Annotated in this window: 50 protein-coding genes (2 of these 50 running past the window's edge); 19 read left to right on the forward strand and 31 right to left on the reverse strand. The window is 70.2% G+C overall.

The features are described from left to right. Window positions 1–89: the 5' portion of a peptide deformylase gene (gene def / locus BHS09_RS37745; RefSeq protein ID WP_140796157.1), read on the reverse strand. It extends 418 nt beyond the left edge of the window; only the first 89 of its 507 coding nucleotides appear in the window; the start codon lies at window positions 87–89; its stop codon lies off the left edge, out of view. Window positions 90–184: 95 nt separating this feature from the next. Beyond that, complete coding sequence (locus tag BHS09_RS37750; protein WP_140796158.1) at window positions 185–1,552, reverse strand: hypothetical protein; 1,368 nt, start codon at window positions 1,550–1,552, stop codon at window positions 185–187. A gap of 153 nt (window positions 1,553–1,705) precedes the next feature. On the opposite strand from BHS09_RS37750, the gene BHS09_RS37755 reads away from it, so the two are divergent. Beyond that, entirely contained in the window at window positions 1,706–2,188 is a 483-nt protein-coding gene (locus tag BHS09_RS37755) for a nuclear transport factor 2 family protein (protein WP_140800501.1), read from the forward strand. 9 nt (window positions 2,189–2,197) lie between these two features. After that, window positions 2,198–2,857, forward strand: a complete 660-nt coding sequence (locus BHS09_RS37760) for a hypothetical protein (RefSeq protein WP_237080077.1) — start codon at window positions 2,198–2,200, stop codon at window positions 2,855–2,857. 16 nt (window positions 2,858–2,873) lie between these two features. Here BHS09_RS37760 and BHS09_RS37765 read toward each other — a convergent pair whose 3' ends face one another. The 7 genes from BHS09_RS37765 to BHS09_RS38975 form a co-directional block, all read right to left on the reverse strand. Continuing rightward, window positions 2,874–4,325 (reverse strand): metallophosphoesterase family protein, encoded by a 1,452-nt coding sequence (locus BHS09_RS37765; RefSeq protein ID WP_174260625.1) that lies wholly within the window; start codon window positions 4,323–4,325, stop codon window positions 2,874–2,876. Between the two features lie 234 nt (window positions 4,326–4,559). Further along, window positions 4,560–5,168 (reverse strand): hypothetical protein, encoded by a 609-nt coding sequence (locus tag BHS09_RS37770; protein ID WP_140800502.1) that lies wholly within the window; start codon window positions 5,166–5,168, stop codon window positions 4,560–4,562. Between the two features lie 75 nt (window positions 5,169–5,243). Then, window positions 5,244–5,840, reverse strand: coding sequence for a DUF2378 family protein (locus tag BHS09_RS37775; RefSeq protein ID WP_140796160.1), 597 nt, complete (start codon window positions 5,838–5,840; stop codon window positions 5,244–5,246). Further along, window positions 5,840–6,952 carry a 3-oxoacyl-ACP synthase III family protein gene (locus BHS09_RS37780; RefSeq protein ID WP_140800503.1) on the reverse strand — a complete coding sequence of 371 codons (1,113 nt, stop codon included), beginning with the start codon at window positions 6,950–6,952 and terminating at the stop codon, window positions 5,840–5,842. Before BHS09_RS37780 ends, BHS09_RS37775 begins: the two co-directional genes overlap by 1 nt. Window positions 6,953–7,425: 473 nt before the next feature. Next, complete coding sequence (locus BHS09_RS37785) at window positions 7,426–7,968, reverse strand: hypothetical protein (protein ID WP_140796162.1); 543 nt, start codon at window positions 7,966–7,968, stop codon at window positions 7,426–7,428. 162 nt (window positions 7,969–8,130) lie between these two features. After that, the gene (locus tag BHS09_RS37790) at window positions 8,131–8,937 is read right to left on the reverse strand and encodes a cell wall protein (RefSeq protein WP_140800504.1); all 807 of its coding nucleotides are present in this window, start codon (window positions 8,935–8,937) and stop codon (window positions 8,131–8,133) included. 126 nt (window positions 8,938–9,063) lie between these two features. Next, entirely contained in the window at window positions 9,064–9,231 is a 168-nt protein-coding gene (locus tag BHS09_RS38975) for a hypothetical protein (RefSeq protein WP_174260626.1), read from the reverse strand. A 185-nt stretch (window positions 9,232–9,416) separates the two neighbouring features. Here BHS09_RS38975 and BHS09_RS37795 point away from each other — a divergent pair, with 185 nt between their 5' ends. The 3 genes from BHS09_RS37795 to tkt all read left to right on the forward strand — a co-directional run bounded on the left by BHS09_RS37795 (window position 9,417) and on the right by tkt (window position 13,720). Then, a complete protein-coding gene (locus BHS09_RS37795; protein ID WP_174259016.1) occupies window positions 9,417–10,265 on the forward strand; it encodes an AAA family ATPase in 849 nt (282 codons plus the stop codon). 12 nt (window positions 10,266–10,277) lie between these two features. Next, the gene (locus BHS09_RS37800) at window positions 10,278–11,486 is read left to right on the forward strand and encodes a vWA domain-containing protein (protein WP_140796165.1); all 1,209 of its coding nucleotides are present in this window, start codon (window positions 10,278–10,280) and stop codon (window positions 11,484–11,486) included. A gap of 170 nt (window positions 11,487–11,656) precedes the next feature. Then, window positions 11,657–13,720, forward strand: coding sequence for a transketolase (gene tkt, locus BHS09_RS37805; protein WP_174259396.1), 2,064 nt, complete (start codon window positions 11,657–11,659; stop codon window positions 13,718–13,720). A gap of 629 nt (window positions 13,721–14,349) precedes the next feature. On the opposite strand, the gene truB is transcribed toward tkt, so the two are convergent. Then, window positions 14,350–15,258, reverse strand: coding sequence for a tRNA pseudouridine(55) synthase TruB (truB, locus tag BHS09_RS37810; protein WP_140800505.1), 909 nt, complete (start codon window positions 15,256–15,258; stop codon window positions 14,350–14,352). 293 nt (window positions 15,259–15,551) lie between these two features. Here truB and BHS09_RS37815 point away from each other — a divergent pair, with 293 nt between their 5' ends. Then, entirely contained in the window at window positions 15,552–17,276 is a 1,725-nt protein-coding gene (locus BHS09_RS37815; protein WP_140796167.1) for an LVIVD repeat-containing protein, read from the forward strand. A 71-nt stretch (window positions 17,277–17,347) separates the two neighbouring features. Continuing rightward, a complete protein-coding gene (locus BHS09_RS37820) occupies window positions 17,348–18,991 on the forward strand; it encodes an LVIVD repeat-containing protein (protein WP_140800506.1) in 1,644 nt (547 codons plus the stop codon). Window positions 18,992–19,000: 9 nt separating this feature from the next. On the opposite strand, the gene BHS09_RS37825 is transcribed toward BHS09_RS37820, so the two are convergent. The 4 genes from BHS09_RS37825 to BHS09_RS37840 form a co-directional block, all read right to left on the reverse strand. Beyond that, window positions 19,001–21,022, reverse strand: a complete 2,022-nt coding sequence (locus tag BHS09_RS37825; protein ID WP_140800507.1) for a response regulator — start codon at window positions 21,020–21,022, stop codon at window positions 19,001–19,003. Continuing rightward, complete coding sequence (locus BHS09_RS37830; RefSeq protein WP_140800508.1) at window positions 21,019–23,547, reverse strand: ATP-binding response regulator; 2,529 nt, start codon at window positions 23,545–23,547, stop codon at window positions 21,019–21,021. Before BHS09_RS37830 ends, BHS09_RS37825 begins: the two co-directional genes overlap by 4 nt. Then, complete coding sequence (locus BHS09_RS37835) at window positions 23,544–23,921, reverse strand: response regulator (protein ID WP_140800509.1); 378 nt, start codon at window positions 23,919–23,921, stop codon at window positions 23,544–23,546. Before BHS09_RS37835 ends, BHS09_RS37830 begins: the two co-directional genes overlap by 4 nt. 155 nt (window positions 23,922–24,076) lie before the next feature. Continuing rightward, window positions 24,077–25,714, reverse strand: coding sequence for an NHL repeat-containing protein (locus tag BHS09_RS37840; RefSeq protein ID WP_237080078.1), 1,638 nt, complete (start codon window positions 25,712–25,714; stop codon window positions 24,077–24,079). A 380-nt stretch (window positions 25,715–26,094) separates the two neighbouring features. Here BHS09_RS37840 and BHS09_RS37845 point away from each other — a divergent pair, with 380 nt between their 5' ends. Beyond that, window positions 26,095–27,726 carry a sensor histidine kinase gene (locus BHS09_RS37845; protein ID WP_140796172.1) on the forward strand — a complete coding sequence of 544 codons (1,632 nt, stop codon included), beginning with the start codon at window positions 26,095–26,097 and terminating at the stop codon, window positions 27,724–27,726. A gap of 122 nt (window positions 27,727–27,848) precedes the next feature. Here BHS09_RS37845 and BHS09_RS37850 read toward each other — a convergent pair whose 3' ends face one another. Continuing rightward, on the reverse strand, window positions 27,849–28,301 hold the full coding sequence (locus BHS09_RS37850; RefSeq protein WP_174260666.1) for a helix-turn-helix domain-containing protein: 453 nt from the start codon (window positions 28,299–28,301) through the stop codon (window positions 27,849–27,851). Window positions 28,302–28,521: 220 nt separating this feature from the next. Here BHS09_RS37850 and BHS09_RS37855 point away from each other — a divergent pair, with 220 nt between their 5' ends. Together BHS09_RS37855 and BHS09_RS37860 are read left to right on the forward strand one after the other, a co-directional pair. Next, window positions 28,522–29,691 carry a serine/threonine-protein kinase gene (locus BHS09_RS37855; protein ID WP_140800861.1) on the forward strand — a complete coding sequence of 390 codons (1,170 nt, stop codon included), beginning with the start codon at window positions 28,522–28,524 and terminating at the stop codon, window positions 29,689–29,691. Between the two features lie 90 nt (window positions 29,692–29,781). Further along, window positions 29,782–31,275 carry a serine/threonine-protein kinase gene (locus BHS09_RS37860; protein ID WP_174259018.1) on the forward strand — a complete coding sequence of 498 codons (1,494 nt, stop codon included), beginning with the start codon at window positions 29,782–29,784 and terminating at the stop codon, window positions 31,273–31,275. 21 nt (window positions 31,276–31,296) lie between these two features. On the opposite strand, the gene BHS09_RS37865 is transcribed toward BHS09_RS37860, so the two are convergent. Together BHS09_RS37865 and BHS09_RS37870 are read right to left on the reverse strand one after the other, a co-directional pair. Continuing rightward, window positions 31,297–32,268: a TFIIB-type zinc ribbon-containing protein gene (locus BHS09_RS37865; protein ID WP_140800511.1), complete on the reverse strand. Its 972-nt coding sequence runs from the start codon at window positions 32,266–32,268 to the stop codon at window positions 31,297–31,299. Then, window positions 32,265–33,215, reverse strand: coding sequence for a TFIIB-type zinc ribbon-containing protein (locus BHS09_RS37870; RefSeq protein ID WP_174259019.1), 951 nt, complete (start codon window positions 33,213–33,215; stop codon window positions 32,265–32,267). Before BHS09_RS37870 ends, BHS09_RS37865 begins: the two co-directional genes overlap by 4 nt. Before the next feature lie 133 nt (window positions 33,216–33,348). Between BHS09_RS37870 and BHS09_RS37875 the strand changes: the two genes are divergently transcribed. The 6 genes from BHS09_RS37875 (at window position 33,349) to BHS09_RS37900 (ending at window position 39,412) form a co-directional block, all read left to right on the forward strand. Further along, window positions 33,349–33,657 (forward strand): hypothetical protein, encoded by a 309-nt coding sequence (locus BHS09_RS37875; protein WP_140796174.1) that lies wholly within the window; start codon window positions 33,349–33,351, stop codon window positions 33,655–33,657. Between the two features lie 144 nt (window positions 33,658–33,801). Beyond that, on the forward strand, window positions 33,802–34,485 hold the full coding sequence (locus BHS09_RS37880; RefSeq protein WP_090491242.1) for a hypothetical protein: 684 nt from the start codon (window positions 33,802–33,804) through the stop codon (window positions 34,483–34,485). A gap of 133 nt (window positions 34,486–34,618) precedes the next feature. Then, window positions 34,619–35,839: an ornithine--oxo-acid transaminase gene (gene rocD, locus BHS09_RS37885; protein ID WP_140796175.1), complete on the forward strand. Its 1,221-nt coding sequence runs from the start codon at window positions 34,619–34,621 to the stop codon at window positions 35,837–35,839. Window positions 35,840–35,977: 138 nt separating this feature from the next. After that, window positions 35,978–36,922 carry an ArsA-related P-loop ATPase gene (locus tag BHS09_RS37890; RefSeq protein WP_140796176.1) on the forward strand — a complete coding sequence of 315 codons (945 nt, stop codon included), beginning with the start codon at window positions 35,978–35,980 and terminating at the stop codon, window positions 36,920–36,922. Window positions 36,923–36,974: 52 nt separating this feature from the next. Then, the gene (locus BHS09_RS37895) at window positions 36,975–38,099 is read left to right on the forward strand and encodes an ArsA family ATPase (RefSeq protein ID WP_140796177.1); all 1,125 of its coding nucleotides are present in this window, start codon (window positions 36,975–36,977) and stop codon (window positions 38,097–38,099) included. A gap of 110 nt (window positions 38,100–38,209) precedes the next feature. Further along, complete coding sequence (locus tag BHS09_RS37900; protein WP_140800512.1) at window positions 38,210–39,412, forward strand: CBS domain-containing protein; 1,203 nt, start codon at window positions 38,210–38,212, stop codon at window positions 39,410–39,412. Between the two features lie 67 nt (window positions 39,413–39,479). On the opposite strand, the gene BHS09_RS37905 is transcribed toward BHS09_RS37900, so the two are convergent. The 4 genes from BHS09_RS37905 to BHS09_RS37920 all read right to left on the reverse strand — a co-directional run bounded on the left by BHS09_RS37905 (window position 39,480) and on the right by BHS09_RS37920 (window position 42,598). Further along, window positions 39,480–40,298, reverse strand: a complete 819-nt coding sequence (locus BHS09_RS37905) for a QcrA and Rieske domain-containing protein (RefSeq protein WP_140796179.1) — start codon at window positions 40,296–40,298, stop codon at window positions 39,480–39,482. Then, window positions 40,295–40,873, reverse strand: coding sequence for a YceI family protein (locus tag BHS09_RS37910; protein ID WP_090491236.1), 579 nt, complete (start codon window positions 40,871–40,873; stop codon window positions 40,295–40,297). The genes BHS09_RS37905 and BHS09_RS37910 overlap by 4 nt, the downstream gene beginning before the upstream one ends. A gap of 37 nt (window positions 40,874–40,910) precedes the next feature. Continuing rightward, entirely contained in the window at window positions 40,911–41,777 is an 867-nt protein-coding gene (locus BHS09_RS37915) for a hypothetical protein (protein WP_140800513.1), read from the reverse strand. A 395-nt stretch (window positions 41,778–42,172) separates the two neighbouring features. Then, on the reverse strand, window positions 42,173–42,598 hold the full coding sequence (locus tag BHS09_RS37920; RefSeq protein WP_140796181.1) for a nuclear transport factor 2 family protein: 426 nt from the start codon (window positions 42,596–42,598) through the stop codon (window positions 42,173–42,175). Between the two features lie 199 nt (window positions 42,599–42,797). On the opposite strand from BHS09_RS37920, the gene BHS09_RS37925 reads away from it, so the two are divergent. Further along, window positions 42,798–43,556, forward strand: coding sequence for a hypothetical protein (locus BHS09_RS37925; protein ID WP_237077863.1), 759 nt, complete (start codon window positions 42,798–42,800; stop codon window positions 43,554–43,556). A 30-nt stretch (window positions 43,557–43,586) separates the two neighbouring features. On the opposite strand, the gene BHS09_RS37930 is transcribed toward BHS09_RS37925, so the two are convergent. Further along, window positions 43,587–45,050 carry a hypothetical protein gene (locus BHS09_RS37930; RefSeq protein ID WP_237080079.1) on the reverse strand — a complete coding sequence of 488 codons (1,464 nt, stop codon included), beginning with the start codon at window positions 45,048–45,050 and terminating at the stop codon, window positions 43,587–43,589. 196 nt (window positions 45,051–45,246) lie between these two features. Then, entirely contained in the window at window positions 45,247–46,368 is a 1,122-nt protein-coding gene (locus BHS09_RS37935) for a LysM peptidoglycan-binding domain-containing protein (RefSeq protein ID WP_140800514.1), read from the reverse strand. Between the two features lie 317 nt (window positions 46,369–46,685). Here BHS09_RS37935 and BHS09_RS37940 point away from each other — a divergent pair, with 317 nt between their 5' ends. Then, on the forward strand, window positions 46,686–47,273 hold the full coding sequence (locus tag BHS09_RS37940; protein WP_335929555.1) for an SCO family protein: 588 nt from the start codon (window positions 46,686–46,688) through the stop codon (window positions 47,271–47,273). A 112-nt stretch (window positions 47,274–47,385) separates the two neighbouring features. Here BHS09_RS37940 and BHS09_RS37945 read toward each other — a convergent pair whose 3' ends face one another. Together BHS09_RS37945 and BHS09_RS37950 are read right to left on the reverse strand one after the other, a co-directional pair. Next, window positions 47,386–47,814 (reverse strand): hypothetical protein, encoded by a 429-nt coding sequence (locus tag BHS09_RS37945; RefSeq protein WP_090491230.1) that lies wholly within the window; start codon window positions 47,812–47,814, stop codon window positions 47,386–47,388. A 150-nt stretch (window positions 47,815–47,964) separates the two neighbouring features. Then, window positions 47,965–48,432 carry a hypothetical protein gene (locus BHS09_RS37950; RefSeq protein WP_171442345.1) on the reverse strand — a complete coding sequence of 156 codons (468 nt, stop codon included), beginning with the start codon at window positions 48,430–48,432 and terminating at the stop codon, window positions 47,965–47,967. Window positions 48,433–48,621: 189 nt separating this feature from the next. Between BHS09_RS37950 and BHS09_RS37955 the strand changes: the two genes are divergently transcribed. Continuing rightward, window positions 48,622–49,029, forward strand: coding sequence for a TrbL/VirB6 family protein (locus tag BHS09_RS37955; RefSeq protein WP_237080080.1), 408 nt, complete (start codon window positions 48,622–48,624; stop codon window positions 49,027–49,029). Between the two features lie 10 nt (window positions 49,030–49,039). Here the strand turns inward: BHS09_RS37955 and BHS09_RS37960 are convergent, their stop codons facing one another. The 6 genes from BHS09_RS37960 to BHS09_RS37985 all read right to left on the reverse strand — a co-directional run. Continuing rightward, window positions 49,040–49,624, reverse strand: a complete 585-nt coding sequence (locus tag BHS09_RS37960; RefSeq protein ID WP_140796186.1) for a P-loop NTPase family protein — start codon at window positions 49,622–49,624, stop codon at window positions 49,040–49,042. Between the two features lie 139 nt (window positions 49,625–49,763). After that, a complete protein-coding gene (locus tag BHS09_RS37965) occupies window positions 49,764–51,125 on the reverse strand; it encodes a universal stress protein (protein WP_140796187.1) in 1,362 nt (453 codons plus the stop codon). Window positions 51,126–51,293: 168 nt separating this feature from the next. Next, entirely contained in the window at window positions 51,294–51,716 is a 423-nt protein-coding gene (locus BHS09_RS37970; RefSeq protein WP_140800516.1) for a type II secretion system protein GspG, read from the reverse strand. A 53-nt stretch (window positions 51,717–51,769) separates the two neighbouring features. Beyond that, window positions 51,770–53,230: an adenylate/guanylate cyclase domain-containing protein gene (locus BHS09_RS37975; protein WP_140796189.1), complete on the reverse strand. Its 1,461-nt coding sequence runs from the start codon at window positions 53,228–53,230 to the stop codon at window positions 51,770–51,772. Between the two features lie 47 nt (window positions 53,231–53,277). Beyond that, a complete protein-coding gene (locus BHS09_RS37980; protein WP_237077866.1) occupies window positions 53,278–54,285 on the reverse strand; it encodes an OmpA family protein in 1,008 nt (335 codons plus the stop codon). Between the two features lie 41 nt (window positions 54,286–54,326). Further along, window positions 54,327–56,817: the 3' portion of a sensor histidine kinase gene (locus tag BHS09_RS37985; protein ID WP_140800517.1), read on the reverse strand. It continues 368 nt past the right edge of the window; the window shows 2,491 of its 2,859 coding nt (coding positions 369–2,859); the start codon falls outside the window, past its right edge; it ends in the stop codon at window positions 54,327–54,329.

Here is a 56,817-nt window from a genome sequence, read left to right on the forward strand (position 1 = left end):
AGCTTCTCGAGCGGAGGGCCGAAGTCAGTCACGGGCTTGGTGGACGAGGTGAGGACCTTATGGGGCCAGATGACGATGTCGCGAGCCATGGGCCGCAATCTGCCATGCACGCCCCCTCAGCGCCGCCCGATTCGGCATGCCAACGGTCCACCGGTTCACACGACCGCCCTGCCCCACCGGGCCCTCACTGGGGCTCTGGCCACAACAGGCAATACAGCTCCGCGAAGGGCAGCGTGGCGCGGCGGTACAACACCGCGTTGCCCAGAGGCGCATCGCCCTCCAGCCAGGCCACATGCACCTGGGCGCCGCATTGCGAGTATGCCATGGAGGCCTCTCCTGAATCCTCAAGGCTGCGGCTCAGGTTCTCCACCGGTCCCAAGGCAATGCCCAACCCCACCGTGGCGCGCGTCAGGACCTCCCGCTCCCCGTTGAAGCCTTCCGCCCAAACCAGCCGGACGCCCGTTCCCGCAGGAACCATGCGGGGGGAGAGCGCTTGGACCTGCGCCTGCGACACCTTCCTGGGCGCGGAAAACGTCGCCCCACCATCGACGCTCATCGCCAGGACGACCTCCGGCCCCAAGGCGCCCGGGCGTTGGTCCAGCCATGCGACGAAGAGCCGTGAGTCACGCGCCACCACCTGCGGCCTGGAGGAGACACGCGTGTCGTTGCTGACGTTGACCACCGGGCCGAAGGAAGTCCCCGCATTCGCGCTCCGGCGCAGCAGCACCTCGCAGGACGAAAGCCCCGTGCCGCATTCGGTCCAGACCGCGTAGACGTCGCTGCCCTGCACCGCCAGCTTGTGGTCCCTGGAGTTCCCTCCCAGCCCGGCGAGTTGCTGTACCGGCTCGAAGGTGCCGCCTCCGTCGGTGCTGCGCCGGAAATAGAGGCTCGACTTCTCATCGCTGCCGGCCCCGTTCCACAACACGTAGACATGCTCGCCCAGGGCCGCCAACTCCACGTCGCCATAGCCCTGCTGGCCGTTCAGCGCCTCGATGTCGGCGAAGACGCCCCCCGTGGGACCGCGGATGAAGTGGATGCCGCCTTGGTCGTCTTCGCTCGAGCGGAACCACCCCATGTAGACGTGGCTCCGGGTGGCCGCGAGGCGCAGGCCCCCCTCCTTCTCCTGGGTCAGTTCGAGGACGGGGCCAAAGGTGCCTCCCCGGTCGTTGCTCGAACGAAACCGCAGCCCGCTGTCCAGCCACGTCACATAGACGTTTTCACCTTGGGCCAGCACCCTCGCGCCACGGGCGGCCGCCCCGGGTATCGAGTTGTCCGGTCCCAGGCTGCGCACCGGACGGAAGCTGACACCCCCATCCGTGCTCCGCTGATATTTCACAACCCTCCCCGCCTGGGCGCCGTCCACCCAGACGACGTGCACGTCCCCCTCCCACGTGCACACCTGCGGGACCTGGAAGCCCACCGCCGTCGTGGTCAACGTCTGCGCCGGAGTGAAGAACTGCGCCATGGCACTGCCTGGCCCTCCTCCCGCCCACATCACCACCGCGGCCAGCAGCGTCCCCGCCGCCGAGCCGCCACGCTTCGGACTCCGCATTGCCTACCCCCGGCGCCATGGCACACGGCGCGGCCGACGGGGCTAGCGCGGGGGGCGCCCCGCAGCCATGCGGCCCTGGGACGTTTCACCCTCCGAGCGATGCCATCCGGACAGTTGGCGCGTCTTCACTGACAGGTCTGCTACACCTGTCCCATGCACCCGCACGCCCAGCTCATCACTGACTTCTACTCGGCGTTCCAACGCCGGGACGCCCAGGCCATGGCCGCCTGCTACCACCCGGAGGTGGAGTTCTCCGACGCCGCCTTCGCCGGACTCCGTCACCGGGAGCCCGGTGCCATGTGGCTCATGCTCTGCGAGCGCGGCAAGGACCTGGAGGTCACCTTCCGCGACGTGCAGGCCGATGACCACCGGGGCCGCGCCCACTGGGATGCCCGCTACACGTTCAGCGGCACCGGAAGGAAGGTGCTCAACCGCATCGATGCTGAGTTCGAGTTCCGCGACGGAAAGATTGTCCGGCACCGCGACCACTTCGACTTCTGGACCTGGTCCCGCCAGGCGCTGGGCCCCACGGGACTGCTGCTCGGGTGGACACCCCTGTTGAAGAAGAAGGTCCAGGCGAAGGCCCGGAAGTCCCTGGACATCTTCATGCGCGAGCGTGGCATTCCCCAGGAGTGAGGAGGACGCATGGCACCGCCCGATAGTGAGAGCCCGCCCGTGGAGGCTCTGGACCTCTGGCTTCTGGAGGCCGCCATGGAGTTGCCTACACCCCTGCACATGCTCGTGGAGCCGAACCCGCATATCGCGCTCAACATGGCGGACGACCCGCGGCTGTCCCGGGAGGAGCTGTGTGAGCGGCTGTCGCTGCTCGCAGAGCGCGGACTCATCCGCGTCCACGCACTTCCGGATGGACTGCAGGAGCTGTTCTCCCCCGAGGAGATTTCAAGCGCCATTGATGCCCGGCAGTCCCGCACTCCCTTTGGCTACTCGCTCACGGGTGACGGGGGCGCCGTCTGGGAGCAGCACGCCAGGCCTGATTGGAGCCGGTTCGTCAACGCGGGGCAGGAGCCCTCCGCCGACGATGCCCAGGACGCCTGGGTCATCGAGGCCGCGAGCCTTGAAGCCGCGGACGCGGAGTTCCACTTTCATGAGTCACTCGGCGATGCGCATCAGCCGGTCAGCGCGTCGAAACACGGCGAGGTGCTGACGCCGTGGCAGGTGACGTATTGGAAGGCGCTGCCCCACGGATACCGGCTCCGCTACGTCACCGTGCCGCGCCCTGCTGACCCGGCTCGGAGCAGGAGCGTGCCTTCCCGAGCACCTTGGTACACGCGCGTCTGGCTGTGACGCCGCGCCCTCGCGCTCACGGCTCCGATTCGGACGTCTCAAGGTGCTGGTACGTCAGCGGGCCCATCCCCTCGCGGGCCAGTTTGGCCGTGCAGCGGACGTTGCCCCTCCAGTCCAGGAGTTGGAGGCCCAACGTGCCGTCCTCGTGCAGCAGCAGCGAGCCATAGCCGTTGTTGCCCAGTTCGGGTCTCAGGTCCGTCCACTCGGGGAAGCGTGCGTGCGACTCCAGGAAGCGCACGGGTGCTGGAGACTTCAGTCCCGGCGTCACCGCTCGCACCGGGAGACCGGCGTGCCCCAGGCTTCCTCCCAGGAATGGGAACGCGGCGCTCCGGTCGAACAGTGCTCCATATGGCGTGGCGCCCCAGAACCACAGGTCGACCTGTGCGCGCTCGACCGCCAGTTCCCGGAGGTCTTCCAGCAAACCGGCGTGCCTCGGTTCTCCGTACCGGTAGGGCGCGTCGTGGCTCAGGAGGATGTTCGTTGCTCCTCGCTGGCGGCCCTCCTTCAGCACCGACTCCAGCCAGCTCAGGAGCGCGGGCTCCTGGTGCCGTCCTGGCTCGAAGTACGCGGTGTCCAGACCGATGAGCTGGAAGCGCTCCGAGGCCAGGCAGAAGTAGCTTCCCTCCTGGACTTGCTTCGCTCGTGAGGCGCCTCGCCGCTCGTCCAGGTAGCGGTAGAAGGGGGTGCCCCCGGAACGCATCTCCGAGCCCGCGTTCAGCGTCATCAGCGTTGTCACTGGCAACAGTGGTTCGAGCGGCTCGGCCACGTGCGCGTCGAATTCGCCCTGACGGCCCGCGTAGTACACGCCCCCGAGGTGCACGGCGTACTCCAGGCGCTCGCCTCGCATGATGAGCTGACGGGCCACGTAGCGCGCGGGGTACTCGCCCGTGCCGAAGCCTCCGAACAGCGCCACTTCCACCGGCCGTCCCGGCGCGGGCTCGCGGAGCTCGTAGCGAAAACGGGTGGCGTGATGCGCATCGTCGTGCCGACGGAACTCCGCCCGGTGCCAGCCGCCGTGGAGCCAGGCGCGACCGCTGAACAGGAGCCATCCGCGCAGGTCCGCTACCGGCTCGAAACGGGTTCGCGCCGGGTCGATGGGGATTTCATTCGTCATCAGCGGGAAGGTGAAGTCCGGCGGCAGTGACACCGAGGCCCGTGCCTGGAATGCCGGCTGCTTCAGTGCTTGAAGCGCGGCTTCGGGCTCGCGCAGGGACTGCTCCATTTCCTGGAGCACGTGCACCAGGGCTCCCTCTGAAACGGGCGCGCCCAAGTCCTGGCGGATGAGGCTCAGGATTTCTTCCGGCTCGCGCAGGAAGCGCTCGCGCAGCGCGCCCAGGTCGTCTGGACCGAGCGGCGGTAACTCCGATACGTCGGCGCTCGCGGCTCCGGACGTCGTCTGAGCCGTTGCCGAGGCTGAAGGAGCCCGGTACCCGAGTGCCGTGTAGAACTCGACCCGCTTGCGGTCCATGGGCACATCATCGCCCGTTGGCCCGACGCGGGGAATGCCGCGCCCGACACGTTCATCGGGCTCGGGCCAACGTGGGGGATGCCAAGCCTGCCGCAGGACCGCCACGTTTGCGCATCGGGACTGGGCAATGAACACAGGGGGGCGCCGTCTACAGCGCCCTCCTGTGCCTGGGGCCCCTGTGTCCGGCGCTCGCCCCGGGCCCAGTCCCGTGGTTCCAGTGCGGCCGAGGGGCGACTACTCCCGCGCCTTCGCGGCGGCCGCGGCCTCCTGCGCTTCCTTCACCTTGCTCGCGTCACGCTGGCGGCCATCACGGTAGGCGTAGAGCGTGTAATACGAACCCGTGGCGTAGCCCGGCAGCTTTCGGGGATTGAAGACGCTGGTGCTCGACACCGAGCCACCCACGAAGCCCTTGGGCACGTCCACCAGCCGCATCGCACAGCCAGCCAGGACCAGCCCCGCCGCTGGCACGTCGTTGCTCACCAGGGTGCACGTGCCCCGCGCCGTGAAGCCCCCCTCCGGCAGGTTGTAGCGCATGTAGACATTCAGCTGCTGCCCGGCGGGGAAGGCGTTGTCCGTCACCTGGACGCACGCCGTCGCCGAGCCCACGCGCCGGCCTCCCCCATCAACCACCTTGCCGTCCTTGGGATTGTGCTCCGGCACATACACACTCCCGCCCAGCTTCACGTTCACCTCGAAGGGCGCCGCCGCGCACACCGCCGGGTCCGCGGGGCTCGCCGGGTCCTCCTGCGTGCGGAACTGCATCACCACCTCATTGGCTCCCGCCTGCGCCGACAGCAACAGGACACCCAACATCCCCACCGCACCGCCGAGCTTTCGCGACATGGCGTACCTCCCTCCGGACCGTGAGGGGCTTTTCAGCCCACCGCTAGCACCCCTTCGACGCGCCCCGCGCCGGGGCTACTGCCACGACAGCGTGTATTCGGTGTCGAGCGGCCCCGTCTGCCGGCCGTGCACCTGGACCTGCTTGCCCCCCACCGCCTCGATGACGGCCTGGAGCGTGCCCTCGTGGTAGGCGGGCGGCATGAAGTCCCGCTTCATCGTGAAGATGCCGCTGGTGTCGCCCGTCCACTTCACACCGCGCTCGCCGTAGCTGACCGCCGCGCGGTAACCCGAGTGCAGGTTGCCCACGAGCCGCTTCGGACTGTCCGACGCCAGCAGCAACAACGTCTTGCCCGCCGCCGAGGACAGGAAGTCCGTCGTGGCCACCACCCCCATGCGCCGCAGCGCTCCGTCAAAGCCACCGTGCTCCGGGCCCATCACCTGCGCCGCCGTGAAGGACATCCGCAGGAAGGCGGCCACCGGGTAGTTGAAGAAGTCGATGAAGCGCGTCTCGCCGCTGGCCGCCAGACAGCGCTCCACCGCCGCGTCCCCTCCCATCGTGCGAACGGCGGACACCACGCCGTTGAAGAAGAGCCCGCGGGCCGTGTCGTCCTTCGTCGCCAGCGCCAACCGCGCGTCCAGCTCCTTGCCGATATTCGAATCCAACTTGTTCATTACAACCTCACGAGTTGCGCGCCGTAATGGACGTTCGCGCCTACCGCTGCCACCACCACCAGGTCACCACTTCCCAGACGCACGCGGCCGGCCTCCAGGTCTTCGGCCAGAAGGATGAGCATCCCCGCCGCCGACGTGTTGCCGTAGCGGTCCACGTTGCACGCCACCGCCTCAGGCGGCAGCCCCGCCCGCTCCACGAAGGCGTCCATCACCCGCTTGTTCGGCTGGTGGAAGTAGTACCGCTCCACCTTCGAACGGAGCTCTGGCCGCGGCCCCAGGACGACATCCAGGCACTTCTGCATGTACTCCGGATAGCTGCGCGCCACGCGGAAGCCATCCACCACGAACGCCATGTCCGCCGGACGCATCCGCCCCGGCTGATACGGCAGCTTCAACAGGCCGCCACCCTTGCGGATGACCAGGTCTCCGTACGCGTTGCCGGAGAAGGACGCCAGGATGCCCTCCGCCCCCGCATCCCCCGGCTTCGACTGGAGCACCACCGCGCCCGCCCCGTCGCCGAAGACATACATGGAGAGGTAGCCCTGCAGCGTCTTCGAGCGGCCAGGCCCGGGCGGCAGCTCGTCCGTGTAGACCTCCCGGTTCACCAGCGGAGACGTGAAGGCAGAGGCCACCACCGCCACCGTGCGGAAGCGCCCTCCGTCCATCATCTTCTTCACCATGTCCAACACGTACGGCGTGCCACCGCAGCCGTCGTCCACCACGAGCCCGAACGCGTCCTCGCGCAGCTCCAGCCGCCGGTGCAGCTCCATGGCGTCGTGGTTGAAGTGCGGCGCGTCCGGCGTACACGTCACCACGAAGAGCGCGTCCAACGCCTTGGGGTCCACACCCGCCTGGGCGAGCGCCTTCCGGAGCGCTACCTCGCACATGTCCGTGTTGCTGGCCGGGTAGATGTGTCCGTCATTCTCGGGAGGTGGAATCGCCCGGCCCGTGGCCTCGTCGATGTCCCAGAGGAAGCGGCGCTCGCGGATGCCGACCTTCTCCTCGATGCGCTCCGCCGACCACCCCGGGATGGCCCTGGCGATCCGCTCGTTGCTCACCACACGTGAAGGAACGAAGGCACCAGCTCCGACGACACAGACATTGGGTGTCATTTAATGGCCCCGTTTTTTCACAGTCTCGCCATATGGGAGGGATTCCCTGGCAACGGGGATTGAGCAGGATTCAGGCCATATACGAAGTCATTGAAACAACTGCCGCTGGCGAACGGGGCAGCTTCATTCGTGAATCATCCTCCAGCCGGCGGCACGAGGAAACCACCGGGATTACTGGAGATTTCCAGTGCTTCACAAATGAAGTAGCAACCGTTGCGAATGAAGCACCTCGTCATGAGAATTTCCTCTCAGTGACTGAGCATGTCACCCCAGGTGTCGCCTATGACTTCGCTGCACTGTGAAAAGAGCCGATACGTGCATGAGTGACTAAAGACCCATGCGACGAATCTGGGCGCCGAGCCTCTCACTGAGAGTGTCTGGCTTGAAGAGCGGATGAGACAACTGTGCTGAAATCAACATATCGGGAAGGCCGCCCACCCACTGGGGGCGGCCACTCACCGACCTGGCGCGGCTCAGAACGGGATGTTGTCGTCGTCGTTCGGCGGAGGGATGTCGTCGCCGCCGTAGCTCCCGCCTCCGAAGCCGCCACCGCCCCGGCCGCCACCACCGTAGCCGCCCTGGTTGCCGTAGCCGCCGTCGTTGCCACCACCCGCGTCGCCGCCCCGCTGCCGCGCGATTTCCGCCTCGATGGCGGCGAGCAGCTGGCGCTCCTTGTCGTGCCAGCGCGACTTGCTCGCGTCATTCAGCGTGCGGCGCGCGCCGTTGGCGTAGAACTCCAGGTCGCCCATGCTGGCGCCGACAATGGGTCCGCCCTTGCTGCGGCCGTAGTTGGGGAAGACCATTCCATCACCACCACCACCGCCGCCACCGCTGCTCGCGGGCGCTGAACGCCGCGCCGCCGGGGCCGCCGCGTCCGGCGTGCCACCGATGGACATCTCTCCCAGCGTCAGCGTGAAGCCCTCGCCGCTCTTGAACGCCGTGCCCACACGAACCTGCTCCACCCGCCCGTCGGGACGACGCACCGCCACGGTGACCGGATAACCTTGCTCGCTCATGCCGGGCCGAATCCCATCCCCGCCCCGCCACTGTCAACGGAGACTCGAAGGGGACGTCCGGGAACCGGCCGCTCGTCCGGCCTGCTCACCGCGCTCCCTGGATTCCACTTGAGCCGCTCGGGCCCGAAGGCCCGAGGGAATCCGCGGGGCGCGGCGCTCGAATCAGAACAGCGAGCCCTGGGAGGACCGGCCCTTCTTGCGCTTGCCGGCTCCGGCCTTCACCTTGGTGGTCTTGACCTGGCGCCCCCCCTTGGCCGCGGCCTTCTTCGCGGCCGGCGCCTTCTTGGCCACTGACTTCTTCGCGGCGGCCGGGGCCTTCTTCGCCCGTGCGGCCTTCTTCGCGCCCGCGGCCTTCCGACCCGCTGACTTCTTCGCGGCGGCCGGCGCCTTCTCCTCGGCGGGCGGCGGCGGCGCCGCCACGGGGGCCGGGGCCTTCGCCGGGGCCTTCTTCCTGGCGCCACCCTCACGCAGCGCCTTGCTGGCGGCGCGGCCCCGCGGCAGCGTCACGTCCTCCACCGATTGCGGAAGCGCGTCGTCCTTCCACGCCGACGGCCGGCGGTTGGTCCGCATCAGCAACCGCAGCTTCTGGTAGTGCGCCGAGCAGTACCCCTTGGAACGGCTGGGGCGCTCGCAACCGATGACGGCGCACGCCCGGGCGCCCTCCTCCGCGCGCGCCTGACTGACGACCGGCTTCGCGGCCACGGGCCGGCCCACGGATGCGCGGCCCTTTGGCGCCGCGACCACCTGCTTGCGGCCTCCGCGCGTGGACGCGGGCAGCACCGTGGGCGTCCGCACTCCCGCCATGGCGCCGAGACGACTGGTCAGCGGCGCCAACCGGTGCGTCACCTCGCGCACCAACTCCAGGGCCTCCAGGCCTTCCTCCATGCGCCGGACCGCCTGCTGCAACGGGACCAACTGCGCATCGAGTTCGCGCCGGAAGATTTCGCCAAGAGCATTCGCAATGGACATTGCTCGGGAGAATACACGGGGCCCCAGGCAACCGGTGTGAAAACCTGTGCTTGGCTCGCACCAATCGTTGACCGGCGGGCGAAGCCATACATCCCGTGAGGTCGGTCCCTCCCGCCAGAGCAGCCTCTACCCCCGGACGCTGACGGTGGCCGGCGGCTCGGCCCGAGGGAGGACGCGCTCCGGGGCCTCCCGCTGGAGCTCGGACGGCCGGCTGACGGCGGCCGTCCCGCAGGTGCGCGCCGCCAGGGAGACGGCCCCCACGAGCAACAGTGCTGGAACAAACAGGTGAACCATGGCGCCTCCTCGAAGCAGGTGACGGACGTGAACGCCGGCCAACTCCGCGGGTCTCCTCCCCCACAGGCCGCCCGGCTGCCTCTGCCCGAGACATACGAGCGAGCTTGCCGTTCGGGTCTGACGTTTCCGGAGCCCCGGGTACGTGAGCCCCCCAGGCAACGCGGCGGATGTTAAAGGGATGGAGCATGAGCCAGGCGCCCACTCCCGTCCGCTTCAAAGGCACCGACACCTACCTGACCCACGAGAGCCTCCAGGCCGCGGTCAACTGCGCGCTGACCCTCCAGCGCCCCCTGCTGGTGAAGGGCGAGCCCGGCACCGGCAAGACGCTGCTGGCGGAGGCCATCGCCGAGGCCCTGGGGCACCGGCTCATCACCTGGCACGTGAAGAGCACCACCCGCGCGCAGGACGGCCTCTACGTCTACGACACCGTGCAGCGCCTGTATGACTCGCGCTTCAACGACGGGGACGTGCGCGACATCCGCAAGTACATCCGCCAGGGCCCGCTGGGCGAGGCCTTCTCCTCCCCCGAGCGCGTGGTGCTGCTCATCGACGAGGTGGACAAGGCGGACCTGGAGTTCCCCAACGACTTGCTCCACGAGCTGGACCGGATGCGCTTCCGCGTCACCGAGACGGGTGACGAGGTGGTGGCGAAGCACCGCCCCGTGGTGGTGATTACATCCAACAACGAGAAGGAGCTGCCCGACGCCTTCCTGCGCCGGTGCGTGTTCCACTTCATCGACTTCCCGGACGCGGAGCTGATGCGCCGTATCGTCGGCGTGCACCATCCGGGGCTGGACAGCGCGCTGTCCGAGCAGGCGCTGAAGGTCTTCTACGAGCTGCGCAGCTTCACCCGCCTGCGCAAGAAGCCCTCCACCAGCGAGCTCATCGACTGGATTGCCGTGCTCAAGGCACAGGGCGTCCACGACCTCAAGCTGGACGAGCAGCTCCCCTTCCTGGGCGCGCTGCTGAAGAAGGAGCAGGACCTGGTCTCCGTGGCGGAGGCCTTCGGGCGCGGGCGCCGTCCCCGGGCCTAGAGAGGCGCTGCCATGTTCCTGCCCTTCTTCTACGAGCTGCGCCGGCGCGGGCTGAAGGTCGGCGCCCAGGAGGCGCTGGCGCTGGCCGGCGCGCTGCGAGCGGGCCTGCACGACAGCCACCTGGACGGCTTCTACCATGTGGCCCGGGCGCTGCTCGTGCACTCGGAGACGCAGCTGGATGCGTTCGACCAGGCCTTCCTCGCGCACTTCCAGGGCGTGGAGACGGCGAGCCTGGAGCTGACGCAGGAGCTGCTCAACTGGCTGGAGGAGGCGCGCGAGCGGCCGGACCTGAGCCCCGAGGAGGTCGCCCTGCTGGAGCAGTTGGACCCGGAGGAGATTCGCCGGCTGTTCGAGGAGCGCCTGAAGGAGCAGAAGGAGCGCCACGACGGCGGCAACCGCTGGGTGGGCACCGGCGGTACGTCTCCCTTCGGCAACAACGGCTTCGGCCGCGAGGGCATCCGCGTGGGCGGCGGCGCGGGCAACCGCCAGGGACGCGCGCTGATGCAGGCCGGGGCCCGGAGGTACGCCGGCTACCGCGACGACGTGGTGCTGGACACCCGGCAGATGGCGGTGGCGCTGCGCAAGCTGCGCGCCTTCGCCCGGGACGGCGCGCCGGACGAGCTGGACGTGGACGAGTCCATCGCCGCCACCGCGCGCAACGCCGGTGAGCTGGAGGTGGTGACTCGGCCGCCGCGCCGGCCCAACACGCGCGTGGTGCTGGCCATGGACGTGGGCGGCTCCATGGACCCGTACGCGGCGCTGGTGAGCCGGCTGTTCAGCGTGGCCAGCCAGGCGACACACTTCAAGGAGTTGCGCACCTACTACTTCCACAACTGCGTCTACGGAAAGCTCTACGCCACGCCGCAGCTCACGGGCGGAATCACGGTGCCGGAGTTGGTGGCCCAGGTGGGACGGCACCACAAGCTGGTGATGGTGGGGGATGCCTCCATGGCGCCCTACGAGCTGTCCATCCGCACCGACGCGCAGGGGCACTACAAGACGGACGGGCTGGAAGGGCTGACGTGGCTGATGCAGTTGGCGCAGCACTTCGAGCGCAACGTGTGGCTCAACCCGGAGCCCATGGGCACGTGGCGCACGGGGACCATCTCCGTGATTGCCCGCATCTTCCCCATGTTCGCCCTGACGGTGGAGGGCCTGGGTGAAGCCGTCACGCACCTGACACGGGGCCGCACCGTGAGGGGCGCGGCGGCGCGGCGCTGAGGCGTGTCCGTAGGCGCGCGGGATTCATTCCCGTGCCCCCCAGGGCAGGAATTCCGGGTGTGCCCGTGGACTGGCGGACGGCCGGGCGGGCCCCAGCGCATTTGGTGCAGCACCTGGAGCGTCACTTGCGGCATGGTGCGCGCGCACGCGAGCGGGACCGCGAGGACACCATGACAACCGACAAGCAGGACGTGCTGGCCATCAACACCATCCGCACCCTCGCCATGGATGCGGTACAGCAGGCCCACTCGGGCCACCCGGGGGCTCCCATGTCCCTGGCCCCCGTGGCGTACCAGCTCTGGCAGCAGGAGCTCCGGTATGACCCGTCCCACCCCATCTGGCCGGACCGGGACAGGTTCATCCTGTCCAACGGCCACGCCTCCATGCTGCTGTACGCGCTGCTCCACCTGGCCGGGGTGAAGCGCGTCACGCGGGAGTACACCGTCGAGGACGCGCCCACCGTGTCGCTCGAGGACATCAAGAAGTTCCGGCAGCTCGACTCGTCCACCCCGGGCCACCCCGAGTACCGGTGGACCAGCGGCGTGGAGACGACCACCGGCCCCTTGGGCCAGGGCGTGTCCAACAGCGTGGGCATGGCCATGGCCAGCCGCTGGCTCGCGAGCTACTACAACCGCCCCGGCTTCGAGATGTTCGGCTACGACGTCTACGCCATCTGCGGCGACGGCGACCTGATGGAAGGCGTGGCGTCCGAGGCGGCGTCCATCGCCGGCCACCTCCAACTGCCCAACCTGTGCTGGATCTACGACAGCAACCACATCTCCATCGACGGCAGCACCGACCTGGCCTTCACCGAGGACGTGGGCCGGCGCTTCGAGGCCTACGGCTGGCGCGTGCTGCGCGTGCCGGACGCCAACGATTTGAACGCCATGGGTGAGGCGCTGCGCACCTTCAAGACGGCGCGCGGCAAGCCCACGCTCATCATCGTCACCACCCAGATTGCCTACGGCGCGCCCAAGCTCCAGGGCTCCTCCAAGGCCCACGGCGAGCCGCTGGGCGACGAGGAAATCAAGGGCACCAAGCGCTTCTACGGCTGGCCCGAGGACGAGAAGTTCCTGGTCCCCGACGGCGTGCGCGAGCGCTTCCAGGAGCGCATGGGCGCTCGGGGCAAGCAGCTGCGCACGGAGTGGGAGCAGAAGTTCGCCGAGTACCGCAAGCAGTTCCCCGAGCTGGCCGACCAGTTGGAGCGCATGCAGCGCCGCGACGCGCCCCAGGGCTGGGACGCGGAGCTGCCGACGTTCCCCGCCGACGCCAAGGGACTGGCCACGCGCGACTCCAGCGGCAAGGTGCTCAACGCTATCGCCAAGCACTACCCGTGGCTGGTGGGCGGCTCGGCGGACCTCAACCCGTCCACGAAGACGTACATCACCGGCGGGGAGGCGATGAAGCCGGGCGAGTACGCGGGGCGCAACATCCACTTCGGCGTGCGCGAGCACGCGATGGGCTCCATCGTCAACGGCCTGTGCCTGAGCAAGCTGCGCGGCTACGGCGCCACGTTCCTCATCTTCAGTGACTACGAGCGCCCCGCCATCCGCCTGTCCGCGCTGATGGAGCTGCCCGCCATCCACATCTTCACCCACGACTCCATTGGCGTGGGCGAGGACGGCCCCACGCACCAGCCGGTGGAGCAGTTGGCGTCGCTGCGCGCGATTCCCGGCATCATCGTGCTGCGCCCCGGTGACGCCAACGAGGTGGTCGAGTCGTGGCGGGTGATTGCCCAGCAGCGCAAGCACCCGGTGGTGCTGGTGCTCACGCGCCAGCCCGTGCCCACGCTGGACCGCAGCAAGTTCGGCGCGGCGTCCGGCGTGGCTCGCGGCGGCTACGTGCTGTCCGAGGCGGAGGGCGGCAAGCCGGAGGTCATCCTCATCGGCACCGGCAGCGAGGTGTCGCTGTGCCTGGACGCCCAGGAGAAGCTCAAGGCGGACGGCATCCCGGCGCGCGTGGTCAGCCTGCCGTCGTGGGAGCTGTTCGAGGAGCAGTCCCAGGAGTACCGGGACAGCGTGCTGCCTCCGTCCGTGCGCGCCCGCGTCGCGGTGGAGAAGGGCGCCACCTTCGGCTGGGAGCGCTTCGTGGGGCATGACGGCAACATCGTCGCCATGCGCAGCTTCGGCGCCTCCGCGCCCATCAAGGCGCTGCAGCAGAAGTTCGGCTTCACCGCGGACCACGTGGCCCAGCAGGCGAAGGACTCGCTGAAGAAGACGAAGACGCGGCCGTAGCCCGCAAAAAGAAAGAGCCTCGGACCGTCCCCCAACGGTCCGAGGCCTTCGGGCCTTTTCGGCATCCAGGTGCTCGTCCTGGCGGACTCATGGCGCGGAGAGGCGCGACCCCCGTCGCGTCCCAGCCCCCCGGCTGGGGTTCCCCCCACGCCATGAGCCCATCAGGTCACTTCAACGTCGTTCCCGGCTGCCTCGTGGGCGTGAGCGTTGCGTCCCCCCGGTCGCATCCCGGTTCCCCCGAACCGGCTTCCGCTCGCGCATTCAAGTCCTCCAGGTCCGACTGACTCGTTCGCTCGGGAGGTTCGCCCCCCAGCGCCTGGCCCCCCGGCCAGGCCCCCCGTGCTTCGAGCCCCGCTCCGTGTTGGAGCGTGATGTCCTGTCCTATTGCGCGTGGCGTGCCACACACCGGTCCCGGTGGGCCCACTTGGGCGTCCCGAGTCTTTTCAGTGGGTTATGAATTCGGGTGCCCTTCTCACGGGGCCGTGCGGGGTGGTGACAACTGTCATCACCGGTGACAACCGTCATCACCGGGATGGCCCCCAGGTGGTGACTCTTGTCACCGGTGGCCCATCCCGGGCGGAGCGCGTGACACCTTGGCAACGGCGGGGCGGGGCTTCCAGCGCGCGGGCCTACAGCCCTCCGCGCAGCTCCAGTTCGCTCCAGAGCGCGCCGTCACGCTCCCGCAGCAGGAAGGTGAGGCGGCCCTGGTGGAAGCCTCGCACCGGCGCCTCCGGGTCCGGGAAACCGGGGGGCAGCTTCCAGTCCGCGGGCTGAAGGCCGCTCGCGGGGATGGGGCGCTCGCGGCGCAGCTCGCCCACCTCCGCGTCCGTGAGCGTCCGCACGCGGGCCCAGGGCAGCAGCTCGCGTCCGTGCAGCCACACCCGTTGCTCCAGCCCCGGGTCCTCCCACGGGCCAATCGCCGTGCGCCGCAGGGTGGACAGGTGCGCCCCGCAGCCCAGCGCGCGCCCCACGTCGCGGGCCAGCGAGCGCACGTAGTAGCCCCCGCGGCAGCTCAGCCACAGGCGGCTGGCGCGCGGCAGGTCGTGGGACAGCCAGCGCACCGCGTGCAGGTACACGCGCGAGGGCGGCAGCTCCACGGCTTCTCCCCGGTGCGCCTTCCGGTAGGCGGGCTCGCCCCCCACCTTCTTCGCGCTGGTGGCCGGAGGCACCTGTTCCCGCCAGCCCACGAAGGACGCCAGCGCCGCGTCCAGGGCCTCGGGCGTCAGCGCCCCCGTGTCTCCCTGGAGGACGGGCCGGCCGTGCAGGTCCCCCGTGTCCGTCTCCGTGCCCCAGACGACCTCCGCCTCGTAGACCTTGGGCACGGCGTGCAGCAGCTCGAACAGGCGCGGCGCCTGCCCCACCAGCACCAGCAGCAGCCCTTCCGCGAAGGGGTCCAGCGTCCCGCCGTGGCACACCGGTATCCGCTTGCCCGGCTGCGCGGCCTTCGCCTCCTCCATGAACCGCTGCACCACCGAGAAGCTCGTGGCGCCCACCGGCTTGTGGACCCGGTAGATGCCCGGACTCAGTTTCCCTCCCACCGCGACCCTCCTGTGGCCTCCCACCCTACCCTGGCCGGGAGTGCGGTGGCGGAAGGTCGCGCCCCCGCCGCGTCCGCAATGAAAGACACTTCATGCCGTGCGCCGGGGCGCCGCGCGCCTGCAAGGCCAGGACCATTTCCCGCCCCAAACAAGCAACCGCTGCATTGCCCGTCCTTTGGCATTCATCTGGCAATCATCTCGAATCGCGAACGCCATGACAGGCGTATGCCTGCGTGCAGGTGCAGGACGGCCATCCCCGCAGTGCCTCGCATTACCCCATGAGGAGTGTCTCCATGACGTCCCCGCTTCGCCCGGGCTGGGCCCTGCTGTCCGCCCTGACCCTGCTGTTGTCCGCCACCACCGGCTGTGATGACGACCCGCCTCCGCCCGTTCCCGACGCTGGGCAGCACCCCACGGACTCCGGCACGGACGCGGGTTCCGAGGACGCGGGCACCGAGGACGCCGGGACGGACGCGGGTCCCGAGGCGCCCTGGGACGGGGGCTACACCGTGCTGGACGACCCGGGCGACTGGATTGACCGGGGCGCGTTCTCCGCGTGCCGCTTCACCGTGGAGAACCCCAGCCTCGAGGCCTGCGCGGATCCGGCGAACTTCGACATGTCGTCCTGCAATGCGGACCAGCTCGCCGCGGTGGAGCAACACGGCATCTATGTGGGCGACGGGCGGTCGGAGAGGCTGCTCGCGGATGGGGGCACGTCCGTCACGCCGGGCAGCGCCGCCTTCCAGCTCTTCGCGGATGGGGGGCCCGACAAGGTCATGGGCATTCCCGTCACCACGCGGATGACGACCGGCGGCACATTCTTCCTCTCCGGCAGACAGTCGAATCCCTACACCGGAGAGCGCGTCGTCTCGGTGGCGGGCTGTGAGACGCCCAGGCCCGACGTCATCACCGGCTGCTATGTCCGTTGCACTGAGACGCCCCGGTCCTCCTCCCGGAGCATGGGCACCTTCGAGGCCGAGCGGGCGGAGCGGCGCGGCGAAGCCGAGTCGTCCGGCGGGATGCAGCTCGTCGCCGAGTACTTCGTGGACCTGGGCGTGCCGGTGGATGTCTACGTCACCCAGGGCCACGCCTACGTGGTGTCCACCGACGAGGCCGGCCGCTTCGGCGGGCTCACCGTCTTCGACGTGAGCGACCCGGCGCATCCCTTCTTCAAGACATCCATCAGCCTGCCGGGCGACTCGTATTGGAACGGCGTGTGGGCGAAGGGCGACGCGCTGTATGTCGCCAGCGCCGACACCGGCGTCTCCGTTTTCGACATCTCCAACCCGGGGTCACCGGAGTTCGTCCTCACCCTGCCGGGCAACGGCTACACCAACGTGCACACCGTCCTGGTGGATGGGGACCGTCTGTATGCGTCCGACATCACCGACTTCGTGGGCAGCACCCGCGTCTACGACATCAGCACGCCGCTGGCGCCCGTCCTGCGGCAGGTCATCACCCTGCCGGAGATGTACTCGCTCGGCGGGCCCCATGACTTCTTCGCGTACGAGGGCCGCCTCTACATCAGCAACGCCTCCGGCGGTTACTCCATCGTGGACGTCAGCGACCTGGAGAACGTGCAGCACCTGGGGCAGTACTTCTACCCGGGGTTCGGTGGCTTCGCGCACCACAGCGCGGTGGGCACCTTCGCGGGCCGCACCATCGCCTTCGAGGGCGGCGAGTTTCCGGGTTCGCACCTGCGAGTGCTGGACGTCACCGACCCGGCGAGCATCGTGAAGATTGGCGAGCACCGCATGCGGTACTCCACTTCCATCCACAACATGATTCTCAAGGGCGAGCGGCTGTACGTCGCCTGGTACCACGAGGGCGTGCGCGTGCTGGACGTGGCCAACCCCACCCAGCCCCGGCAGGTGGCGCACTTCAACACCTTCAGGGAGACGGACCCGCACCGGGCGGGCGGCGCCTTCGAGGGCGCCATTGGCATCCGCCTGCCCGGAGATGGGTACGTCTACGTCGTGGACACGTCGCGCGGGCTGCTCATCTTCAACGAGCCGTGAGCCAACCGGGGGCGCCTCTTCGCGGCGCTCGCGATGGCCTCACATGCTGAACACAGGGCGTCCGCGGAACGATGCGGGCGCCCATTCTCCTCCTCCAGAGGCTGCACCTCATGTCTGTTCGTATCGCATGCCCGTTGCTGACGCTCGTTTGCGCCGTGTCGTTGTCCGCCTGTTCTTCGTCGGAGCCCCCGCCCCCCACGCCGCCTCCCGAGCCGCCGGCGTATACCGGCCCCTGGGCGGTGCTTCCGGAGATGGGGGAATGGGTGGACCCCGGGGCCTTCGAGTCTTGTCCCGCGCAGACGTCCCAAGCGGCGTGCAACGCGCCGGAGACACTGGTGATGCCAGACTGTGACTTCGGCTCGCTCGCGGGCCTGGAGCGGCAGGGCGCCATCTACCGCGCGGAAATCCGGTACGAGACCCAGGTACAGCCCGGCACCGTACAAGTCCTCCCGGAGAACGGTGGTTTCCAGTTCGATGCCTCGGGCCAGCCCATGTCCGTCATGGGGCGCAATCCCCATGCAGCCACCATGAATGGCGAGCGGTTCTTCATCTCCTCCGGACCCACGAGCCAAACCAATCTCCAGGACCGCTACACATTCATCGGCTGTCACGCCCAGGGTCCACGGAGCCTCACCGGCTGCGTTCTCTGGTGCCGAGGCAGCACCCTGCGCCATAGCGGTAGCTTCCGCGCCGAGCGCATGACGTGGCGAGAGGGCGAGCCCGAGTCCGCCAACCTCCAGCTCCTGTCCGAAATGCCCGTGGGCCTGGACACGCCTGTGGACGTGTATGTCACCCACGGCCACGCCTATGTCGTGGCCATCGACCGGCGAGGAGTCGGCGGCGGCCTCGCCGTCTTCAACGTGAGCAATCCCTACATTCCCGTCCAGCAGACGGTCATCCGATTCGGCCATAGCGACTACTGGAATGCCGTGTGGGCTCGAGACAATGCGCTCTACGTCGGCAGCGCTCGCTCCGGCCTGCTCGTGTTCGACCTGGCCGACCCGCGGTTGCCCGCCTTCGTGCGCAACCACCCGAGCGGTGGCGGCCCAGTCGACGTGCACACCCTCTTCGTGGATGGAAACCGGCTCTATGCCATGTCGCCATCCCACAAGCAGACGATCATCTTCGACATCACCCAACCACTGGAGCCTCAGCTCCTCACCCGCTTCACGTATCCCAGAAGTGCGGGCTATCCGCATGACGCCTTCGCGTATGAGGGGCGCCTCTACATCAACCACCTCGACGATGGCTTCCTCATCGCAGGGCTGGACGGCGAGACGCCGGAGTTGCTCGGCCGATACACCTATCCCCATGCCTTCAGCCACGCCAACGCGGTGGGTACCTTCAATGGCCGCACCGTGGCCTTCGAGGGCGGCGAGACCATGGGCTCCCATATCCGCGTGCTGGACGTCACCGACCCGGCGAACATCGTGAAGATTGGCGAGTACCGGCTGCGCGGCCTCACCTCCGTCCACAACATGCTGCTGGTGGGCACGCGGCTCTACGTCGCGTACTACCATGAGGGTGTGCGCGTATTGGACGTGTCCAATCCCTCGCAGCCTCGCGAGATCGCGTACTACAACACCTTCCGCGAGTCAGACCCGAACCGGACAGACAAGCTGACCGACGGCGCCATCGGCATCCGCGTGCCGGGGGACGGCCGCATCTACGTCGTGGACACGTCGCGCGGGCTGCTCATCTTCAACGAGCCGTAGCCCTGGAGCTCACGCCTCGATGCGGTTGCGGCCGTTCTCCTTCGCGCGTAGCAACCGCGCATCCGCGGTCCGCAGCAGCGCCTCCACCGTGTCGCCGTCCCCCGGTGACACCGCGATGCCCGCGCTAAAGGTGACGTGGAAGGGCTCGCCGGTGTCGCCGTCGAAGGTCATCTCCGACAGCTCCGCCGCGGTGCGGGCGAGGATTTCCGAGGCGCTGCCCGCGCCCTCCCCCAAGAGCCCCACCACGAACTCCTCCCCACCCCAGCGGCCCCGCACGTCCTCGCGGCGGAAGCGCGCGCCCAGCAGCCGGCCCAACCACATCAACACGCGGTCGCCCGCCAGGTGGCCGTAGCGGTCATGCACCTGCTTGAAGTGGTCCACGTCCAGGAAGCACAACGCCAGCGGCTTTCCCTGGCGCCGTGACTCGGCCAACCGGGCACGGAGCCCGTCCAGGAAGGGCCGGCGCAGCAGCAGGCCCGTCAGCCCGTCCCGCTCCGCCCGCTCGCGCGACAGGCGCGTGCGCTCCAGCCGGGCCTGCACGCGCGCGCGCAGCTCCTCGCGCAGCACCGGCTTGGAGAGGTAGTCATCCGCCCCCGCCTGGAAGGCCGCCAGCCGGAACTCCAGCCCCAGGTGCGCGGTAATCAGCAACACCGGCAACTCCTGCCACTCCGGCGTGGAGCGCAGAATCCGGCACAGGTCGAAGCCGCTGGGCCCCGGCATCTGCACGTCCAACAGCAGCAGGTCCGGCCGGTGCTGCGCCAGCGCCTCCATCAGCCCGTGCGCGTCGTTCAGCCCCACCACCTCAATCTGGTCGCTGGCCAGGGCCTGCGTCAGCGCGGCGATGGCGTCCGGGTCGTCATCCACCACCATCACCCGCGCGCGCTCCGGGCGGCGCGCCGCCACCATGCGCTCGGCCGCAGCGGAGAAGTCCCGCGCGGTGAAGGGCCGTGGCAGGAAGAGGGACGCCCCCGCGTGCGCCGCCGCCACCCGTTCCTCCAGCACGTCCCGGGCACCCGTGACGGCCAGCGGCAGCACGGGCAGGCTCTCCTCCGCGCGCAGCGCATGCGCCACGGCCAGGCCGCCCAGTGGACCGCCCAGGTCCAGGTGGACCAGCACACCATCCACCCACTGCCGCCGCGCCACCTCACACGCCGCGTCCGCCGTGCGCGCCGTCACCACGCCCACGCCCACCTGTCGCCCCATGCGCTCCGCTTCGGCCAGCAGCTTCGCGTCCTCGTCCACCACCAGCAGCACACCCTCGGAGGATTGCGGCGGCGCGGCGGCGGGCTTCACCGGAACGGAGGCCGCGGCGGCCAGCGTGCGGAAGGACGCGTCCAGCGCCGCCACATCCACGGGCGCCCCGGCCCGAGCCGGCAGCAGCACCGCCTCCAGCTGGCCCGCCCGGATGCTCACCTCCGCGAAGCCGTAGCTGCCCGCGGTGCCGTGCAACTTGTGGACAACCGTGTAGGCCTCCTCCAGCGCCGCCGCGTCACCTCCGCGCCCGCGGACGAGCAGCGCCTCCAGCGCCGCCACCTTCTCCTTCAGCCGGGCGCCGTACTCCGCGTTGAGCGACGCCAGGCTGGCGGCCAGGTCGTCCACCTCCACGTCCACTTCCTCCGCCTCCTCCAGCGCCTCGGGCGGCGGTGGAGGCGGCAGAGCGGGCGCGGGGAAGAGCTGGTTCACCCAGACGAGCAGCTCCTCCGGCTTGTAGGGCTTGTGGATGATGCGCACCACGCCCAGCTGCCGCGTCAGCAGCTCGTGGCTCTTCAAATCCTTCCAGAAGGCGGAGGCGAAGAGGATGGGCAGCTTGGGCTGCGTCTTGCGCAACTCACGGATGAAGTCCGCGCCCGTCATCCCCGGCAGCAGGCCGTCCACGATGGCGGCGTCCACCGGCACGCGCGCCAACACGGCCTGCGCCTCCGCCGCGCTGCGCGCGGGCTCCACGCGGTAGCCCTTCTCACGCAGGAAGGTGCCCACCAGGGACTGCAAATCCTTGTCGTCCTCCAGGAACAGGAGCGTCCTGCTGTTCATGAGGGGTGTGCCTTTCTCGCCAGCAGGCCGTTGAGGAGGTCACGCACGGAGGAGACCAGCTCCTCTTCAGAGGCGCGCGACTTGGTGAAGTGCCGGGTGATGCCCAGGGTGAGCTGCCGCTCATCCATGCGCGTCAAATCCCGGCCAGTGAAGACGATGAGCGGCGTGGCGCGGCCCTTGCCCTGACGGAGGATGTCGACGACCTCGAAGCCGTCCAGGCGCGGCAGGCCGACGTCCAGGACGATGAGGTCCGGTGTCGTCTCGCGCGCGAGCTCCACCGCGCTCTCGCCGTCCGCCGCCTCGAAGACCTGCACGCCCAGCCGCTCCATCTGCGCGCACAGCGTGCGCCGGGTGCTGGCGTCGTCATCCACCACCAGCACGCGCGCCTGGCCCGGCTGCCGAGTGGCGTAGCGCAGCGACTTGAGCAGCCGTGACTCCTCCAGCGGCCGGGGCATCCAGTCCACCCAGTGCGGAACGCCCTCCGCTTCGTCCGAGCGGCCGGACAACGCCAACACCGGCAGCTCGTGCGTGCGCGGCTGTTCGCGCAGGCGCCGCACCCAGTCCAGCGCGTGCCCTTCCGGAAGCTGCATGTCCACCACCAGCGCGTCCGGCAGGGACGTGTCCAGGTGCTTCGCCGCCTCGATGAGACTGGTGGCGCGCAGCACGCGGTAGCCTTCGTGCGCGAGGAGCCCGCCCAGCAGCGACGCCAATTCCGCGTCCGCGGTGGTCACCAGCACCTCATGGCGGGACGCGTCCTCGGGGATGACGGGCGGCGACGTGACGGACGCGGGCCGGGCCGACTCCAGCGTGAAGGTGAAGGTGGAGCCCCGGCCCTCCTCGCTCTCCACGGAGATGCGGCTGCCGTGCTGCTCCACGATGGACTGGGAGATGGCCAGCCCCAGACCCGTGCCCCCCTTGGAGCGTGTATCCGAGCTGTCCAGCTGCTGGAAGCGGCCGAAGAGGCGCGCACGCTGCTCCTGGGAGATGCCGGGGCCCTGGTCCACCACACTGAAACGCACCCGCCCGTCCGCCTCTTCCCCCACGCGCACCGTCACCCCCGCGCCCTGCGGGGAGAACTTCACCGCGTTGGACACCAGGTTGGTGAGCACCTGCACCAGCCGGTCCCGGTCCGCCTTCACCTGTGGCGTGCCCGTCACCTCGGCGTGGAGCGATACACCCGCGCCGTCCGCCATGCCCCGGACGCCCGCGAAGGTGGACTCCACCAGGTCCGCGCATTCCGGCGTGGAGACCTTCAGCTCCAGCTTGCCCGCCTCCATCTTCTCCAGGTCGAGGATGTCGTTGATGAGCCGGATGAGGCGTTCGGTGTTGGTGCGGGCGATGCGCACCATGTCCAGCGCCTGGGGCGGAATATCGCCCACGATGCCGCCCTCCAGCAGGCCCAGGGAGCCACGGATGGAGGTGAGTGGCGTGCGCAGCTCATGGCTGACGGTGGAGATGAACTCGTTCTTCATCCGCTCCACCGCCTTGCGCTCGGTGATGTCGCGAACGAAGACGGTGTAGCGAGGCGGGCCGTCTCCGGGCACGCGGACGATGGTCAGCTCCGCGGGGAAGGTGCTGCCATCCATGCGCAGGCACGGGGACTCCAGCCGCGTGGCCTGCCCCGACGCGGTGTTCCACCCCGCGGCCAGCACCTTCTGGCGGGCACCGTCCGGCAGCTCCTCCGGGAGCGCCACGGAGAGGAAGTTGCGGCCCACCACGTCTGCGGCGACCACCTGGAAGGTCTTCTGCGCCGAGGGGTTCAGCTCCAGCAAGTCCCCGCCGCCGTCCAGCAGGAGGATGCCGTCCGGAGAGGCCTCCAGAATCGCGGCCTTGCGTGCCTCGCTGGCGCGCAGCCCCTCGTTGGCGGCGGACAAGGCCTTGGTGCGTTCCTCTACCCGCCGCTCCAAATCCGTGTTGAGCGCGGCCAGGTCGGCGGTGGCCCGCGACAGCCGCACCATCACCACCAGCACGTAGGCCACCAGCGCCAGCGAGACGATGAAGAAGATGATGCGCGAGCGCTCGTTGCGCTCCTGCGTGCGCTCGTAGAGCTCCAGGTAGGTGCTGATGAGGCGGTCCGCCCGCGTGCTGGCGGTGCCCTCCAACAGGGCCTGGACAGCCGCGTCCGCCTCTTCCTTCTCACCCCGCGCGTCCGCGGCGTGGGCTCGCTCCAGCAGCGCGGCGCTCTCCTCCAGCGCGCTGACGAACAGGTCCAGCGCCGCGTTCATCGTGCGCCGGTCCATGGCGGACAGGAAGGAGGGGAACTGCCGCAGCGCGTCCGCGCGAGCCCTCAGCGCGGCGAAGTCCTCCGGGTCCGAACCGTGGAGCGTGCGCAGGCCCATGCGTTCGCGCAGCACGTCCATCTCCAAATCGCCGCTGGCCACGCGCAGGTGCCGCAGCGCGCTGCGGTAGCGGTCATTGTCGGAGGTGGCCCACGGACGGCCCATGGCGAACAGGCCGCACAAGAGCAGCAGCGCGCCCGCCGCCAACACGCCCGAGCGGCGGGAGAGGCGAAGCCCCTGACTCACCCTGGCACCAGCTTGCGAATCTCCTGGGGCAACGTCATCGGGTCGAAGGGCTTCCCGATGACGCCCAACGCGCCCAGCTCCAGGTAGCGCGCGACCTCCTGCTTCTGGATTTTCGCCGTCATGAAGATGATGGGCGTGTGCGCCGTGGCCTCCTCGGCGCGCAGCCTGCCAAAGGTGGTGGGCCCATCCATGCCCGGCATCATCACGTCCAGCAAGATGAGGTCGGGCTTCTCCGCGCGGGCCTTCTCCAGGGCCTCCGCGCCGGACGCGGCGAGCACCGTCTGCCATCCCCCCACACGGCTGAGGCTGAGATTGCCGATGGTGCGGATGTCATCTTCATCGTCAACGAGCATCACCTTGCGAAGGGTCGTCATGGCTGAGGCGGGACTCTACCAGGGCGGCAGTGCCCGGAAGCGGCCGCAACAACGCCAGGAATTGGCCCGTCTCACGGAACAGTCCGTTACCAGCCACCCCGGCTCTCACTGGGGGAGCGGCAGGTGGAGGCGTGGTCCCCCGCGCCGTGAGGGCGCTACGGCACGCCCGCGAGCACGCGCCCGTCGTACCCTCGGATGTAGCCCCCGCCCTGGTCCGTGACGGCGCCGAAGCCGCCGGTCACCACGACATCGCCCGCTGGGGTGAGCGCGAGGCCGCTGATACGGACCGGGCCTCCCGCCCCCGTGCTCCCCTCGACGTAGGTCACCGGGCCGGGAGCGCGGGTCGTGAGGTTCATCGCCGAGAACCAGCCCCGGCCAATCTCCGTTCCGCCCGCGAGGAGCTCGTGCCCGCCGATGAGCAGCGTGCCGGAGGGCGAGAAGGTCTGCAGGGTGAGCACGCCCGGCCCGTTCGGGACCGCCGCGCTCCATTGCGTCATCCCGTTCGCGCCAATCCACCGCTGAGTGAAGCCCTCGGTGGACTCGCCGCTGGGGGAGAGGGTGCTCGTCGCGCCCTCTGCGTTGACGGCGAAGAGGTTCCAGACGTCCTGCGTCTCCCACCGGATGGCGCCCTCGGCGCTGTACTTCCGGAGGTAGGACTTCACGAACACCAACTCCCCGGACGTCGCGTTCCGGTTGAACACGGTGCCGGACAGATAGACCTCCCCCTGGGCATCCACCGCCAGGCCGGAGGCGTGGTTGAACTGGCCCTCATTGAAGAGCAGGCTCCAGCGCTCGGCACCCTGCGGTGAGAGGGCGATGAGCTTGAGCTGACGCGCGAGCTCATGATTGCCCAGGCTCAACAGCACGTAGACGTGCCCGCTGGTGCTCACCGCGAGCTCGGGCCAGTTGGAAGTCTCGGCGGACCCTGAAGAGGTCCACAGCACCTGCCCGTCCGCGTCGTACCGGGTCACTCGCCCGGAGAAGTCCACCACGTAGCTGTTGCCCTGGCCGTCCAAGGCCATCTCCACCCCGCCGCTCAGGGAGACCGACCAGCGCACCTGCCCGGTGCCGCTGAGCCGCAGCAACTGCCCGACCTCCAGGACGAGGATGTCGCCGTCGGGCATGACCGCCACGCTCCGTGGATGGGAGCTCCGCCGCACCTCCCACTGCAGGAGGGGCGCGAACCCCTGCAGGGAGACGACCTTCGTCCCGTCGATGACGAGCGAGCAGCCGCCGCCCGCCACCACGGTGCAGTCCCCGCCCCAAGTCGGAAACCCCGCCGGCGCGGTCCGGAGGGTCACCTGCGCCTTGCGGACCGGCACCTTGCACGGCTCGCCGCAGGACCAGCCGTCCCCCTCGGCCACCACGTGCGCTCCGGCACCGGGCAGGCTCCGCACCTCCACATAGCCGACGCCCATGCCCTTGAGGACCGCACTGTCCACGTCGGGAGCGCCCTCTACCTTGAGGTGGGCCTCGCTCGGCCCCGCCAGCCGGGGCGAGAACCGCACCCGCACCTCGCACTCCATGCCCGCGTCGAGGAAGCGCTCGCAGGTGTTGGCGGCGATGGTGAACCCGCTGCCCTCCACCTTGACGGACACGGACTCCACCGCCGACGGAGACGCATTGCGCACGGTGAAGAGGTGCTCGGGGGAGGTCTGGCCCACCTCCAGCTCACCGAAGTCGACCGCCTCCCGGTCGATGATGAGCACGGCTGGCTTCTGTTCGTCGTCGGAGCACGCGGCGGAAAGGACAGACGCGCTGAGCAGCAGGGCGAGCAAAGGCTTGCGAAGCATGCGCGACCTTCTATGCGAGCCCATGTCCGCGCGACAAGTGACGACCCTGGCCCCACCCCGCATGGAGCCTGCGCGGACGGTGCGCATGCGTCTGTCATTGCCCGGCGGGCGGGAGGCAGCCCGGCGTGGCCCCGACCACCCGGGCTCCGTGGGAGACGGGGACGAGGCGCCCAGGAACCAGCGCGCCTTGGCGGGTCCGGCGCGGAAGGCGGGCGGACGGACGGGCGTCCGTCGTGGCCCATCAGGAAGGCGTTCGACCGTCAGCCGCCAGGAAGGCGCCTGTTCGTTGACTCCTGGCGGCTCCAGAATCTTTGTGACGCGGCGGACGCATCCGCGCTGTTAACTCAATACACCCGCGCTGGGGTACGGAGGAGACACATTTGGGGGGGGCCGAGACAGCCGGAGACGCGCGCTACCAGGAGCTGTTCAACGGAGCGGATGTCTCCCTCTGGGAGGAGGACTTCACCGCCGTTTCGGCCGCGCTCGACGGCCTGCGTGCCTCCGGCGTCCAGGACCTGCGTGCCTGGCTCGCGGCGCGTCCCAGGTTCGCGATGGAGGCCGCGGAGTGGGTGAAGGTCGTGGATGTGAACGAGGCCACGGTGCGCCTGCTCGAAGCGCGTACCCGGGATGAGGTGCTTCGCACCTTGTCCGTGTCCCGGTCCCGCGTCTTCGTTCCGGAGACGTCGAAGGCCTTCACCGCCGAGCTCCTCCTGTTCTGGGAAGGCGGCACGCGGCTGGAGGTGGAGACCGAGCTCCAGACCCTGGGAGGCCGCCGCATCGAGGTGATGCTCACCCTGACCCGGCCGTCGAGGGAGCGGAGCGACCGGGTCTTCGTCACCATGCGGGAGGTCACCGCGCAGAAGGCGTCCCAACGGGCGCGCCAGGAGAGCGAGGCCCGCTTCCGGAACATGGCGGACCACGCGCCGGTGATGCTGTGGGTGACGGACGTCACCGGCCGCTGCATCTACCTCAGCCGGACCTGGTACGAGTTCACCGGACAGACGGAGGCAGAAGGCCTGGGCTTCGGCTGGCTCAAGGCCGTGCATCCCGACGACTCCGAGCATTCAGGGGCGGTGTTCCTCGGCGCCAATGCGCGGCGCAGCCCCTTCCGGCTCGACTACCGGCTGCGGCGCAAGGATGGTGAGTACCGGTGGGCCATCGACTCGGCCAGCCCCCGCTTCGGGCTGGACGGCGAGTTCCTGGGCTACATCGGCTCCGTCATCGACATCTCCGAGCGGAAGCAGGTCGAGCAGGACCGCGAGCGGCTGCTGACCGCCATGGACGAGGCCATCCGGCTGCGCGACGAGTTCCTCGCCGTGGCCAGCCACGAGCTCAAGACGCCGCTGACGCCGCTCAACCTGAAACTCCAGACGCTGGCGCGGGCCGCCCAGGAGCGGCGCGGACCGGAGCTGCTGGAGCGGCTGCCCGCGGACCTGGAGGTCATGCAGCGGCAGGTGAAGCGGCTGTCGACACTGGTGGGTGAGCTGCTGGACGTGACGCTCATCAGCAGCGGTCAGCTGCGCCTGGAGCCGGAGCCGGTGGACCTGGGAGCGCTGGTCCAAGAGGTGGCCGCGCGCTTCGAGGGCGAGTCACAGCGCACCGGGACGCCCATCCAGGCGGAGTTGGACGAGGTGGTGGTGGGGCAGTGGGACCGGATGCGGCTGGAGCAGGCGGTGTCGAACCTCCTCGCCAACGCCCTGAAGTACGGCGTGGGTCACCCCGTTCACCTGCAGGCCGGAAGGACGGCGGAGCACGCCTGGTTCAGCGTCCGTGACGAAGGCATTGGCATCCCCCTCGATGCGGTGGGCCGCATCTTCGAGAAGTTCGAGCGCGCCGTCTCCGAGCGGCACTATGGCGGACTGGGGCTGGGGCTGTACGTCACGCGGCAGAACGTCCGGGCCATGGGTGGAACCATCGACGTGCGAAGCACGCTGGGCCAGGGCGCCACCTTCACGGTGCGCCTGCCCTGCCAGGTGTCCAGCGAGAGCGCGGCGCGGGAAAAGGCGTCATGAAGCGCTCCCAGACCGTGGAGGAAGTGCCGCGCGGCGGCGCGCGTGCTGCAAGGCAACGCGCGGAGTTCGAGCAGCAGCTCGCAACCCGCTCAGCGCGATTCATCTGAGCCGGGCGCTGAGCGCTAGCCCGTCGCCCGGCGCTTGCGCGCCGCACGCGCGGCGGGCTTCGCCGGGGTGGCGGGCGCCGGAACCACCGGCTGAGGCAACACGGTGACGACGGCGTTCACCACCCGGGACACCGCGCGGAGCTGACCGGGCTCGAGCTCCCGCAGCTTGCGCGTCATGCGGCGCAGCTCCACCGGGTCTTCCTTCACCGTCTTGCGAGGCGTGGCGGGCGCCCCGTCGGGACGGCCCACGCCCAGCAGCGTGTCCGCGGAGACCTGGAGCACGTCACACAGCCGGCGCAGCGTCTGGGTCCGGGGCAGCATCTTCCCGCGCTCCAGGCGGCTGTAGACCTCCATGGCCATGCCCATGCGTTCGGCGACGTCGCCCTGGGTGAGGCCCAGACGCAGGCGGGCGTCACGCGCGGCACCTCCCAGCACGGCTGCCAGCTTGTGGTCGACGGGCTCACGCATGACGGCCGAGGGTCGCACGCTCGCCGGGTCCTGCAAGTTTCCAATCGCCTCCCTGGCGCATCCCCTCCCCCGAAACCTACCTCCCAAGTCAGGACACTACCTCAAAGGGCAAACGTCATGCTATGGACCTCCAAGGTTGAATCATGACGCCACCCACAATGACAGCCGCTGGAACCACGTCTGAATTGGACCTCCAAGGTCCTATGGGAGTCCATCCGTGATGCCGGGAGAGGACCTGCACCCGCTGATGCTCCAGGACTCAGAGGAGGTGGGGGCCTTCCGCATCGTCCGGCGGCTGGCCACCGGGGGCTTTGGCGCCATCTTCCTGGCCGAATCCGAGACGCACCGGCAGGTGGCGCTGAAGTTCGCGCTCCAGGGCCCCTCGGAGGAGGACTCGCCCGGGGCGGACGCGCGGACCTGGAAGGAGGTCCACGTCCTCATGCGACTGGAGCACCCCAACGTCGTGGAGCTGCTGGGCTACCGGCGGTGGCCGGATGCGCGCGATGGCTACCTGGTCCTCATCATGGGCTACGTGGAGGGCCCCACCCTGTCCGAGTGGGCCCTGTCCGCGCAGCCCACGCCCCGGCGCGCGGTGCAGGTGTTCCAGCAGCTGGCGCTCACGCTGGATGCCATCCACCGCGCGGGCGTGCTCCACCGAGACATCAAGGGCAACAACATCATCATCCGCGCGTCGGACGGACAGCCGGTGCTGGTGGACTTCGGCTCGGGGGACCATGCGTGCTCGCCCGTGCTGACCGAGGACACCCTGCCGCCGGGCACGCCCAGCTATCGCAGCCCGGAGGCCCTGCGCTTCTGGGCCCAGCCTCGGCCGGCGGGCTCGCGTTATGCGTTCGCGCCCACGGATGATCTCTACTCGCTGGGGCTGGTGCTCTACGAGGTGCTCACCGGGAGCTTTCCCTATCCGGCGCAGCTGCCGCCCGCCGGGCTGCTGGCCAGCATCGAGTCCGGTGGCTTTCCCCCGCCCTCTGTCCGCAACCCGCGCGCCCCGAAGGCGCTGGACGCCATCGTGGCGCGCCTGCTGTCGCCCTCCGCGGCGGGGCGGCCTCCCTCGGGTGCGGCCCTGTTCGATGCGCTGGACGCGGCGCTGGCGGGCGCGGACTCGGCCTGGGATGAGCACCTGTTTCCGCCCCTCGCTCCCGAGGAGGCCGTCACCGAGGAGGCGCTGGAGTTCTTCGACGGGGACGAGGAGGCGCGCGAGCTGCGCCGCTGGATGCGTGTCCCGGAGCGAGCGCGCCCGCCAGCCTCCTTCGCGCCTCCCACCGAGCCCACCTCACCCTGGGCCTTGACGGAGGTCCGCGCGAGCACCGGGTGGCGGCGGTGGCGGGACGCGCTGAAGCGGCTTCTGGCCACGCTGCGCTCGTGGCGCTGAGCCGGCGCGCCATTCCTTGGGAGGGGCCTGGGCGCCTGGCCCTCCGGGAAATCCATTCATTTTCATTCAACCTCAGAGGTCCATGAGCCCATGATGACGCCTGACACGACGACGGAGGAGCTTCCTGGAGGTCCGCGCAGACCACGCGTGCTGTTCACCGTGGCCGGCACGGTGTTCGAGTTCGTCCGCAAGCTGGAGATGCGCTCCACGGGGGAACTGCTGATGCTGGCGCAGCGCCGCTACCGCAATGGCCTGAGCGGCCCGGTGGTGGTGAAGCGGCTGCGGAACCCCGCCACCTTCGTTGAGCGGCGACGGCTGGTGGAGGAGGTGGACCTCACGTTCCGGCTCAACCATCCCGCCATCGCCAAGGTGATGCTGCTGAAGCTCTACCGCGGCGCGCCTCACATCGTCATGGAGTACGTGGAAGGGCGTTCGCTGGACACGGTGTTGAACCTGGCGGCCATGCGGCGGCGGCCCCTGTCCGCGGAGTTCGCGGCGCACGTGACGGCGGAGGTGGCGGAGGCGCTGAGCCATGCGCACGGCCTCACGGATGAGTGGAGCCGGCCGCTGCACATCGTCCACCGGGACGTGAGCCCGCGGAACATCCGCGTGGGCGTCCATGGCGAGGTGAAGCTGACCAACTTCACGGTGGCGGCCTCGTCGCTCTCCGGGCGCGAGGTGACGAGCCGGGAGCTGGTGAAGGGTGACATCGCCTACGCCTCGCCCGAGGCACTGCGGCGACGGAAGGTCGATGCCCGGTCGGACCTGTTCTCACTGGGACTGGTGCTGCTGGAGCTGCTGACGGGCCGGCACCCGTTGATGGTGGATGACCTGGCGCCCGTACTGGAGTCGGAGCCTCTGGAGCTTCACGCGCAAGGGCCCACGTGGATGCCCGTGAAGGAGGTGGCGGCGCGGATGGCCCAGGTGGGCCCGGAGCAGGTGGAGCGATTGGCGGCGGGTGTCGCCGAGCCTCTGCGGGCCATCCTGCTGCGGGCGCTGCGGCAGAATCCCTCGGAGCGGTTCCAGACGGGCGCGGAGATGGCGGAGGCGCTGCGTGCGTGGCTGGATGCGCAGGGAGGCCACCGGGGACGTCAGGCCATCGCGCAGGAGGTGGAGCAGGCCGCCGTGGAGGCGACGGTCCGGCGCAACCAGGCGGAGCTGCTCGAGGGCGGGCTGCATCCGGAAGGGCTGACGGTGGAGGAAGCGGCCCTGGCCGGAGAGCCCTCGTCCGAGACGCCCCTGGGCGAAGCCGCGGGGTCCGCGGTCCGATTGTCACAGGTGGCCGAGCTGACGCTGGAGGCGCGCATCACCCAGACGGTGGAGCCAGCAGCGGACGCGCGGCACGCCGCCACGGAGGCTCCCGCGCTCGCGACACGGCTCGACGGCGCCCACACGGAGGCACGCTCGCATCCGGGCCTCGAAGCGCCCACCACTCCGGTGGCGGAGACGGCGCCGCCTCCGCCCGCCCCCGAGGCACCGGACGAGGCACGTCCCGAGGCCTCCTCATCCCAGCCGCCTTCCCCACCGGAGCCCTCTGGCACGGCCCCAGAGGCCACGACGCCTGAGGAGCCCGACACACCGTGACGCGCGTGGCGTCACGGTGGGCTACAGCACACCAGCGCCGTACAGCACGCCCGCCAGCACCAGCAGCGTCACGGCGATGACCGCCACCACGCGCAACGCGGAGATGGGCGCCTCGCCCAACACCACCCGCTCATCCTGCCCGTGCACCAGCACCCGGTACGGCTTGTCGCGGTAGCGGTAAGCCAGCACGTACACGGGCAGGGCCAACCGCTGGGTGCGCAGGCTGAATAGCGCCACGGCGACGTGGATGTTCCGGAAGCGACTGCCCGGAATGACGCCCTGCTGGAGGCGCTCGCCGGCTAGGCGCTCCACCGCCTCCAGCACGCTCCGCCGGGCGCCCGAGCGCGTGGCCTCGAAGCGCTCGACGTGCGCGCCCTCCGGCCCATGGGGCGTGTCCTGACCGGAGCCTCGCTGATAGTGGGGCGCCAACGCCTCGCACTCCCGCACCTTCAACCCGCGCGAGGCCGGCACCGGGATGCCCTCGAAATCGAAGCGCGTCCGGCCCGCGTGCGGCGCCCAGTCCGACCGCCTCGAGCCCGCGTTCGAGTCCGCCGTCCAGCTCACGTCCACGCCCGCGTCGAACATCCACGCCGGCCACCACACCGGACGCAGCGACTCCAGCGAGGCCTCCTGTGCCAGCCCGGACGGCCGGAAGAAGCCGCCCCGCCCCAGGAAGCCCATCAGCGCGCCGCGCGCGGACTCGGTGTCCACGGTGAAGGGGAGCCAGTGCTGCGCCTGCTCCACCGGGTCCGCCGTCGTCTCCACATGGGTGACGGAGCCGCAGTAGTCACACCGGGGCGCCTTCGCCTCCACGGAGTACTCCACCGCCGCGCCGCAGCTGTCACACCGCACCACGCGGGCCCGCGCGCGCTCCACCGCGGCACGCGGCGGAGGCGGCGCCGTCAGCCCGCAGATGGGGCAACGCAGGTCCTCCGCCTCCAGCGCGCAGTCACAGCGCTGACAGGGCTCCACCCACACCGCTTCGGCGCTCATCGCCCACCTCCCGTGAGCAGCCAGCCCACGGCCAGCACCGCCAGCAGCGCCACCAAGGCGGACAGCACCTTCCATGAAGAGATGGGCGCCTCGCCATGGACGGCCCCCGTCTGCCCGTTGACGAGCACCCGCAGCGGCGGCGCGTCCTCCGCGTACTTCACCGCCAGCACCCAGACGGGCAGCAGGCACACGTCGAGCGCCTCCCAGTCCAGCCGGGACTGATGCTCCAGGCCCCGGTGCGAGTCCCCCGGCATGGAGCGCGACAACAGCCCGCCCACGCGCTCCACCGCTTCCTTCCGGGCCAGCTCCTGACACTGCGCCAACGTGAGCGAGGGCTCCTCCGCCACCCAGCCGGAGATGAGCGCCGGGGTGTAGCGAGCCAGGCCGCGCAGGTCGAAGGGCTCCAGCGCCTCCAGCTCCGCGTTGTCCAGCCCCTTGGACGCGGTGACGAGCACGTCCGCCACGTAGCTGACCAGCTCGCCCTCCAGCGAACGCCACTCCGTGCGCGTCACGGTGCGCGTGCGCGTCACCGTCTTTCCGTTCTCCGTCGTCCTATACGTCTCCGTCTCCTGGTAGTTCTCCCCAATGGAGGCGCGGTAGCGCGCCTGCGCCAGCACGCTGTAGAGGTACGCGGGCACGTACACGCCTCGCACCTCGCCCGGCGCGGCGGAGCGGATGCCCGAGCGCGTGAAGCGGCTGCGCGAACGCAACCACCGCGCCACATGCTCCTTCGCCGCCATGTGCGTGAGCGCGAAGCCCAGCGCGAAGACGGGCTCGGGCACACCGGGTACCGGAGGACGCTCCACCACGGCAGGCGCGGCGCAGTAGGGACAGCGCGTGGTCCGCAGCGCGGGCTCCAGCACCAGACGCGCGCCGCAGGACTGACACCCCAGGTGGAGCAACGGTCCGGCCACGGCGGACGGTGTCTGTTGGGATTGCTCGGCCATCCCGTCAGTCTTGGCGCACCTGACCAGGGACGTCCATCCCGTCCGCCTGCCCACCCTCCTGGCGTGCGTGCCCGTTGGCCCGTTGCCGCCGGCCTGTCCCGTCACGAACGTAGTGTGACGGAGGGAATCCATCATGGCTCAGCGCGACAAGCATCAACAGCCGGGCATCCAGCCACCCGAGGATTACTATGGCCGTACGGAGGAACCGCGGCAATACACTCCGGAGACAGAAGAGAACGGAGCGAAGCGCGACCTGGCGGACGCCGCCGAGTCGACAGAAGACACGCATCGCATGCGCACCATCGACCCGACGGAGCGCACGCCCGGCGCCATCCTGGATGAGATTGGGGACGGGGATGGTCCGCGCAGCGACGCCGGCACCAACCCATTGCCCGACACCTACTGGAGCGCCTACCCCGAGGGCGAACCCCAGAGGGAGTGAGCCCTCACGAAGGGCCGCTCTGGAGGCCATGGCTTCCCGAGCGGCCCGTCAGCTCCCTGATTTCAAGCACTCACGCCGTCCAATGCGTGTCAGCCCCCCTCTGTACTGTGTGCTCATTCGCCAGCACCCAGGGGGAGCGATTCCATGGCGGAAATCCGTGAACTGCCGCGTGTGTCCGTGAACAAGTTGGGCGAGTACCTCGTCGCCACGCCCGCGCGTCGCAAGCGCATCATCCACGACCAGAAGCACCCGCCGGAGCAGCAGTATCTGCGCTACCCGGAGGCGTCGCATGCGATTACGGACTTCCTCTGCCGGGGCATGGACCTGTCCATCCTCCGCGAGCACCAGCGCCGCTTCGCGTGCAGCGTGCCCCAGACGGAGTTCGAGGCGCAGCGGCTGCAGTTGTGCTCGGAGGCGCTCGAGCGCTTCGCGGACCTGGTGCCCTGGCTGGACCTGGAGGAGACGCTCATCAGCGCGGTGGGCGCGGAGCCTCCCGTGCTGGAGGTGGCGGGCGTCACCATCAGCGTGCGGCCGGAGGTCGTGCTCCAGCGCATGGACAGACATGGCAACGCGCGCGTGGGCCTGATGAAGCTGTACTTCTCCAAGCACCAGCCACTGGATGAACGGTCGGGGCAGTACATCGGCACGCTGCTCCAGCGCTTCACCGAGCAGCACCTGTGCCCGCTGGGCCCGTGTGACCACCGCCTCATCCAGGTGGTGGACGTCTTCGCGGGGACGGTCTTCACCGCGCCGCGGGCCCACATCCGGCGGCTGAGCGACGTGGTGCTCGCCTGCGAGGAAATCGCGGAGCGCTGGTCCGTCCACTGACGCGGCGAGCCATGGGCTCGGGTGCAGTGCTCAACGAAGCAACCGCCTGGGACACTACGAGGGTGGACACGTCGAAGGACTTCATCGAAATCGATGGTCCTGCTTCGCGCCACCCGATACCCCAGGGAGTTCCATGAGCACCGAGCACGCCGCCCACGCCCTCTCCACGCGCGACTTCATCGACCTGGAGGAGCGGTATGGCGCGCACAACTACCATCCGCTGGACCTCGTCATCGAACGGGGCGAGGGCTGCTGGGTCCATGACGTGGAGGGCCGCAAGTACCTGGACTGCCTGAGCGCGTACTCGGCGGTGAACCAGGGGCACTGCCACCCGCGCATCCTGGAGACGCTGCGCGAGCAAGCCGCGAAGGTGACGCTGACGTCACGGGCCTTCCGCAACGACCAGCTTCCCCACCTCTACAAGGCCCTGCGCGAGCTGTCTGGATTGAGCCGCGCGCTGCCGATGAACTCGGGCGCGGAGGCGTGCGAGACGGCCATCAAGCTGGCGCGCAAGTGGGGCCACACCGTCAAGGGCATCCCCGAGGACAAGGCGGAGGTCATCGTCTTCGCGAACAACTTCCACGGGCGCACCATCAGCCTCATCAGCTTCTCCACCGAGCGGAGCTACCGGCAGGGCTTCGGCCCCTTCACCCCCGGCTTCACCGTGGTGCCCTACGACGACGTGGAGGCGGTGCGGCGCGCCATCACCCCCAACACCTGCGCCATCCTGATGGAGCCCATCCAGGCGGAGGCCGGCGTGCTGATTCCGCGCGACGGCTACCTGAAGCAGGTGGCCGAGCTCTGCAAGCAGCACCGCGTGCTGTTCATGGTGGATGAAATCCAGACGGGCCTGGGGCGCACCGGGAAGACGTTCGCCTTCCAGCATGAGGACGTGCGGCCGGACGTCATCGTGGTGGGCAAGGCGCTGTCGGGCGGCTTCTATCCGGTGTCCGCCGTCATGGCGGATGACGAGGTCATGGGCGTGCTCCGGCCCGGCGAGCACGGCAGCACCTACGGCGGCAATCCGCTGGGCTGCGCCGTGGCGCGCACCGCCCTGGACGTGCTGCGCGACGAGCGCCTGGTGGAGCGCTCCGCCGAGTTGGGCAAGTCGTTCCTGGCCATGCTGAAGACGCTGAAGAATCGCCACATCGTGGAGGTGCGCGGCCGGGGGCTGATGATTGGCGTGGCGCTGGACATCTCCGCGCGGCCCACCTGCGAGGCGTTGATGAAGGAGGGCGTGCTCTGCAAGGAGACACACGACTCCGTCATCCGCCTCACGCCGCCGCTCATCATCACCCAGGCCGAATTGGACTGGGCCTTCGAGCGCATCAAGAAGGTCATCGAGGCGCTGTAGTCCCAGCGCCACCCGGGCACGCGAGCGGCCGCGTGCCCGGGACCGCCGCACCAGGGCCGCGGTTGTCCTGGCGTGTCGCCTTCCACACCGTGTGGGGAACAGCGCGCAGCCTGGGGCGCTGCGACAGGACGGTGGCCGGTGCTCGAAGCCCTCTGGGACAGGCGTGCGCTGCTCGTATCGGGCAAGGGAGGCGTGGGGAAGACGACGCTGGCGGCGGCGCTGGCCGTAGCCGCCGCGCGCGCGGGCCGCACCGTGCTGCTGGCGGAGCTGGCGCCGGAGGAGGACGGGCCTTCGCCCCTGGCGGCGCGCGTTGGGGTGCGCCAGGCGGGGCCGCAGGTGACGCGCGTGCGTCCCGGGCTCCACTTCGTGCGGCTGTCCGCATCGGTAGGGCACCGGCACTTCCTGGAGCGCGCCCTGCCCGCGCGCTGGCTGGCCGACGCCGCGCTGCGCACCCGCGCCCTGCGCCGCTTCCTGGAAGCAGGGCCCGCGCTCCGGGAGATGGGGCTGATGTACCAGTTGCTGGCCCTGCTCCGGCGCACCCGGCCGGATGGACGCTTCGTCCACCCGCTGACCGTCGTCGACCTGCCCGCCACGGGACACGCGCTGGCGCTGGCCGCCCTTCCCCAGCGCGTGCTGTCCCTGATGCCCGGGGGCCCCATCGGACGCGACGTGCGGGAGGGGCTCGACTTCCTCCAGGATGCGGAACGCACCGCGGTGGTCCTCACCAGCCTGCCGGAGCCGCTGCCCGTCAGCGAGGCGCTCACCGTGGCCGCCGAGCTGCGCCGGCTGGAGCTGCCGCTGTCCGCGGCCGTCCTCAACCGGATGCCGGAGGACCCCTTCACGCCCGAGTCCCGCGCCGCCCTGGGCCGGATGCTCGCCGCGCACGGGCCGCACCAGGGGTGGCGTGAGCTGGAGCGGCTGGAACGGGCCCGGGCCGCCTTCGTCCGGCTGTCGCGCACGCTGCGCGCGCCGCTGCTCACCCTGCCAGAGCTCCACGCCACGGGCCCCGCGCTGGTCGAGGCGCTGGCGGAGGGCTTCGCACCTCACCCGGAGCACGCGCTCTGGCAGGAGGCCCTGCCGTGAGCCACGGACCACAAGGCGGTGGGCCCCGGCGCGTGGCACAGGGGCTCACGCCGTGAGCGCGGGCGACCTGCGCCGGCTGCTGCGTGACAAGCGCATCGTCGTCCTGTGTGGCGCGGGCGGCGTGGGCAAGACGACGACCGCGGCGGCCCTGGGCGTGGCCGCCGCGCGCGCGGGACGGCGGGTGCTGGTGCTCACCATCGACCCGGCGCGGAGGCTCGCGGAAGCCATGGGGTTGCAAGAGAGTGGCCCCGAGCCCACGTCGATTCCCTCCGAGCGCCTCTTCGCCGACGGCCCCCAGGGCCCGGGCCTCCTCGACGTGTGGATGCTGGACCCACGCGCCATCTTCGAGCGCATGGTGCACCGGCTGGCGCCCACGCCCGAGGCGGCGCGCGCGATTGTCGACCACCGCCTCTACCGCTTCTTGTCGGAGCTGGTGGCGGGCGTGCAGGAGTACGCCGCCGCCGAAGCCCTGGACGGCTTCCTCGCGGACGGCCGCTACGAGCTCATCTTGCTGGACACGCCCCCCAGCCGGCACGCACTGGACTTCCTGGACGCGCCCGGCCGGCTGGCGCGCTTCCTGGATGAACGCATCGTGTCGCTGTTCGGCCCGGAGAAGCGGTCGCGCGGAGGGCGGCTGTGGCACGGCGCGCAGGCGGTGGTGGACCGCGTCCTGGCGGGCATCTTCGGCGCGGGCTTCACCCAGGAGATGCGCGGCTTCATCGGCGCGTTCGGCGGCCTCTTCTCCGGCATGCGGCTGCACACGGAGCGGCTGCACCAGCGGTTGGCCTCACCGGACGCGGCCTTCCTGCTGGTGACGTCCCCCGAACCCGCCTCCCTTCGCGAGGCCACCTGGTTTCGCGAGACGCTGGCCGAGCGGGGCCTGCCCTTCGCGGGCTACGTGCTGAACCGGAGTTGGGCCCACGACGACGTGCTCGCGGCGCCAGAGGCCCTGCTGGAGCACACGGGAGGCGACCGCCACGCGGAGCACGCCGTGGCGGCCCTGTCCCGCCTGGCCGCGGTGGAGCAGGCGCGCGCCAAGGCCCACCAAGACGTGCTCGACCGCCTCACCCGGCACCTTCCCTCGGGGACGCTCGCGGTGGCCGCGCCGGACGCGGGCGCAGAGCTGGAGGAGTTCAGCGGACTGGTGCGCCTGGGTGACGCGCTGGCCGCGGGGTGAGGAACGCCAGAGTGGGACAGGCACCCGCTCGCTCGGACGCCCGCACCTTGGAGGCACGCGGCCTCACCACCAGCGTTGCAGTTTGAACCCGACTTCGCCCAAGGAGAGTCATGGCCCACAGAAGCATGGACAACGGCAGGGACGAACCCCACCGCGAGGCGGACGTGGCGCCTCCGGGCTCGCGTGAGCGCGCCGAGTCCGACCTCACCGGCTGGAACCCCGCCCGCGACGAGGAGTCCTCCACCCGACAGGGCCGCTACCACCGCGCGGCGACGATGCGCATGGCCCTGCCGCGCACCCAGGTGGACGACGGGCCTCGCGAGGACGCGTATGGCGCGCCCCCGGAGGACAGCGGCCCCTACGGCAGGGACGACCGGGACAGCCACTATGCCACCGGCTGGGGCCCCCGGCACGACACCGGGGAACAGGACGTCGAGTTCTCCCGCCAACGCGCCGACTACCGGCCCTGGGACCGCTCCGGCTACGGCGGCGGTGGCGGCGAGCCCTCCCGCCCCCAGCCCCCACAGGGGGAGGCCTACCGCGACGTGCGCTTCCATGGCCGTGAACGCGGCTTGCACGGCGAGGAGCGCCATGGCGACGCGCGCCCCCGCTACCAGATGGACCGGAGCGCTTCCCATGACCCGGGCCGCGACGAGGCGAGCACCCACCGGGGGGAAGGCGCGGCGTCCGCTTCGGCCCGTGACGAAGCGAGCACCCACCGCTGGGCTGGAACAGGCGCGCCTTCGCCCACCGGCGCACGACGTGACGGCGCGAGCACCCAGGTCTACACCGCCGTCGCGGGCCGCTCCGAGGCGAGCACCTCCCGCCGGGACGACCGCGCCCGCCGCGGCCACTGGCGTCATGAGCCCCTGCTGGCCCGCGAAGTGATGACGCGCAACGTGCGCACGGCGCGCCCGGAGAGCCCGCTGCGGGATGTGGCGCAAATCATGAAGGATGAGTCCTGCGGCATCGTCCCCATCGTGGACGAGCGGGGCCGACTGGTGGGCATCGTCACCGACCGGGACCTGGTGGTCCGCGCCTTCACCGGGGGCCGCTCGCCGGAGCAACTTCGCGCGTCCGACGTGATGACGGATGACGTGGAGGTCGTCACGCCGGACGACACGCTCCATGACGTCATCGGGCTGATGGGGCGCCGACAGCTGCGCCGCATCCCCGTGGTGGAGCGAGACGACGGCATCGTGGGAATCATCTCCCTGGGCGACATCGCCCTGCGCGCCGACCACGACGAGGAGCTGCAACAAGCCCTGGAGCGCATCTCCTCCAAGCGCTCCTTCTGGAGCCGGCTCGGCTGAGCGATGCCGCGTTCCCTTCGGGTGCGGGCGGGCCCTGTGTCTGGCCCACCCGCGCCCGGCGCATGGCTCACGCCACGCCGGTCAGCACCACGGAGTCGCCCGTCTCAGACACCGTGAACTTCTTGAGGGGAATGGTGGCCGGACCCTGCGTCACCGCGCCGGCGCGCGTGAAGATGGACGCGTGGCAGGCACAGAACAGGTCCGCCTCCTGCTCCCGGTAGTTCACCTCGCAGAAGGCGTGGGTGCACACGGAGTCCACCGCCGACAGCGAACCGTCCTGCAATCGGAACACGAAGATGCGCTTGCCGTACCCGGACGGCACCCCCGTCACCGAGCCGCCCACGTCACGCAGCTGGGGGAACTGGCTGAGCGGCAGCACCACCTGCCCGTTCACCGCGGACGGGAAGTCGCTCTGGCCCGCGCGCAGGTTGATGCGCAGCACACCGGTGTTGGGGTTGTACGCCGCCGAGAACGTCTGCAGCGGCACGGTGGCCGGCCGCTGGAGCACCGAGCCATCCGTGGCGCTGAAGCGCGACAGGTGGCAGGGGCAGATGACGTCCTTGCCGTCGAAGCCCAGCGGGCACCCCACGTGGGTGCACAGCGACGACAGCACGGAGAAGTCGTCCGGCGCGCCGTCGTCCTTGGAGTGCACCACCAGCAGCGGCACCTGCTCACCCGGGACGCGCACCGTCAACGCGCCGCCCACGGGCTCCAAATCCGGATAGCGCGACACCAGGATGTCCACTGTCCCCTGCTCGCTGGCCGTGACGTCCGTCACCGGAGCGGGGTTGATGTCCGGCGCGCAGCCCGGCAGCGTCGTCGCCGCCGCGCTCGCCGCGCCTGTTCCCAGAATGCCCTTGAGGAATCCTCGTCGCGTCGAACTCACGTACCCTCCACCTCGAATACCAGCTTGGGCTCCAGCACCAGGACGTCATCCACCTTCACCATCAACAGCGACGGGCGGTTGACGTTGTAGGCATCCAGGCTGATGTCGAAGCTGCCCTCGGCCACCGCCTCCTTCTCCGACTTGAACAGCACCGTCATCGGAATTTCCACGGTCTTCTTCACGCCGTGGAACGTCAGCTGGCCCTTCACCTTCACCGGCACCTTCGCCGGGAAGCTGGTGGGCGGCTTCACGCCGGTGGCCACGCCCTTGAAGTCGATGATGGGAAACCTGGCCGCGTCCGTCGTCTCCAGCATGTGCGCGTCGCGGTTGGCGTTGCCCGAATCGAAGTCCTTCACGTTGGCGCGCACCGCCACCTGGAGCGTGCCGTCCGGCAGCAGGCGGGCCTTGCCGTCGCTGGGCGGCGCCTTGCCCACCACCTCATGCAGCTTGTGCTTGAGCTTGTAGGTGAGCGAGCTGGCGTCCTTCTTGACGCTATACGTGCGGGCCTGCGACTGCGCGACTGCGGGCAGCGCGAGCACCAGGGTGGCGATCAGGGCGATTCGTCGAGCAATCACGTCAACCTCCAGGGAACCACTACGAAAGGCATGCGCTTCAGAAGAACAGTGTGAAGACGCCGGCCGACACCGCGCCCAACGTCACGTAACCGGAGATCTGATGAGCGGTGGCCATGTCCGTCTCGGACAGCCGGCCAAAACGGTCCGTGGCCATGATGCCGAGGACGATCTGCGCCACCATGCCGACGGTGGCGAGCGCCATGAACATCTTGTGGACGGTGATGGTGTCCCACCGGAACTCCTTCTCGAAGGGTTCCGGCGCCAGCACACCCAGCAGACCCACGGTGGCGAACAGCGCCGACGTGCCAATGGCGAGCCCCCGGTGCAGGCCCAGCAGGTTGCGGTCATCACCGCCGCCGCGGAACGAGTCGTTGAACTGGAGCTGGCCCACCACCGTGGTGCCGACCAGACCGGCGGCCATCGCGAAGCCCAGGCCCTGGTGCAGCTTGAGCATGGTGCGGCGCCGGCCAATGCGCTTCTCCAGGTCCGGGTCCACCTTCGCGGCGGCCGCGGCCTCGGCGGGCTCCAGCAGGTCGAAGTCCAGCGAGTCGCCCCCTTCCGCCGGGGCCTCCCCGGACTTCTTCTGGACGGTGGGCGCGTCGTCCGTCGGAGACAGGAGCCTGGCGGGCTCCACCTGCATCGTGGGCTGGGCGTGCTGAAGCTCCGGGGCGTCCACGTCCCGTGAATCCACGGCCGGCGTGGCCTTCTTGCCCTTCTTCGCGGGCTTGCGCTTCGACGTGGCCTTGGCCGGCTTCGCGGCCTTCATCTTCGTGGCCTTCGTCTTGGAGGAGGACTTCACCGCCCGGGTCTTTTTCGCGGACTCGGTCTGGCGCTGCTGGGCCCAGGCGGTGTGGGGGGCGGCAATCAACGACAGGACGACGAAGAAGGCAGCAAAGCGGGTCATCAGGCTTTTCCGTGTAGACGCAAAGCAAACTGCCGGGTCAGGACCGGTCATCCGAGCTCGTGTCCTCCGCCACACCATCACCAACCCACCTTCTCCGAGGACGGAGCGAACGGTATCGCGTCCGGACTTTCCGGGAAACGCACCGCGTCGAACGGTACCGCCCAAAAATCGGCGGACCGGCATCATTTTCCGCGGCCCCCTGTCCGGACAGGCGTCGGCAGTCCGGGGACGTGGCGGCTGACGGTAGCGTCCGCACTTGGGAATCGGGAGGTGCCTGAAGGTCACGGCTCAGTGTCGAGCACCGGCCAGGGGTGAAGGGCGCGTCCGGGCGGCGAGCCCGGCGGCTCACTTCACAGAGAACAACCTGACGCCCCAAGGCGGGGCGGCCTCACGCCTCACGCGGGGGTGGTGGCGGGGACTTCCGAGCGCGGCGCGCTGCCGGAGGTCAGCTCCAGGCCAAGCGCGTGCGGATCAAAGTACGCGTAGAAACGGCGGATCCGGTCGCCATCCCACTCGATGATGGACACGCCCTCATAGGCCACCGCCGCGCCGTTGTGGGCGGTGCCCTGCGTCTCCCATTCGAGCGCGACGCGGGAGCCCGCCTCAATCATGTTGCGGAAGGTGGACTCCACGCGATGGAGGGTGCCCTTGTATTCACGCCAGAACCGCCGGGCGCCCTCCTGGCCGGAGAAGACCTGCGGCGAGGCCACGTTGCTCACCTGCGCGTCGTCACTGAAGAGGGAGACGAGGGTCTCCAGGTCCCCCTCCTTCTCCAGCTTCGCCAGTGCATCCACGAACCGCTGCGCTCGCTCCATCGCCATGCGCTGCCTCGCTCTCGTGAAAGAGTCACCCAGGGGAAGGGTGCGCACGCCTTCAGGACATGTCCCTCCAAAGGGCCCGGCCCCTCGCCCTCCGGACGGTCGCGCGGGGGACTCGCCGCAGGGCCGGTGGTAGACTCACGTCTCCGCGGCCATGACCTCCACGCATACCCGCCCCGCCGAGCCGACGAGCGATTCCCTTGTGGAATCCCTGGCGCCACTGCCTGCCCCCCCTTCCCTGGCCGCGCTGCGGGACGCCCTGAGCTCGCCCGGCGTCATCCCCTCGGAGGTGGACGCGCTCATCGCGGCGATTGCCCAGCGTCCCGATGGAGACCCGGAGGCCCTGCGCGAGCGAACGGACTACCTGCTGTCCCTGATGACGCTGCCGGGGGATGCCAGTGTCCTGACGGGGAGCGCCGGCATCACGGTGCGCACCGCGGCGGTGGAGGCCCTGCTGGAGCTGGGCTACCCGTATGCGCTGGAAGTCCCCCCGGACGCCCTGGAGCGGGCCCGGCGTGAGCAGGGGCTGCCGACGACGGAGGCCCCCACGTCGCGCCTCCTCCGCTCGCCCATCCTGGCGACGGCCGTCACGCTCCTCGGCCTGGTGATGCAGCTCATCATGATGGCCCTCCCCCAGCTCGGTAGGCTCGGCGATGTGGATGCGTGGCTGACGCCTTACCTGCTGCCCATCTTCGCGCCCGCGGTGCTGGCCATCCTCGGCACCTGGACGAAGGCGCGCCCGCTCCAGTACCTCGGAAGCCTGGGCCTGGGGATTCAGGGACTGCTCTGGTTCGGCGGCGTCCTCATGCTGACACAGGCGGCGAAGAACATTCCGTGGCTGTGGGTGGCTGCGCCCTGGTACCTCCCCCTGATCGCCTGCTACCTGGTGTGGCCTCGGAAGCAGTCCGATGACCCCGCTCGCCCCCTGCCGCCCCCCGAGACACCGGAAGCGGCTTCCTGAGGGCCAGGCTCGTGGCCCAGGCCCGGGTCCTCAGCGCGGCAAGGCCCGGGTCCACGCCTCCCGATTCCACCCCTCCTTCGCATAGGCCGCTCGCGTGGATTCAGGCAGCGCGTCCCAGGCCGTGCGGGATGCCAGCTCGGCGGGCTGTTGGAAGACGCCCCGATGCCCGGGGGCGAAGGATTGCTGGGCTCGCTCCGCCGTCAGGCCCTTCATGGAGAAGCCCGCCTCGGCGCTGGCCTGGCTCCCATCCGCCTTGAGCTTCGCTGACACGCCGCCCCCGAGCTCCGCCTTCTTCGCGTTGAGCGTCGCGTGCACCTGGAACAGCGTGCCGACGCCCACCGCGACGCGCTGCTCGCCGTCCGAGGCCAGGCTGAGTTCCACGAGTCCCAGGTTCACCTTGACCTTCCCCTCCGTCTCGCCCGAGCTGTCATGTGACACCTCGACACCCACGGGGCCCGCGCGCGCGGCGACACCCACGTCCCCCTTCAGCTCGCCATGTCCCCGGGTGTCGAGCGCCGCCTTCGCGCTCCACTGGGCGCTCTCGCTGCTGACACCCACCTTGCCGTGAAGCTGCACCGTGCCCCCGGCGCGCTCCCCAGAGAGTTCCCGCTGCCGGGCGCTGACGTGTTGCAGCACCAGGTTGAGCGTCTTCGGCTGGCCGATGCCCGACTTCCAGGCCGCCTCGTAGTCCCGCCGCGACGGGTCCTTCCACTCGAGGCCCAGGAGGGATTCGGGCAGGCGCGCGGCGCGTGGCGGTCCCAGCGCTCCCAGTTCCTGGAGGCTCTGGGCCCCATCCACCGCGCGGGCATACCGGCCGAGGTATTCGGTGTGCGCCCGGTAGAAGCCCGCGCCCACGTCGATGGCGTGTGCGTTCACCGCGTCACGCATCGCCCCCGGCAGCCGCCGGTCATTGACGAAGACGTCCGGCACCGCCGGGTAGCCCAGGGGACCCACCGGGCCCGACTCCCCGTTGCGCCGATGGAGCACGCCCTTCGACTCCGCCTGCTCCAGGAAAGCGAGCCGCGAGCCCGCGTCCTGCGCCTTCACGTATGCGCCCAGCAGTCCCTCTTGCTGCAAGCGCTCCAGCGCGACCCGGTACGTGCCCGCCGGGAGACTTCCCAGCGCGGTGTGCACCGCCCGCACGTCATCGGCACCGACGGTCCAGTTCTCCAGGCTCCGCGTCAGGCGCGCGCGGATGCCTTCGAGCACGTCCGTGGGCGCATCCTTCGAGCCCTCCGGGCGCGACCAGCCTCCCAGCACGGCCATCTCCCCCGCGGACCGGGCGGGGCCCGCGCCAGCAGGCGTGGATCCGTGAGACGAGGGCTCCGGCGTCCTGGCGGCGGATCCGTCGAAGGCGCGCACCTCGTTACGCCGAGGGGACGCCTGCGCGCGGGGCTCCGCGGCGCGTGACGGAGACGGGGGCGCCGCTCCGGCCTCCGCGGGGGTGTCGATGGTGGACAACGAGGAACTGCCGGACGAATCGATACGAGGCATGGGACGCGCTCCGGGTGGGAACGGCCTGTCCGATGCAGTTGGCACACCAGGGTGCCTCCCAGGGCCACGCGCGTTCGACGGTCGCCCCGGATGGACGCGGCATCTCCCCAATGGGACTCGCCCGAAACGCGACGGGGACCGGGGCCTCCATGGCCACGGTCCCCGCTTCACCGCACCGCGCGTTGGGAGCGCGGGCTCAGAAGACGTTCTGCGCGCGGCGGTAGTACATCTCGCGGTCCGCCATGCCGTTGTAGCCACCGTTGATGCGGCGGGTGACCTCGCGGAAGTTGCCCGCGTCCGCGTAGGTGTTGAGGTTGCGCGACGACCAGTACCAGCCGGCGATGCGGAACGCGACGTCCGGGTCCTTGGCGCGCTGGGGGTTGCCCTCCAGGTCGATGCCCAGCGCCTGGCCCGCGGCGCGGTAGTTGGCGCGGCCCGTCAGCTGGATGGGGCCACGGCCCTTGTAGCGGACGCCGTCGCCCGGCTGGGTGTTGCCCAGGTCCCTGCGGCCCTCGTAGGCGGCGCCGGAGGCAATCTCCTCCATGTAACGGAGCTGGCCGCTCTCGTGCGCGAGCTGCGCCAGGAAGGCAGCCTTGCGCATGGGCGTGGTGATGTTCGCCTCCGCCATGGCCCGGTTCAGGTGGGGCAGGTACTGCTCCGCCGTCGCCTGGGACAGGTTGGGCATCACCGCCCGGAGCTGCTGCACCGTCACGCCGGCGGATCCACCGGTCGGCGGCTTCGGGCCACCCACGCCCCCCACCGGCGGCTGGTTCGGCGTCGGCCGGGTGGGCGACGCGCCGCCCCCACCCGGAATCGTGAGCCGCTGGCCCGCGTAGATGAGGTTGGGGTTGGAGATGTTGTTGGCCTTGGCCAGCGCGCCCACCGACGTGCCGTACCGCCCGGCGATGCCGCTGAGCGTGTCGCCCGACTTCACGGTGTACGAACCGCCGCCCGAGGAAGGCGCCGGGCTGCTCGGCGCCGCGCCGCCCGTGCCCGGAATCGTGAGCTTCTGGCCCGCGTAGATTCGGTCCGGGTTGGAGATGTTGTTGGCCGTGGCCAGCGCGCCCACCGACGTGCCGTACCGGCCGGCGATGCCGCTGAGCGTGTCGCCCGACTTCACGGTGTAGCTGGAAGCCGCCCGGCCCCCACCCGAAGCACGAGGCGCGTCGAAGCCGTCCGGGATGCGGAGCTGCTGCCCCGCGTAGATGAGGTTCGGGTTGGAGATGCCGTTGCTCTTCGCGAGCGACGACACCGAGGTGTTGAAGCGCTGGGCCAGCGCGCTGAGGGTATCGCCACGGCGAACGGAGTAGGTCGTCACGGGGGGCAGACTCCTGAAAACAGAGAGGCGACGTGCCCACATTTTCGTAACGACTGAGAGAAAGTTTCCCCGCAATGCCAGTTATTTATGCATAAACTTATTCAAAATCACCGAAATCACGGAATTGTGACACAAGGGATGGGTCGTCACAGACTCGTGACATCATCCCCCCAAGTAGCCAGGATGTCGCACCCCAGCGGCCACGCTTGTGTGACTCCGGGGGTTCCGTTACCTCCGGGGCCATGTCCGCTGACTCCGTCCTTCCGGCCCCTCGGGCCCGTCTCACGCAGCGCCCGGGCTTCTGGGCTGGTGTCGCCGTGGCCGCGCTTGGCGTCACCGCCACGATGGGGGCCATGCTGATCCGCGGCCAGAGCAGTGGGCCCCTGCCCCAGTTGGGCGCGCTGCCAGACTTCACCTTCACCCGTCATGACGGCCAGCCCTTCGGGAGCACGCAGCTGAGGGGCAAGCCCTTCGTGGCCAACTTCATCTTCACGCGCTGCCCCACCATCTGCCCGGCCTTCACGCGGAAGATGGTGGGCGTGCAGGACGCCACCGCGTCCCATGGCGCCGGGCTCCAGTTGGTGTCGTTCTCCGTGGATCCGAAGTACGACACCCCGGAGCGGCTCACCGAGTATGGCGAGCGCCACGGCGCGGACTTCTCCCGCTGGAGCTTCCTCACTGGCGACTACGAGCAGCTGAAGGAGACCATCGTCCAGGGCTTCAAGGTCAGCATGGGCCGAGAGCCCGGCGCGCCCGAGGACGACCTGCTCTCCATCTTCCACGGGACGCACTTCGTGCTCGTGGACGACGCCGGGCAGATTCGCGGCTACTACGACAGCGCGGACAGCGACTCCACCGAGCGCCTCATCCGCGACACCCGGCGCCTGGCCCAGACAGGGCACTGAGCGCCGCCGCGCGGGGGGCCGCGTCGCCCGCAAAGCCGAAGGGCCGGCCCCGCAGCTTCGCGGGAGACCGGCCCTGGGGCTCGCTACCAGTTCGCGCCAGAGGCGCGGATCATCACTCCACGAAGCGGGCGTGGTTCTGCGCGATGATGTTCTGGAAGTTCTGCAGACCCAGCGGGTTCTCCGCGAAGGCGCCGACCTTGTCCGCCGCGCCCTTGACCGCCTGCGCGATGTTGGTGATGTCCTGCACCTTGGGGGCGATCTTGGACAGGAAGCCCAGGCTGCCCAGCGTGCCCTCACCCAGGAAGGACGCGGCGCCCTGCTTCACCAGGTTCTCCGCCGTGGGGCCCAGGAACTTGCCGACCAGGGGCAGCTTGCCGACCTTCTCACCGATGAACTTGGCGATGGGGTCCACCAGCGAGCTCAGGGGCTTCTGGAGGAACTCCATGGCCTTGCCGCCGATGTTCGCGATGCCACCGGCAATCTTGCTGACCGTGCTGGCAACCTTGCTGATGACGTTCGTAACGGACTTGAGTGCGCCCATGATCGTACCCCTTGGATTCTAGATGCCTGGAAGGCGGAGATTTGTGCCGGAAGGAAAACTCGAGGGGATTCTCGGTGCATGTGGGGAATTGTTTCCTCCCACCTTTTTCGTCGAATTATCCCCACCCGCCTCCGCCCGTGGTGCCAGGGATTACGGACGGTTACCGCCGCTGCTGCCCTTCTTGAGCTGATCCATCAGCTCCTGGCGGGCGGCTGGATCTTGCGGACCGGTGGGGGCGGCGCCGCCCACGGGAGGCGAGGTGAGGGACGGCTTGCCGGCGGTGGAGACCTTGTCCTGGGTGAACTTGGAGGCCTCGAAGTCCGGGGGTGAGCCGGGCAGCTCGCCCTTCATGCCCTTGATGAGGATGTTGGCGGCCTCCTCGGAGGAGAGGGGGTTGAAGCCGTTGCGGCGCAGCTCCTCGTCGGAGATGACGGCGACCTCGGCCTCCTTGTCCTTGTCCTGGGCGTACTTGAGGACCAGCTCCACGTAGTCCTCGAGCTTCATGCTCACGGCCTCGGCGATCTTCTTCGTCTCCGGATCCTTGAGAAGCTCCGCGCGAACGACCTCGATGGGTCGCTTCAGGCCGCGCTTCGGCTTTCCGGTGTTTTCCTGGGACATGCTCTTGCTCCGAGAAGGAAATGGGACAGTGCGCCGGACTCTAGCCCAGTTTCCCCGCTTCACACATTCCCGCCCACCTTGGAATGGCCGGAGCCAGAGTGCGGGAGAAGGAGGGGGACGGCTTCACGCCCGTGTGCCCGTGACTACCTTTGGCGGCAGCGAAGGACAGCCAGAGAGAAGAGGCGCGCCATGGCGATTTCCAAGCGGGGGCTGGTGGACAGGGTGAAGGAGGTGGCCGTCCAGGCCGGCACGCGCGGCGCGCGGGTCCTCCTGGGCACCGCGGTGGTGACGGCCCGGGGGGTGGCCAACCTCCAGTCCAAGATTCGGGGCACCCCGGCCCGCGGCCGCGTGAAGACGGCGGCGGAGGGGACGCGGCGCACGGCCAAGGCGGCCCGCGGCGTCATCGAGAGTGGCAAGCCCACGAAGGCCCCCGCGCGCCGCATGTCACCGTCCACCAAGACGGCCGCCGCGGCGGGAGCGAACAATCAGGTGGGCCGCAAGTCCGTGCCCGGCCAGGCCGCCGCCGCCAAGCGCGGCACCGCGAAGAAGGCGCGCCCCGCCACCAAGGCGAAGCGCGGGCAGAAGCACCGGCACTGAGGGCGCGGCTTCAGCGGGCGGCGTTCCTGGACACGGCCTTCGCGCGCGAGCCGCCGCTTACCTTCTGCTTGGGAGCGATGCGCGTCACCGTGCCCGGACGCCGGGCGATGGCCGCCTCGCGGGCCGCTTCCTCCGCGGCGCGGGCCGCGGCGGCCTTCAGCGCGAGCTGTTCGGCCTGCTGCGCCCAGCGGCGCTTCAACACGTCCCGCAGCCCGTCCTTCTGCAGGTCCACCTGGGCCTTGTGCAGACGGTAGTGCAGGTCCTCGCGCAGCGTGCCGCGCCCCAGCGCCGCGTCCGCCGAGCCGGAGACGCCCAGCACCAGCTTCGGCCGCTCCTCTTGCGTCCGCAGGCACTGCAGCAGGACGAACTGCGCGTCCCGCCCCAGCTTCGCCACGTCCGGGATGAACACCACCCCGTTGGGCTGCCGGAGCGCTTGCGGCAGCTCGGCCGCCTGCCGCACCTCCACCAGCTCCACGTTGAAGTTGCGCGCGGCTTCCTGCGCCCAGCAGCGCCGCTCCTCTTCCGTACCTCCATGGAGGAGCAGCGAGGAACGGTTACAGACGAGCTCTACTTCACGATAACCCTGCGGTGTCACCGGCGGCCCCCCTGCGTCTGGAAATGCGTGATTTCTAGATTCTAATGCAGACGTGCCCCACCGGGCACGTCGGCGCCGGCACCACCTGACAATCCTTTCAGGTGATGACAGGTGTTCCCGCTGTCTGAAAACACGTGCCTCAGGCGGAGGGCACCACCATGACGGGCCGGTGGCAACGCGCCACCAGCTCATGGGCCACCTCGCCCTCCAGGGCGTCCCGCAGGCGCGAGGGCTCCAGGGACGTCCCCACGCACACCAGGTCCACCCCTTCGCGCTCCGTGGCCTGACAGATGGCCAGCGTCACGTCCTCACCCGTCACACCCTCCACGCTCCAGCGCACCGCCTGGGCGGCTTCGTCGCGCGGCACCAGCTCCCACAGCCGCTGGAGCACCTGGTCCCTGTCCCTGGCGGGCTCGGGCAGCACGCCGTAGTGGTCCGCGAAGCCACGGTCCTCCAGCTTGCGGCGGTGGACGTGCAGCAGGTGCACCCGGCCCCCGGGCCCCACCAGCGTGCGCGCCTGGGAGATGGCCTTGGTGCAGGCCTCGGAGAAGTCCACGGGCACCAACACGCTTCGCGGTGGGCGGTCCGCGCGCCGGGCCTGCACCATGGGCGGCACACACACCACGGACTGCGCCGCGTGCCGCAGCACGCCCGCGGACACCGAGCCATGCCACAGCCGCTTCACCCCGCTACGCTGGTGCGTGCCCACCACCAGCAGGTCCACGCCGCGCGTGTGCGCCACGTGCATCAGGTGGTCCGCCGGACGGCCGAAGCCGGGCTCCAGCACCACCTCCACGCTGCCCTCGCCCAACAGGTCCCCCACCTGCTCGCGCACCTCGCGTTGCAGCACGCGCTCCACGATGGGGTCCAGCGCCTCCATGCTCTGCAGCGCCGGCTCCAGCAGCTCCACATGCACGGGGCTGTGGATGCCCAGCCGTTCCCGCTCGTCCATGGGCGAGCACACGTAAGTGGCCAACACGTCACACGGCCCCACCCGGCGCAGCTCGCGCAGGAAGGACACCGCGGCGCCCGTGGTGGAGGAGCCGGGGTCCACGCCCACCAGCACCAACAGCCGCCTGCGGCCCCGCGCCCAGTCGGTCATCGCGGTGTCGCTGCGCACGGCCAGCACCGGCGCGCAGCCGTAGCGGGACAGGCGTTCGGGCACCGTGGCCCGCCGCCACGCCGAGGTGCGCCAGCCGGACGCGGCCACCACAATCCACCGCGCGTGCCGGCACTCCTCGTCACTCAGCACTTCATCCGCGGAGGTGCCGGCCTGCAGCCGGTAGCGCACCACCCTCGCGAGCGTTTCGAGCCGCGCGGCCTCCTCCTCCAACCGTTGCAGGGTGAGGGCCAGCGCGCCGGTGCCGTCGTCGAGGAAGGCATCGCCCTCCGCGACGCCCAGGAGCAGCAGCGGCTCTTGCAGCCGCCCCGCCACGGCCGCCGCCACGTGGGCCGCCGCGAGGGACTCAGGGGACAGGTTGGTGACGCACACGATGGCCATGGCCGCCCTCCAGGTTCGGGAAAACCCTTCCCCGTGAAGGAACAGATGGCCATGGCGACGCCAGGAAGCGGGCACCCACCCTACGCTGGCTCGCTCCAGGGCCCGGCGCACACCGCGTACGCGGGCTCGCGGGGCGTGGGCACACCCCTGCGCCTGCCCGCCCGCACGTCACGTGCGCTCGGGCGCCACCGTGGGCACAGCGTGCCCGTCGTGGTTGGTGTGATCCTGCTCCTCGCCCGAGCCACCCCGGTCACCGCTCTTGCCGAAGGTGGACAGGAACACCTCCGTGCCGTTGCTCGTGTAGCGGTACGGCCGGCCCCACGGGTCCAACGGCACGGCGGGCAGGTACGCGGGCACCAGCAGTTCCTCCACGTCCGCGTCTTCCGGCAGGGTGCCCTTGTCCGCGTGGTAGCGGCCCAGTGCCTCCTCCAGCACGGCGAAGTCCTGGTGGATGCGGTCGGCGTGCACGGCCTTGGAGCCGCTCAGCGCGCCCACCAGGACGGCGACCACCAACCCGAGTCCGAAGACGAGCCCCACGAACAACACGGGGGAGCGGCGGGACGGAGGGGGCTCGTCAGACGAGGCGTTCATGACCCCTTCCTATAGCCGCTTTCCGCTCGCGAGGCGCGCGTGGACTTCACCTCTTACAGGGCGCGGAACAATGGAACGGGCTGCTGCTTGCCCTTCAGCCGCACGGGAGGCAGGTCCTCGAAGGCCGTCTCGTTGGCGTCCACCAGCTCGCGGGTGCGCTCCCCCACCAGGATTTCCCCCGGGCCCGCGAGCGCGCACAGCCGCGCGGCCACGTTCACCGCGTCACCGATGCAGGTGTACTCGGCGCGCACCGTGCTGCCGATGTTGCCCGCCACCACCACGCCCGAGTTGATGCCGATGCCCAGCTCCAGCACCAGCGGCTGGCCCTCGCGCCCGCCCGCCGCCCACTCCGCCTCCGCCTCGATGCGCAGGTCCGTCAGCGCATCCATCATCATCTTCGCGGACTGGAGCGCACGCAGCGCGTCATCCGGACGGGCCACCGGCGCGCCGAAGACGGCCATCAGCCCGTCGCCCAGGAACTTGTCCAGCGTGCCGCCGCAGGTGAGCACCGCGTCCGACATCCGCCCGAGCACCTGGTTGAGCACCCCCACCACCTGCTCCGGCGGCAGGCTCTCCGCCAGGCCGGTGAAGTTGCGGATGTCCGCGAACAGCAGCGTCACCTCGCGCTTCTCGCCGGTGAGCACCACCGCGTCCGCGCTCTTGAGGATTTCCTCCACCACCGCGTCGGACGTGTAGCGCGCGAACAGCTTGCGCATGCGCTCCGTCTCGCCCGTGCGGCGCACCACGCTTTCGATGCGCGCGGCCAGCTCGTCCATGGACGCGGACTTGTTGACGTAGTCATCCGCGCCAGCGCGCAAGCCGCGCACGCGCTCGGCCTCCACGTCGTTGGCGGTGAGGATGATGACGGGCACCGCGTGGCTGGGGCCTTCCTTCAGTCGGCGGCACAGCTCCACGCCCTCCAGGCCGGGCATCTCCAGGTCACTGAGGACGATGATGGGCTGGAGGCGCCCCATGCTCTCCAGTGCCTCGAACGGGTCCTGGAAGCAGAGGACTTCGTAGCCCAGCGCCACCAGGCCCTCCTGCACGAAGGCGCAGGCGAGCGGGCTGTCGTCCACCACCACCACGCGGCGGCGGCCGTCAGCGGAGGGGCGCGGCAGGTCCTGCCGCCCGGCGATGCGGTTCTGCAGCCCCAGCGCCTCGTAGATTTGCTTGTAGGTGCAGTGGCCCAGCTCCACCAGGATTTCGCCCAGCTTGCGGCCGTCACGGCGCTGGCGAGCGAGCGCCTCGTCGAGCTGCGCCAGCGTCACGTACTTGAGCCCCACCAGCAGCTCGCCCAGCGCGGGCTGCAGGGGGCTCTTGTCCTGGTGCAGCCCGAGCGCCTCTCCCAGCGCGTCCTGAATCTGCTCTCGCGTGACGTAGCCCAGGGACATGAGGGCTTCCCCCACGCGCTGCCCGGTGAGGGCTTGGAGGGCGAGTGCCTCCTGCACCTGACTGGGCGAGACAATCCCCAGCTTGAGCAGCAAGTCACCAAACAGGGGGCTGGAAGCACTCATGGTGGGTGAGTGTACCTCACACCCCCCACCCACGGGGAGTCCGGGACTTACGGGCGCCCGCGCGGCGCCACCACCCGGAGGTCCAGACGGCGGTTGGCCTCGCGTCCCTGGGAAGTCTCGTTCGACTCGACGGGCTTGTCCGGGCCGAATCCCCACGCCTCCAGCCGATCCGGCGGGACACCCCGCTCCACCAGGTAGTCCCGCACCGCCTCCGCGCGCGCCAGCGTCACCTCCCGCTGCACGTCCGGGTCCCCGCGGTTGTCCGTGTGGCCCTCGATGGCGATGACACCCAGCCGCGGGTGCACCAGCAGGACTTCGGCCACGTTGTCGAGCGCCGGCTGGACGCGCGGCTGGAGGGCGGCGGTGCCGGGCGCGAAGGTGATGCGCTCCAACAGCTCCAGCCGGTCCGGGCGGATGACAACGCGCTGCTTGCGCGCCGCCGGGCAGCCCTGGTTGTCCACCGCGCCCCGCTCGCGCGGGCAGTTGTCCCGGTGGTCCGCCACGCCGTCGCCGTCCACGTCCCGCTCCGGGCAGCCGCGCAGCGAGGGCAGTCCCTCCTCGTCGGGACAGGCGTCCTCTTCATCCGGCACGCCATCACCGTCCGCGTCACGGATGGGGCACCCCTCGCGCGAGACGGGCCCGGGCTCGTCCGGGCACTTGTCCGCCGCGCCCTCCACCCCGTCGCGGTCCGGGTCGTCGATGGGGCAGCCCTGCCGCTCCAGCAGGCCGAACACACGCGGGCAGGCGTCCTTCGCGTCCTCCACGCCGTCCTCGTCCGTGTCGCGGATGGGGCAGCCGTCCCGCGAGGCGGGCCCGGCGTGACGCGGGCACTTGTCCAACGCGTCCTCCACGCCATCCCCGTCCGTGTCCTTCACGGGGCAGCCCTGGAGTCTCGCGAGCCCTCGAACGGTGGGGCAGGCATCCTCCCCATTGAGGACGCCGTCGCCATCCGCGTCCAGGGCCGGGGCGAGCGGGGGCGCGTGCCGGCAGCCCGGGGCGGCCACGGCCAGCACGGCGGCGAGCAGGGCCAGTCGGTGGAGTGCGCGCGTCTTCATCCGCGGAACCAGAGCGCAGCGAGTGCGGGCTGTCCAGACACTCAGGCAGGCAAGGGCAGCTCCACGGTGAAGGTGGAGCCCTTGCCCGGCTCGCTCGCCAGGCGGATGCAGCCGCCGTGGGCCTCGACGATGCGCTTGGTAATCCACAAGCCCAGGCCCAGTCCCTTGAAGTGCTGCACCGACGCGGAGCGCTCGAACTGCTCGAAGATGCGCTCCTGCTCCTCCGGCGACACGCCGATGCCCTCGTCGCGCACGGACAGCCGCGCCACCGGGCCCACCGCGTCCACCTCCACCGTCACCGGCCGGCCCGCGCCGTACTTCGCCGCGTTGGAGAGGAGGTTCACCAGCACCTGCTCCAGGCGCAGCCGGTCCCACTGCCCCGACACCGGCCTGTCCAGCAGCAGCCGCACCTCGTTGCCCGCCAGGGCCAGCTCCTCGGACATTCGGCCCACCAGCTCGCGCGTCAGCGCCGCCAGGTCCACCTCTTCACGCTTCAGCCCCAACCGCCCCGAGCTGAGGCGCGAGACATCCAGCAGGTCATCGATGAGCAACCCCAGCCGCTGGCCCGCCTTCGCCGCCCGCTCCGCGCGCTCCGCCAGACCGTCCACGGCCATGGCATCGCGGGCCATGCGCGCCAGCAGGTGAATCTGGAGCTGGAGCGCGTTCAGCGGCGACTTCAGCTCGTGCCCCGCCACCGACAGCAGCTCGTCCCGCGCCTTCACCGCCTGCGTGGCCGCGCCGTATAGCCGCGCGTCCTCAATGGCCAACGCCGCGCGCGCCGCCAGGCTCTCCAGCAACGCGCGCTCCTCCACCGAATACTCGCGGCCCTGCGCCTCGCGCATCACCCCCAGCGTGCCCAGCACCCGGCCACGCACGCCCAGCGGAACGACGATGACGCTGTGGGGTCCGTAGCGCTGGAGGAAGGGCATGCCCTCCGGCACGCGTTCATCGCGCAGGTCCTCGGCCTGGAGGCGGGGCACGAAGAGCGGCTGCCCCGTCGCCGCCACCCGGCCCGACAGCCCTTCTCCCACCCGCCCCGGGCAGCGCCGCATGGATGCGTCCAGCACCGCGCGGGCCTCCGCGTTGGGGTGGTGCACCGTCACCAACTCCAAGCGCGTCTTGTCCTCGGAGAGCAGTTGGAGCACGCACGCGTCTCCGAGCGCCTCCGACACCTTGCGAACCAGCACCTCCAGCACCATGGACAGGTCCAACCCCGCCTCCGCGATGAGGTGGCTGACCTGCACCAGGACGTGGAGCCGCGCCGCTCCGCGCCGGCTCTCCTCCTCCGCCGCGCGGGCCTTGCGGAACAGATCCGCGTTGTCGATGGCCAGCGCGGCGCGCCCGGCCAGCTCCTCGGCCAGCGACAGGTCCGGGATGTCGAAGGGCGCGGACGTCTCGCTCCGCATGAAGGTGAGCACCCCCAGCGTGCGCTGCCGCGCCACCAGCGGCGTCAGGATGAGCGAGCCGACGCCCAGCTCGCGCGCGGCCGCGTACAGCCGCGCCGCCGCCGTACTTGTGTCCCCGGGCTCCGCGGTGGGGCGCGCCATCATCCACGGACGCCCCGAGGCGAGCACCTCCGCCAGCAACGTGGGGCTGCCTTCCTGTGGAGCGAAGCGCAGGAGCTCCAACCCGCGCGGCGCCGATTGCGGATTCTCATAGAGCACGGCCAGCCGCCGCACCACGCCGTCCTCGTACGAGTCCACCGCGCAGCCATCCGCGAAGTGCCCCAGCGCCAGCCGCGCCACGCCCGCCACCGTCTCCTCCCAGTCCAGCGACGCCGACACGAGCGCGCTCGCGTCCGCCAGGAGCCGCAGGCGCTGTCCCGCCGCCTCCGCCTGAAGCCGCGCGGTGCGCTCCCGCGCGTACAGCCGCGCGCGTTCCAGCGCCTGGCCACACTCGTGCCCCAGGCCGGTGATGGACGCCCGCTCCAGCACCGAGAAGCGCCGCGCCTCCGAGAAGCCGAGGCACAACGTGCCGAAGGCATGCCCTTCCACGTGCAAGGGCAGCAGCACCAGCGCGCGCAGTGCCCCCAGCGCGGGCACCATGTCCCGCGCCGCGGCGGGCGTCTCCAGCCACACTGGCCCTCCCGCGCCGTGCCCCGGCCCACCGCTGCTTCGCCAGGGTGGAACCCGGAGCGCCTCCCGCTGCGCGTTGGACATCCCCAGCGCGGCCTTCAACGCCAGCGTCCCGTCCGGCTCCACCAGGTACACCAGTCCCACGCCCGCGCCCACCGCGGGAAGCCCCTGCTCCAGCACCACGCGCGCCACCTCATCCCAGGACAGCGCGCGGCCCAAGGCCTCCGTCACCGCCTGGAAGCGGCGCAGCCGCAGCACCTCCGACTCCTCCACCTCCGCTCGCGCGGACAGCACGGACTGGCGCAGCGTCTCCGCCATGCGCTCGCGCTCCAGCGCCAGCGCCGCCAGCTTCACCGAGAGGCCGAAGCGCCGCAGCGCCTCCTCCTGTGGCCGCCACGCCTCGCGAAAGAGCACGCCCAGCACACCGGCGGCGCCCAGGCCGGAAGCGAAGTAGAGC

Source organism: Myxococcus xanthus, from assembly GCF_006402735.1.
Lineage (GTDB): Bacteria > Myxococcota > Myxococcia > Myxococcales > Myxococcaceae > Myxococcus > Myxococcus xanthus_A.

What these genes read in the sequence shown, in the direction of transcription:
- BHS09_RS37955 (WP_237080080.1), top strand. Translation starts at nt 48,622, where the DNA reads ATGGCGATTTCCAAGCGGGGGCTGGTGGACAGGGTGAAGGAGGTGGCC.
- BHS09_RS37860 (WP_174259018.1), top strand. Translation starts at nt 29,782, where the DNA reads ATGATGACGCCTGACACGACGACGGAGGAGCTTCCTGGAGGTCCGCGC.
- BHS09_RS37900 (WP_140800512.1), top strand. Translation starts at nt 38,210, where the DNA reads ATGGCCCACAGAAGCATGGACAACGGCAGGGACGAACCCCACCGCGAG.
- BHS09_RS37945 (WP_090491230.1), bottom strand. Translation starts at nt 47,814, where the DNA reads ATGGGCGCACTCAAGTCCGTTACGAACGTCATCAGCAAGGTTGCCAGC.
- BHS09_RS37790 (WP_140800504.1), bottom strand. Translation starts at nt 8,937, where the DNA reads ATGTCCATTGCGAATGCTCTTGGCGAAATCTTCCGGCGCGAACTCGAT.
- BHS09_RS37785 (WP_140796162.1), bottom strand. Translation starts at nt 7,968, where the DNA reads ATGAGCGAGCAAGGTTATCCGGTCACCGTGGCGGTGCGTCGTCCCGAC.
- BHS09_RS37795 (WP_174259016.1), top strand. Translation starts at nt 9,417, where the DNA reads ATGAGCCAGGCGCCCACTCCCGTCCGCTTCAAAGGCACCGACACCTAC.
- BHS09_RS37965 (WP_140796187.1), bottom strand. Translation starts at nt 51,125, where the DNA reads ATGGCCATCGTGTGCGTCACCAACCTGTCCCCTGAGTCCCTCGCGGCG.
- BHS09_RS37825 (WP_140800507.1), bottom strand. Translation starts at nt 21,022, where the DNA reads ATGAACAGCAGGACGCTCCTGTTCCTGGAGGACGACAAGGATTTGCAG.
- BHS09_RS37865 (WP_140800511.1), bottom strand. Translation starts at nt 32,268, where the DNA reads ATGAGCGCCGAAGCGGTGTGGGTGGAGCCCTGTCAGCGCTGTGACTGC.
- BHS09_RS37970 (WP_140800516.1), bottom strand. Translation starts at nt 51,716, where the DNA reads ATGAACGCCTCGTCTGACGAGCCCCCTCCGTCCCGCCGCTCCCCCGTG.
- BHS09_RS37800 (WP_140796165.1), top strand. Translation starts at nt 10,278, where the DNA reads ATGTTCCTGCCCTTCTTCTACGAGCTGCGCCGGCGCGGGCTGAAGGTC.
- BHS09_RS37815 (WP_140796167.1), top strand. Translation starts at nt 15,552, where the DNA reads ATGACGTCCCCGCTTCGCCCGGGCTGGGCCCTGCTGTCCGCCCTGACC.
- BHS09_RS37760 (WP_237080077.1), top strand. Translation starts at nt 2,198, where the DNA reads ATGGCACCGCCCGATAGTGAGAGCCCGCCCGTGGAGGCTCTGGACCTC.
- rocD (WP_140796175.1), top strand. Translation starts at nt 34,619, where the DNA reads ATGAGCACCGAGCACGCCGCCCACGCCCTCTCCACGCGCGACTTCATC.
- BHS09_RS37835 (WP_140800509.1), bottom strand. Translation starts at nt 23,921, where the DNA reads ATGACGACCCTTCGCAAGGTGATGCTCGTTGACGATGAAGATGACATC.
- BHS09_RS37820 (WP_140800506.1), top strand. Translation starts at nt 17,348, where the DNA reads ATGCGGGCGCCCATTCTCCTCCTCCAGAGGCTGCACCTCATGTCTGTT.
- BHS09_RS37920 (WP_140796181.1), bottom strand. Translation starts at nt 42,598, where the DNA reads ATGGCGATGGAGCGAGCGCAGCGGTTCGTGGATGCACTGGCGAAGCTG.
- BHS09_RS37980 (WP_237077866.1), bottom strand. Translation starts at nt 54,285, where the DNA reads ATGAAGACGCGCGCACTCCACCGACTGGCCCTGCTCGCCGCCGTGCTG.
- BHS09_RS37765 (WP_174260625.1), bottom strand. Translation starts at nt 4,325, where the DNA reads ATGGACCGCAAGCGGGTCGAGTTCTACACGGCACTCGGGTACCGGGCT.
- BHS09_RS37880 (WP_090491242.1), top strand. Translation starts at nt 33,802, where the DNA reads ATGGCGGAAATCCGTGAACTGCCGCGTGTGTCCGTGAACAAGTTGGGC.
- BHS09_RS37975 (WP_140796189.1), bottom strand. Translation starts at nt 53,230, where the DNA reads ATGAGTGCTTCCAGCCCCCTGTTTGGTGACTTGCTGCTCAAGCTGGGG.
- BHS09_RS37770 (WP_140800502.1), bottom strand. Translation starts at nt 5,168, where the DNA reads ATGTCGCGAAAGCTCGGCGGTGCGGTGGGGATGTTGGGTGTCCTGTTG.
- BHS09_RS37750 (WP_140796158.1), bottom strand. Translation starts at nt 1,552, where the DNA reads ATGCGGAGTCCGAAGCGTGGCGGCTCGGCGGCGGGGACGCTGCTGGCC.
- BHS09_RS37780 (WP_140800503.1), bottom strand. Translation starts at nt 6,952, where the DNA reads ATGACACCCAATGTCTGTGTCGTCGGAGCTGGTGCCTTCGTTCCTTCA.
- BHS09_RS37875 (WP_140796174.1), top strand. Translation starts at nt 33,349, where the DNA reads ATGGCTCAGCGCGACAAGCATCAACAGCCGGGCATCCAGCCACCCGAG.
- BHS09_RS37840 (WP_237080078.1), bottom strand. Translation starts at nt 25,714, where the DNA reads ATGCTTCGCAAGCCTTTGCTCGCCCTGCTGCTCAGCGCGTCTGTCCTT.
- BHS09_RS37755 (WP_140800501.1), top strand. Translation starts at nt 1,706, where the DNA reads ATGCACCCGCACGCCCAGCTCATCACTGACTTCTACTCGGCGTTCCAA.
- tkt (WP_174259396.1), top strand. Translation starts at nt 11,657, where the DNA reads ATGACAACCGACAAGCAGGACGTGCTGGCCATCAACACCATCCGCACC.
- BHS09_RS37915 (WP_140800513.1), bottom strand. Translation starts at nt 41,777, where the DNA reads ATGACCCGCTTTGCTGCCTTCTTCGTCGTCCTGTCGTTGATTGCCGCC.
- BHS09_RS37855 (WP_140800861.1), top strand. Translation starts at nt 28,522, where the DNA reads ATGCCGGGAGAGGACCTGCACCCGCTGATGCTCCAGGACTCAGAGGAG.
- BHS09_RS37850 (WP_174260666.1), bottom strand. Translation starts at nt 28,301, where the DNA reads ATGCGTGAGCCCGTCGACCACAAGCTGGCAGCCGTGCTGGGAGGTGCC.
- BHS09_RS37775 (WP_140796160.1), bottom strand. Translation starts at nt 5,840, where the DNA reads ATGAACAAGTTGGATTCGAATATCGGCAAGGAGCTGGACGCGCGGTTG.
- BHS09_RS38975 (WP_174260626.1), bottom strand. Translation starts at nt 9,231, where the DNA reads ATGGTTCACCTGTTTGTTCCAGCACTGTTGCTCGTGGGGGCCGTCTCC.
- BHS09_RS37950 (WP_171442345.1), bottom strand. Translation starts at nt 48,432, where the DNA reads ATGTCCCAGGAAAACACCGGAAAGCCGAAGCGCGGCCTGAAGCGACCC.
- BHS09_RS37870 (WP_174259019.1), bottom strand. Translation starts at nt 33,215, where the DNA reads ATGGCCGAGCAATCCCAACAGACACCGTCCGCCGTGGCCGGACCGTTG.
- BHS09_RS37930 (WP_237080079.1), bottom strand. Translation starts at nt 45,050, where the DNA reads ATGCCTCGTATCGATTCGTCCGGCAGTTCCTCGTTGTCCACCATCGAC.